This window comes from Nocardia fusca NBRC 14340 (genome assembly GCF_001618425.1).
Taxonomy (GTDB): Bacteria; Actinomycetota; Actinomycetes; order Mycobacteriales; family Mycobacteriaceae; genus Nocardia; species Nocardia fusca.
Window position 1 is genome coordinate 173,015 of record NZ_BDCU01000008.1, and the last position, 57,671, is coordinate 230,685.

Sequence of the window (57,671 nt, forward strand, 5' to 3'; positions counted from 1 at the left end):
TCGTCCAGGTAGTCGTCGAAAGTCTCGTCCATTCCTTCTCCTCCGAGGCGCACGCGGCAACGGCACGATTGCCGTTATTTACTGTGTGGCCCCGACTCGCTTTCGCCGCGGGTGCTCTCCATTCGAGAACCGACCCTGCGGGTTCTGGGTGCGGTCTGCGCGGTGACCGCTATCGGCTAGATGTTCTCAAACCAGAGACATGTTACAGAGACGAGCTTCTCACTCCTCCCGGAGCAAGGGAATCACCGGCGCGAACGCGTCCATCTGGGTGGGGAAAATTCCCACGTAGGACATGCCGGTGAGCTGCCGCACACGGCGCATCTGGTCGGCGATCTCCTCGAACGTGCCGATCGCCACATACGGCGAGCTCAAGATCTCCTCGACCGAGAGCTCGACATCGACTTCCAGGTCCGGATGCAACCCGCGCTCGATGGCCGACAACGCCATCTCGGCGGTCTTCTCCCGGTCGTCGGTGATGACGATGGCCGTGATCGCCCAGTTCAGCTCGATCTGCTCGAACCGGTCCCCGGCGGCCTCCTTGATCAGGTTCACCTTCTCGATGGTCTTGTCGAGGGTGATCCCCGAGAGCAGACCTTTACCGTTCGATGTGGTGACCGGAACGATCGAGATGATGTCGGCGTGCTTCGCGGCGAGTTTCAGCATCCGGGGACCGCCGCCTCCGGTACACAGCGGCGGCCGCGGGCCCTGCCGCGGCCGTGGGGTCCCCTTGACACCGTGCACCTGGTAGTACTTGCCCTCGAAGGTGCATTCCTGACCACGCAGCAGCGTATCGAGAATGGTCAGTGTTTCGTCGAGCTTGGCCAGTCGCACCCCGGGCCGGTCGTAGTCCAGCCCGGCGGCCTCGAACTCGTCGGCCTTCCAGCCGGCCCCGATGCCCACCTCGAGCCGGCCCTTCGACAGCACATCGATGGTGGCCAGATCCTTGGCCAGCACCACGGGGTGCCGAAAACCGTTGGCCAACACCGAGGTACCGAGGCGGATCCGGTCGGTGGCCTGGGTGAGCGCACCCAGGGCCGCGATCGGGCCGATCTGGTCACCGAGATGATCGGGCACCACGAAGGTGTCGTAGCCGTACTCCTCGGCCTGCTGCGCCGTCTGGATGAACTTGCGGGCGCCGCCCTCCTGCTTGTTTCCCTCACCCGCGGCCGCGAAGCGGAACTTACGCAGCGGGGTGCCCAGCGCGCTCAACTCATCCACCGGTGCGGCGGCTTCTGTCATGAACTCATGCTCCTGGATATCGGAAGTCTGCGCATCCCGTGCCGGCGCAGGGCCCGGGATGCGCGATCACCAGCGCACTTTACAGCCTGCCAGGCAGCGGGGAACACGCTGACTGCGGTGAATTGTCACAAGACGGCCGCAACGGCGTCGTCTGCCCCGTATCCGCGGATCACGAGTGCGGCGGAGACGGCGCGCCGCCGACCAGACCGACCGCCCAGTCGGCCGCCCACTGGGTGGCGGTCGTACCGTCCGGGTCCACCACGAAGTTGTGGTAGAGGCTGTGTACCGGGTTGCCCACGGCCTGCGCGAGGGTCCCGAGACTGCCGAGAATATTCGCCGGACTCAGCGCGTTGCGGGGCGCGTCGCAGATCAGGTCACCGGGCGCGCAGATCGTGTACACCCGGTCGGCCAATTCACCGAAACCCTCCTTGCGGACGCCGGTCATGGTGATCCCGGGAACGGTCAACCCGGCCAGCGCCACCTCCGCGCCCACCCCGGGCGGTGGAGTGCCGACCTGGATCGGCTGACCGTCACCGGTCTCACCGGACCGCCGCCCGTCGGCGATCAGGGCGACCCCGAGCACCCGGTCGGCGGGAACCGGACCGTTGCCTTTGCCGATCTGTTCGGCGATATCGCCGACGATCACCGCGCCCTGCGAGAACCCGGCCAGCACATAGGTGGTGAGCGGGCACTCCTGGTGGCGCTGGGTCAGGAAATCGAAGGTCCGCCGGCTGCCCTCGGTGCGACTGGCGTTGTAGGAGGCCTGACCGTCCGGCGGAATAGCGATCGGATTGGAGAACTGCGCGATGTAGGGGACGGTGTAGACGTCGACCCGGCCCGCCGGGAACTGTTCCCGGACCGGATTGCTCACATTGAGCATCAGCGAGGCCGGGTTGGCCGTCGGGTTGTACGGGTCGTCGGTGCTGTTGGACTCCCAGGTGCCCGGCACCGAGATCATCTGCACATCCGGGCAACTCGCGGGCTGACTGGTCGGCTCCCCGGGCCCCGGCTCGGGACCCGGGCCCGGCCCGGGTTCCCGCAGGCAGCCGGCCAGCAGATACCAGAGCAGGATCACGATGACGAGCCCGACGACTCCCACCGCGAGCAATGTCAGACAACCCTTCGGCCGGGACCGACGGGACCCGGTACGTCCTCTACTCATCGGCTATCACTGGCAGTAGTGCGCTTTGGCGGTGCTGATGTAGATCTGACCCGCCTGCTCCACCGGCATCTTCGCGGGATCGAACGACGGATCCGAACCGGCCATCGCGTTCACGAACGTCGCCATATCGGCATCGGAGGTCCCGGCGGCCACACCCTGGCAGACGTAGTTGCCGATACTCAGCGCGATATCCGGGGAGGACGGGGTGACACCCTGCTTGGCCAGCTCGTCGACGAAGGTCTGCTCCTTCGCGCCGAGATGCCCGGTATCGGTTTCCTGCGGCGGTACCGGGGCGGGACGCTCCGGCTCCTCGGCCGGAGCCTCGGGTTCGGCCGGCTGCTCGGGCGCGGGCGTCTCGCCCTCCGGCGCCGGCGCCGGGGCCTGGCTCTCGCTCGAGGGCGCGGGAGCCGCACTCGCGGACGTGGTGCCGGCCGAAGTCGACAGCGTCGGGGTCCCGGTCGCGGTCGAGTCGTCGTTGCCGCAGCCGGCGAGCAATCCGGCGGCCGCCACGGCCGCCACCACTCCGAGCAGTGTGCCTCGGGTCCGATACATACATTCCATCCTGTGTTCCGGCGCACGGATGCGCGGGTTCACGGCCGCTCGAGTCGGGGCCGCCGAACCACTGGGTTGACGGTCGGGTGTGCGTCCCGGCCCGGCGGGTTGGCCCGGGCCGCGACCCCCGAGGGTAGTACTAGACCCGGAATCCCCGCTGGACTGGCCGGGCGAGCAGGTTCCGATCGACCCGCTTCGGGCGAGCGGATCGTGCGGTGAGCGGGTGGATCGGTAATGGTGGAAAGCCATGGGACGAGGTGGAGGTCAGAAAACTCGCCCGGGTGGTAGCGGCTCACTTGCGCTGGCGGGGGTGAGCTCACCAGCGAAAGCCGGAGGGTGAGCTCACTCACGAAGGCTGGGGCGTAGACCCACTCACGAAGGCCGAGGCGTCGACCCACTCACGAAGGTGCTGTGTTTTTTGGCGCCGCCTGCGGCGGCGCGGGGTTGAGGCCCCCTGGGTCTCGCCGTTTCGGCCTCGAGACTCGAGCCTTCGGCTCATGCGCTTTCGAGGCCGAAACGGCGAGACGGGCCTCAACCCTTTGGAGGTGTCTCGTAAAACTCGACGCATACGGGTTGCGTCGACATTCGATGTCCGGGTCGGCAGGCGGGTGCGCGCGCGAGTAGCAAACCGCTGCCGCGCTCTGGGCCGCAGTAGGCCGCGCCCCATGTATGGGGTGATGCGTATCACTGCGCACCTACCGGTCAACCGTGCACTTCGGTCCGGTTGTCCCGGACAGTGATGAAGCCTCGTTGGAAGTTCTGCTGGAGCCCGCCCGGGATCGCGAACTCGTCGCTGATGGGGAAACCGATCCGCCCGGCCTCGTAACCTGCGTCACGCCAGGCATCCATGATGGGTCCGTCGCGGACCGCCCACGCGCCGGACATAGGGCTCCAGTAGATGCTGCCGCCCTCGAAGCGGGTGAATTGGCCGAGGTCTTTCAGCGGGGCCTGGGCGGCGGCCGGGAAGCCGAGCCGGCTGTTCTCGAAGCCGAGTTCGGCGTACTTGGCCAGGATCATCCCTTCGACGCGATGTACGCCGGTGGCGGGACTGAAGTAGAAGGGCCCGCCTTCGAAGGACTGGACCGCGCCGTCGCGGTTCGGCGTCTGCACTTCGGGGCCGACCGGATAGCGCGCCGGGCCGCCCTCGAAGCCCTGCCTGCCCCATTCCTCGAGGATCGCTCCGCGCACCACCTGCGCGCCCGTTTCGGGGGTCCAGTAGAGCGAGCCGTGCTGGAACGGCTGGAAGCGGCCGCGGCCGTCCGGTAAAGGCTGTTCGGCACCGGTCGGCAGACCGAGGCCGCCACGGGGCCCGGCCGCCGCCTGGTAGCCCCCGCCGATCCGGCCGGCCACCGGATGCGCCCCGGTGTCCGGGGAGTAGAAAACGCGGCCGTGGCGGAAATCCTGAGCCAGCCCGCCGGGCACTTGATATTCGCCGGTGAGGCAGTCGCCGAGCCAGCCGTTGCCGCCGGCGACCGCGCCGATGGCGCCCGCCACCGCGCATTCGGGCTTGCCGGCCGGCACCTCGAGCGCGCCGGCGGCCTGCGGCCACGACTGCCGCATTTCGAAATCCCAGTACGGCCAGGTGTGGGTGCCCGCGGCGCGGTAGTTCACGGTCGCGGGGATTCCCAGCTCGCCGAGTTTGTCCACGAAGTTCTGTGAGGTCAGCAGAGCCAGTGTCTCCAGGCCCATCCCGAACATATTCGTGCTCACCCCCGGGATTTCGCTGCCCTCGTCGTGTTTGCCGGAGGCACCGGTCCCGCTGGAGATGTAGAGCGATTTACCTTTCAGCCGATCGGCGAGCAGCAGCGGATCGTGTTCTTCCCACTGCGGGCTTCCGGGCGGTCCCCACATGGCCCCGGAGTCGAAGCCACCCGCGTCGGCCATTGCCAGCCGAATAGCCTGTGGCATACCGAGGCTGGTGGTCGTGAGAAAACCCGAATAGGAGGCGGCGTATTTCACGAACTCCGGATTGCGCGCGGCCAGGAACATTGCGGCCGTTCCACCCATGGACAGTCCGGCGATTCCCCTGGTCGAGGTGGCGCGCCACTGACTCTCCAGCAGCGGGGGGAGTTCCTTGGTGAGAAAGGTCTCCCATTTGTAGTTCTTACCGTTGTCCGGTTGCAGCCAGTCGGAGTAGAAACTCGATCGGCCGCCGACCGGTAGCACCACGGTCGTGTTCTTGTCGGCGTAGAAATCCACCGCCCCGGCGTCCTTTATCCAGCCGTTCTCGTCGTCGGCGGCACGCAGGCCGTCGAGCATGTACAGCACCGGGAACTTCGCGTCCGGCTGAGTATTCCAGTCCCGGGCGAGCAGCAGACGCACCTGGATCGGGACGCCCATGGCGGGCGAGTCGACCCAGACGGCCACATCACGGTCGGTGTGCCAGACCACATTCCGGATCGTGGCGGGGGACGCGGCAGCGGTCGGCTGGGCGAGGGCGGGGGCCTGCGCCGCGGCGAAGGGCAGCACCAGCGCGGCGGCCCAGGCCGTCAGCTGCCGCCGGGCGCGTCCGCGGGACCGGCCGACCGTCGTCCCCCGGTGTGCGCGTGTCATCCCTGCCACTCACTGTTTGTACCGCCGTGGCGTGCGGATACGCGGTAGGACGCGCGGACAGCAAACCAGTTCGTCACCGCCGTGCGGTCCCACGACAACGGCGCCACCTGCTTCGATGCGAAGCGGGTGGCGCCGTTGGGGAGAACTATCGGTTCAGCGGCAACCGAATGGCGTGCCTTCGATCACCAGCCGTTGGTGGAATCCAGGAACATCTTCCGCGAGGCGAAGAGCTGGCCCTCCCAGTACTTCCAGGAGTGGGTGCCCACGTTCGGGAAGTCGAAGTGGGCGTTGATGCCCAGCGTCTTCAGGCGGGCCTGGAAGGCACGGGTGTTCACCAGCGACAGCGCTTCCAGCGCCATGGCGTTACCGGTGTTGAACGCGCCGATCGCACCGGCCGGCTTGTCGTACGGGCCGGGCAGGCCGCTGGCCGCCGAGATGTACATGGGCAGACCACGCAGCTGCGGGGCGAACACGAACGGATCCATCCGCAGCCACTGCGGGCTCCACGGCGCGGCCATCGAGTCGACGTTGAACTTGCCGGCGTCCAGCATGGCGATACGGATGGCCTCACGCATACCCGGCGCCGAGATGTTCAGGTAGCCGGAGTAGGCGGCGGCCGAGCGGAACTGGTCGCGATGGTAGGCGGCCAGGGCCAGGGCGGCGCTACCACCCATGGACAGACCCGCGATCGCGTTGTTGGTCCGCGAGACGCCGTGGCCCTCGAGGAAGGCGGGGAGTTCCCGGGTCAGGAAGGTCTCCCACTTGTAGGTGAACTTCTGCCCGTTGGTGTTGCTGGGCGAGTACCAGTCGGTGTAGAAGCTCGACTGGCCGCCGACCGGCATGATCAGGGAGATGTTGTCGTTGCCGAACTGCTGCAGCGCGTTGGTCTCGAACGACCAGGCGTTGCGGTCGTCGCGGGCGCGCAGGCCGTCGAGCAGATAGAGCCCGGCGTTGCCGCCGCGCGCCGCCCACTGGACCTGGACCTTGATCGGGCCCATGCTGGAGGGAACCAGCAGTTCTTCGAAGGCGCCGCGCTTCACCGGTGCCGCGGGCGAAGCCAGCGCGGTCGGGGCCGCGATACCTGCCGCGACGGGTAGCGCGAGCACTGCCGCACCGATAGCCAGAATCCGGTTACGCCAGCCGCGGGGTGCCCGCGACCGCCCGGTACTTCTCTTCGGGCCGGCTGCCCTGCCGAAACGCATGAATTCTGCTCTCTTTCTGCTGTTGTGGCGTTGTCGCTACCGCTGTGCGGACAACACCCCGTTTCTCCTCGGCGGCGCCGGCGGCCGGGTCCCGACCTACCACTGGGCCGACAGCGCTACAACGATCTGGTCACAGATGTGCTCGCTGGACTTTATTCGACCCCATCGAGCCGAGCAAGGCCGTGCTGATCGGATGGCCGAAATCCGCCGCGAGAACCGCTGTGATCGCCCCGTGACGATACCTTGCCGGCGCGTTGATGTCTCGGCGGGCCGGGATATTCCGCTGTTATCGAAATCGCGCTCCGCCCTGGCTTGTGTAACGGAATACCAACCGAGGACGAATTCCTATCGACAGCAGTGTGCCCGCCCGGAACGTTTCGTTCCGGGCGGGCACACTGCATCGGCACGGAGGCCCCGCGAATAGGACCCCCAACTGCCGTTATCCGATATTCGCCGACAAATCCGGAAGCATCCGATACACCTCGGCCTCCCAGTAGGTCCAGGAGTGAATACCGGTCTCCGGGAACGAGTAGGTGACATTGTTCGCGCCGAGCGACATCATCCGCAGCTGGAACGCGCGGGTGTTGGCCAACGCGAGGGCCTCGAGCCCCATACCGTTGATCGTGTTGCCGGTGAAGCCGTCGGCGGACCCGGGCAGCGCGCTGCCGGCGGAAATCCACAGCCGGGTGTTGTGGTCGCGCAGCAGCGGCGCGAAGACGAACGGGTCCATCCGCAGCCATTGCGGACCCCAGGGCGGCGCCATGGAATCCACGTTGTAGCCGCCGGCGTCGATCATGGCGGTTCTGATGGCCTCGCGCATACCGGGCGCGGAGACGTTGAGGTAGCCGGAGTAGGACCCGGCGAAGCTGAACTGATCGGGGTGGTAGGCGGCCAGGGCGAGGGCGCCGCTACCGCCCATGGACAATCCGAAGACGCCGTTGCGGTTCGGGTTGAAGCCGAGCCGGTCGCGCAGGGCCCAGCGCAGATGCTGGTTGATGAAGGTCTCCCAGGCGTAGCGGTAGCTCTTGCCCGGACCCTCGGAGATGACGTTGAAAGCCCCGGAGCCGGAGGACGAACCCGTCGGCGGGAGCCCGAGGAAGGAACTGGCCGCGTTCCAATCCGCGTAGAAGCTGGACATACCGCCGACCGGCATGACGACGTTGATATTCCAGTCGGTCAGCGCATTGGCGACATTGGTGTCGTTCTCCCAGCCGCTGTGCGTTTCGGGGGCACGCATACCGTCGAGGGCGTAGACCACTCGACTGGTATTGCCGTCCTTGGCCCGGAAGACCCGCGACCTGATCGGGCCCATCTCGGGTGAGTCGACCCAGAAATCGAAGCCGGCCGGATTGGGGGCCGCCTCGACCCGGGGAGCCACATCGGACAGAGCCACCGCGAGGGGGGCCAGCAGCGCCACCGCCACACCCATCGCCCATCGCTGTACCCACCGCCGGGTACGCACCGAACCGGGTCTGCGCGCACTTCGCATTCGACTAGACCTTTCGCCTGGACAGCCGGACAGCAAGTACCTAGCTACATTACCGGCCCCGTCTCGGATACATAGACCACAGCGCCCATCGGGAGACGGAAGCCGTTATCTGGATACATGTTCCTGGTACATCAATCGGCTATACCCGCGTTCATGTTGCCAAATAGTGGCGTAGGTCACAGTCGTCCACGAGGTGGCGTACACATCCGTTGCCGAACCAGCCGGCAATACCCCTTGGCAACAATTGCGCAAAGACGCCGGCCAGAGGGTGCCGGCCGCGGCCCCGGTCAGCCGATGTTCGCCGACATATCCGGGATCATCCGGTAGACCTCGGTCGCCCAGTACTGCCAGTTGTGCACGCCGACGGCGGGGAAGTCGTAGGTGGCGTTGGTCGCCCCCAGCGACATCATCCGCACCTGGAACGCCCGGGTGTTGGCCAGCGCGAGGGCCTCCAGACCCATCGCGTTGAGCGTGTCGAAGCTCAGACCGTCGGTCGCGGCCGGGAGACCGCTGCCGGCGGAAATCCACAGCCGGGTGTTGTGCTGGCGCAGTTGCGGGGCGAACACGAACGGATCCATCCGCAGCCACTGCGGGCTCCACGGCGGCGCCATGGCGTCGATATTGAAGCCGCCGGCGTCCAGCATGGCCACGCGCAACGCCTCCCGCATACCGGGCGCGGACACGTTCAGATATCCGGAATAGGAACCCGCGTAGCGGAACTGATCGGGATGATAGGCGGCCAGGGCCAGGGCCGCGCTGCCGCCCATGGACAGCCCGAACACGCCGTTGCCGTTGGGGTTGAAGCCGAGCCGGTCGCGCAGCGCCCAGCGCAGGTCGCGGGTGAGGAAGGTCTCCCACTTGTAGGTGGTGGTCCGCCCGACTCCAGCCGCCGAACCCGAGGCCAGTCCCGAGCCCGAATCGGCCGCCGAACCGGTGGCACCGCCGGCACTACCCGAACTACCCAGTCCGAAGAAATCGCTCGGGGCGTTCCAGTCCGCGTAGAAGCTGGACCGGCCGCCCACCGGCATGACCACGTTGATATTCCACTTGGTCAGTTCCCGGGCGACATCGGTATCGATCTCCCAGCCGCTCAGGTCGTCGCGGGCACGCATCCCGTCCAGGGCGTACACGACCCGGGCGGTGTTGCCGTCGGCGGCGCGGAATACGCGCGACTTGATCGGGCCCATCTCCGAATCGACCCAGAAATCGATACCGCTGGGATCGAACTGCGCCGACGCCGGAGCCGCCGGCCCGGTCACCGAAGCACCGAGCGGGAGCAGGGCCGCCAGGGACAGTAGCACCGTGCGCTTCAGCCGACCGCCCAGTCGCCGCCCCGGACGTGCGCTCCGGATATCACGGCCGATAACCCCTCGCATGTTTTCCCGCCCTCCGTCGTGCGACCCACGGCCGCGCAGTACGACTACCGGTCCCCGGCCCGGACGAGCCGGGGCCGGACGCCAGCACTGTAACCCGACCGCAGTTCACCCGCCCACCAGGATTGCGAAGACGCGGCGAACAGGCGAACTACTCTCGGGGAAACCGCAGTTCAGCGCACCGGCGGTATCGGATCGACGAGACCACAGCGCTGAATCTCATATTTCGGTACCCGATCTATGCGGTACGACGCGAAATCGAAAGCGTGCAACAGATTGTGCTTGAACCGTTCGAACGTGAGCGGGCCCTTGTAGGAGAGCGTCAGCGCGTAGGTGTCCGGGCACGACATCGCCACCCGGGCCTGCCTGACCCAGTCCTCGTCCATGTACCAGGGCAGCCAGGGCTTGATGTCCACCATGCCGGTCTCCACGATCACCCAATCCGCGTACAGGCTCTTGTCGTGCCCGATCCGCCCGTCGGTGAGCCGATCGGTGTGCGCGGCCAGCGGGAAGGCCAGTCCCATCGGATCGATGACCCGGACATCCAGGGGGACGTTCATGCTGGTCATGCCGAGGTTGAGGAAGTAGACCGTATGGCCGGCCCCACCCGGCGGGATGGGCAGCGGCGGCGGGGCGATGTACCACATCATGAACGACGGGGAATTGAGCAGCAGACCGCCGTCCGGCGTGTTCTCGATCGCCTCCACCATGGGGCGCATCCGGGCGTAATCGAGGTAGTCCTCGGCGCGGATGGGATGATCGTGGCCGGTGTTGAGGACGTAGTAGATCCGCTCGTCCACGATCCCGGACTTGTTGATGTGGGTGCCGGTCTTGATGGCGGTGGTACCCGACGCCAGCAGCGCCCACGCCACCGTACCCACCAGCGCGACGACCAGGACCGCGAAAGTGGGGGCCTCGCGCCGGGTCAGCGACCGCAGACCACCCTCGGGCAGCCGCACCGGCAGCACCGCGACCGGCAGCAGGAACAGGAACAGCTGCGGCAGCAGCATCCGCCCGTGCATGAAATCGCCGCCGACGCGCAGCGCGTAGATCGTGAGCAGCAGCGCGGCGCCGAGCACCAGCGCCACCACCGCCGACGGTGAATGCAACCGCTCCCGGAACTGCCGGAGCCGACCGGCCGCCGGGTCCACCGCGGTACCGGTATCCGGGCGCACGTAATGCGCCCGCGCGGCCACCAGACCCGCGACCAGCAGGACGACCAGCGGTACGTAGAGGTAGTAGGGGCCGGCCAGATCCCACAGGTAGGTGAGACCCTGGCCCCATTTCGCCCCGCCCGCGTCCTTGGCGACCGCGGTGTTGGGGTAGGGCAGGCCGTAGTAGCCCATCCGCCAGACCTGGTAGAGCAGCGGAACCGCGCCGGCGACGGCGACCACGAGGCCCCGCAGTAGCCACGGGCGCAGCCGCGACCGCGGCATCGGCGCGAAGAAGATCAGCAGCAGCGCCAGGCCGCCCACCACGGTCATCTCGGGCCGGATCAACGGTGCCAGACCGGCCAGGAAAGCCAGGCCCAGCAGCCCGGGCACGGTCGGCTGTTCGGCCTTGCTCCACCGCACCAGCAGCAGCCACAGCAGGGCGATCCAGCAGATGACCAGGCAATTCTCCAGACCGGAGGTCACATAGTCGCGGGCGGGCGGCACGGAGATATAGGCCAGCGCTCCGGCGGGCAGCAGCAGCGTCGACGACGCCGGGCCCCAGAGTCTACCGGTGCCGAGCATCGCGAACAGCACCGCCAGCAGCGACAGTGTCAGCGCGACACCGAGCACCACGTATTCCAGCCGGCCCTGGGTGAGCCAGCTGAAGAACCAGACGACATAGGTCCATGCCGTACTGGTGTTGGTCTCGACCCGTTCGCCCGCGTTGAAGACCGGACCGTTGCCGGCCAGCAGGTTGCGCACGGTACGCAGCACGATCAGTCCGTCGTCGGCGATCCAGCGCCGTTCCCAGCCACCGAACGCGAACAGGGCGACGGTCACCAGGATGCCGCCCGCGAATACCGCACGCGAGACCGAACCGCCCGGCGAACGCCGCCGCTCGGTGGCGGCGCGCTCGCCGGGCTGTTCTGTTTCGGCTACCGCAATCTCGTCAGAAGAGATAGACAGCGACACCTACCGCTCCGATCCAGGCGATGGCGAGCAACTGCAGGACGCGATCGCCGAACGCGATCTCCTCGGGTTCACCGGCCTCACCACCGTCGACATCCACGGCGTAGCGCAGGATCGCGATGGTGAACGGGATCATCGAGAGGGCGAACCATTCGGTGTCCTTGGCCGCGCCCTGTTCGAAGGCCCACAGACCGTAGAAGACCACCACCGCGGTCGCGGCCAGGCTCCAGATGAACCGTAGGTAGGTCGGGGTGTAGTACTCCAGCGATTTACGGATCTTCGCACCGGTGGACAACGCCAGTTGTAGTTCGGCGTAGCGCTTACCGGCCGCCATGAACAGCGAACCGAACGCCATGATGAGCAGGAACCACTGGGACAGCGGGATCCCCGCGGCCACACCGCCGGCGATCGCACGCAACAGGAAGCCGGAGGACACGATGCAGATGTCCAGGACCGCCTGGTGTTTGAGACCGAAGCAGTAGGCCAGCTGCACCCCGATGTACACGCCCATCGTGACGGCCAGCTGCCAGGACGCCAGGAACGACAGCGCCAGCGAACCGAGCAGCAGCACCGCCGACAGCGCGAAGGCGAGATTCACCGGGACCACACCGGCGGCGATCGGACGGAACCGCTTGGTGGGATGGGCCCGGTCGGCCTCGACATCCATCGCGTCGTTGGTGAGGTAGACACCGGACGCGGCCATGCAGAAGACGACGAAGGCGATGGCCACATTGGCGAGCACATCGAGATCTGTCACCGAACCCGCCGCCATCGGGGCGGCCAGCACGAGGACGTTCTTCACCCACTGGCGCGGACGAGCTGCCTTGACCAGGCCACCGACCAGCGTTTTGGGGGGCCCTTTCACTTCGGCTTCGGCCAGATCGGCGCCGGTGGGCTCTTCACTCATGGCGGGCAGCGCCTTTTCGTCTTGTGCGGTCACTGTCGAGTCTCTTTTCGGCGGCGAGCAGGGCGGCGGCGGACGCGGCACCGAGCGCGGAACCGGCGAGCACATCGGAGGGGTAATGCACCCCGAGCACGACTCTGGACAGCAACATCGGCGGTACGAGCACCGCAGGCAAGGGTAGCCCGGTCAATTTTCCGATTAGCACCGCCGCCGCGGTTGTCGAGGTCGCGTGCGAGGAGGGGAAGCTCAGTTTGCTCGGCGTCGATACGTTGACCTGCACCGATGGCGCGTGCGGCCGGGGCCGGCGGACGATCCGCTTGATCACGATGGAGGCCGCGTGCGCCCCCACGGCGCCGACCGCCACCCCGGCCCACTGCCGGCGCCGGGGTTTGTCGACCAGCGCGCCCACCGCGGCGATACCGACCCAGCCGAGCGCGTGCTCCCCGAAATGCGACATACCGCGTGCCGCCGAGATCACCGGCGGGGTCGCGATGGCGCCCTGGACCGCTTCGAGGATCTTGACTTCCGCCGGTGACCGGCCGGTACCCGAATCCTGCAGGCTCGGGTTCATGGCGTTCACCGCTGGCTCTCCTCGCTGCTGTCGATCCCGAAAACCTTCTCCCACGCGGTCGTTCCGGTGAGCTCCGCGTGCGCGGCCCGGTAGCGCTGCCGCATCTCCGGCAGACGCGCGGCGAGTTCCTTGCGTAGCCGCAGCGCTTCCCGGAGCAAGCCGTAGGCCTGGCGGGGGTCGCGCTTGCGGTACACCACTCCGCGACCGTCCGCGGTGGTGACGGTGACCCCGTCGACCTGCGAGAGCAGGAACCAGCGCGCGTCCAGCGTGGGCACGTTCAGCTGGGGCCGGTCGTGGTGCTCCTCGTGTGCCGGACGCAGATTGTGCAGCAGGCCCTTGCCGAGCCGCACGATCTTGGCGATCGGGTTGGCGGGTTCGCCCACCGCGCCCACGCCGATTCCGCTGGCCAGCGGGAGTTCGGTGGAGGAGGGCAGGATCACCGCGTCCGGATACTGTTTGCGCAGTTCGTGTACCGCGCCGAGCGCGCTCGGCAACAGTTCGAACAAGCGTTGCGGGCCGGCCAGGAAATCGCGGATCGCCAGGTTCTGGATGGCGACCGTCGAATACTCCAGGCAGAGCAGGTGTTTGAGGGTCGCCTTGACCGTGTGGGCAATCATGCTCCGGCCGTTGCCCGGCTGGTACAGGGCGGCGACGACCAGGCGATTGCGCAGATGGAAATACGCCTGCCAGTCGATCGCGTCGTCCTTGTCGCTCCATGCCATATGCCAGACCGCGGCGCCGGGCAGGGTGACCGTCGGATATCCGGCTTCCCGAGCGCGCAATCCGTATTCGACATCGTCCCATTTCAGGAACAACGGCAGCGGCTGGCCCAGTTGCTCGGCCACCTGCCGCGGAATTACGCAGGTCCACCAGCCGTTGAAATCGCCATCGATACGCCGGTGCAGCAGTTTCGAATTGTCGCGATCGCGCAGCGGGTATTTGGCGAAATCGTGGTCGTATTCGACATTCGGGGCCGCCGACCACATGAAGATGTTGCGGTCGACGACCTCACCCATCACATGCAGATGGGAACGCTCCTGCAGGTTGAGCATCTGGCCGCCCACCAGCACCGGTGATTTCGCGAATCGGGCGAAGGCCAGCGCGCGCAGGATCGAATCCGGTTCGATCTCGATATCGTCGTCCATGTAGACGATGAATTCGGCACTGGTGGTTTTCAGCGCCTCGTACATCACCCGGCTGTACCCGCCCGACCCGCCGAGATTCGGCTGATCGTGAATGGCGAGCCGGGCGCCGAGGACGGCGGCGGCTTCTTCGAAGCCGGGCTCGTCGACGACCTTGCGGGTGCCCTGATCGGGAATGATCACCGCGTCGATCTGCGCCAGCACCAGCGGATCGGACCCGAGCGCTTTCAATGTCGTCACGGCGTCGGTGGGGCGGTTGAACGTCGGCATCCCGACCGCGATCCGGCCCTCCCCCGGCGCCTCGATCGGCGCGTACCAGCCCCCGGACACCAGTGTGACCGCGGTGTCGGTGGTGATGTCGAACCAGAGCCAACCGCCGTCCTCGAACGGACCGAAATCGGCCTCCATCTCGACCGACACCGTCTCCGCGCCGGAGGCCACCGCGAACTCACGGCCCTGGACGTGGATACGGGAACCGTCGGCCTTGGAGCGGTACAGGTCGACGCGGCCGTGCCCGGCCAGCTCCAGCCGCAGCACCACCGAGTCGAGCATGCTCCAGCGCCGCCAGTAGCTGGCCGGCAGCGCGTTGAAGTAGGTGCAGAACGACACCTCGGACTCCGCGCCGATCGACAGCGAGGTCCGGGTCGTGGCGTGGGCGCGCCGCGCGTTGGTCGCCGACTCCTCCAGGTAGAGGGTGCGCACATCCAGCGGCTCGCCCGGCCGGGGCAGGATCACCCGTTGCAGTAGCGATTTCGCTCGGGTCGCGGACGCACTGTGCGCCAGTGATGCAGAGGTCATACGTCGTTGTTCTCCTCGGCCAGCGGCGCACCCGTCTCCAGGTGCGGGCGCAGCACATTGTCGAACATGTTCAGCGCGCTCGCGATGGCCATGTGCATGTCCAGGTACTGATAGGTACCGAGGCGGCCGCCGAACAGGACCTTCGCGTTCGCGGTCTCCTTCTTGGCCAGCTCGCGATACGCGGTCAGTTTGGCCCGGTCCTCGGGGGTGTTGATCGGATAGTACGGTTCGTCGCCGGTCTTGGCGAAACGCGAGTATTCGCGCATGATGACCGTCTTGTCCGTCGGGTAGTCCCGTTCCGGATGGAAATGCCGCGGCTCGATGATCCGGGTATAGGGCGCATCCGCGTCGTTGTAGTTCATCACCGACGTGCCCTGGAAGTCGCCGGTGGGCAGCACCTCGGTTTCGAAGTCGATGGTGCGCCAGCCCAGCTCGCCCTCGGTGTAGTCGAAGTAGCGGTCCAGCGGGCCGGTGTAGATTACCGGGGCGTCCGGGTTCTGCGCGCGCAGCTCGTCACGGACGTCGAACCAGTCGGTGTCCACCCGGACCTCGATCAGGTCGCTCGCTGCCATGTTCTCCAGCCACTTCGTGTACCCCTCCTTGGGCAGGCCCTCGTAGGTGTCGTTGAAGTAGCGGTTGTCGAAGGTGTAGCGGACCGGGAGCCGGGTGATATTGCCGGCGGGCAGTTCCTTGGGGTCGGTCTGCCACTGTTTGGCGGTGTAGTCGCGGACGAACGCCTCGTACAGCGGACGGCCGATCAGCGAGATGGCCTTTTCCTCGAGGTTCTGCGCATCCTTGGTCTCGATCTCGGCAGACTGTTCGGCGATCAGCGCGCGCGCCTCGTCCGGGGTGAAATACCGGCCGAAGAATTGCGACACCAGGCCCAGCCCCATCGGGAACTGGTACGCCTGACCTTTGTGCAGGGCGAAAACGCGATGCTGATAGCCGGTGAACTCGGTGAACTGCGTGACATAGTCCCAGACCCGTTTGTTCGAGGTGTGGAACAGATGCGCGCCATATTTGTGGATCTCGATACCGGTTTCCGGCTCGGGTTCGGAATAGGCGTTACCGCCGATATGCGGGCGGCGATCCAGTACGAGGACTCTCTTGCCCAGTAAGTTCGCGCTGCGCTCGGCGACGGTCAGCCCGAAGAAGCCGGAGCCGACGACGATCAAGTCGAACTGTGCGGTGTTATCTGAGTTACCCGGAGACGATGCGGCGGTCACGGGAGCCCAGCGTATCGGAAGCGTTTCCCGGCGCCAGTCGGAGTCGGAAGGTCAGGGGTATCGCCAGGTGAGCGGCTTTCCGCGCCGTCCGACGCGGAAAACACGCGCCGGGGCCGGAACGGTCCGGCCCCGGCACGGCAAAAGTACCGTTCACCGGCGCTGTCAGCGGTAGCCGTACGGGGCGACGCCGTAGGCACCGACCGGCACGGGCGTCCGGGCGGCCTCGATCCACCGCTTGGTGGGGGCGATGGCGGCCAGTACGAGGGTGAGGACCGCGAAGAGCGGAGCACCGAGAACGCTGATACCGCCACCGACAGCGACCACCCCGACCACGACGACGGTCAGCACGATGGAGAGCACGCAACCGAGGATGACCATCACACGCCCGGTATTGCTGCGACGCAGCAGCAGGATGCCGCCGATCAGGAGCAGCAGAGCAAGGACGCTGTAGGCGACACCGAGCACCACGCCGGTACCTGCGAGGTCGAAGTCGAAATCGATATCGGGCCCGCCGGAACTCGAACTGGAACTGCTCCGGCGGCGGGCGCCGGTGGCCAGGACGGCGCCATTGGTCAGCGAACTCTCGGAGGTGGCCGAGGCGAGCACGAACATCCCGAAGGCGGACAACGCGCTGGCGACTCCACCCAGCAGGGCGAGAATCCCGGCGGTGATACCGGTCCCGCCGCTGGGCGGCGCCTGATACCCGTAGGTGCCGGCGAACTGCGGTCCCGGCGCATAGCCCATCTGCTGCGCAGGCGGGTAGGCGGGCGGCGGCGAATACGGCGCCGACGGAAATGGTGGGCCGGGCTGCTGCGGCGGGTGACCATATGGATAACTCACGGGACCTCCCCCTCGTCACGGTTTTCGGCACTGTACCGCGCCTCGCCGGCGCGCCGATTCCCGGCAAATGTGAAACACGAGCACCCGCACACGTATTCGTGGGCGGGTGCTCGGCGGAGACGCCTCCGCTAATCGAGATTGTTCTCGGCGTAGACGCGCATCGCGTCCCGGATCAGTTCCGCCGTGCCTTCGGCGTGCACGTCGTAGTTGGCTCCGAAACGTTCGTCGGCGACATACATTTCACCCAGACCCGTGAATTCCTGCGCACCGGGTCGGCGTCCCTGCCAGCCGCCGGTCACCCATTCGTAATGCCGCGCGGTGATCTTCTGGACCTCGGCGCTGTCCGGTGCGAGCCCGGCTTTACGCGCCCGCCCGAAGGCCGCGGCGATATCGAGCTGGGCCTGCTGGAACGCCTGTTTCTCCGCGGCGCTCAGCGAACGCCACCAGCGGTCGCCGCCCTCGTAGGCGTCCTTGCCCCAGCGTTCGACGACCTCGTCCTTGTACTGCGTGTGATCGAATTCCTCGAAGACTTCCGCCGCCACGAGTCGTTCACCTCTTTCCAACTTGCCCAATGTGGTGTGTACCGACGCGATCCGGCGGCCGATCCGGTCCTGTTCCTGCCGCAGCAGGTCCAGCTGGGCGCGCAGCGCGGTGATCGCGTCGCGCTCCCCGGCGAGAATCTCTCCGATCACCGGCAGGCCCACGCCGAGTTCCCGCAACAGCAGGATCCGCTGCAGCCGGACCAGCGATCGCTCGTCGTAGTAGCGGTACCCGTTCACACCGATCCGGCTGGGCGGCAACAACCCCAGCTGCCCGTAGTGGCGCAGGGTGCGGCTGGTGGTTCCGGCCGCCTTCGCCAGATCCTGGATGGACCATTCGTCGCTGCGTGAACCCGTGCCCACGACCTTCACCTCTTCCGTTCCGCGTCGGTGCCACCAGCCTGCAAGTTGACGCTACGTAAAGGTCAAGCCCTCGGCGACGGCGGCGACTAGAACACCTCGGTGGTCTCCATTCTCGTCGGGATCTGCTGGGCTCCGGGTACGGGCGCGGGCCGGTCGCCATCGACCGTGCCGGACCCGGCCGGGCGGGTGCCGAACTCCGGTGTGCCGCCCGGCGTGGCGCGACCGGCCGGCATCCGGCCGGGAATCGTCGCCGCCTCGGACTCGGCCGCGCCCGGCCCCGCACTGCCGGATTCGGTATCGGCGGGCGCCGCGCCGTCGGCTTCGGCGCTACCGGACCCATCGGTGAGACCGGGTACCAGCTGCATCAGTGTGTCGAAGTCGACGACCTGCGCGCCCAGGTCGGCCGTATAGACGATGACACCGTTCTCGAACAGCCGGTACTTGCCCGCGTCCTCGGGCAGGGGCAGTTCGGGGGTGACGGGCAATCCGAGCGCGCCCTGCATACCGCCCATCTCCGCGTAGGCGGTGTCGATCGGCGAGGGGGTCGCGCCCGGTGCGACACCCGGGAGCGTGCCGCCCGGGGAGACCGGGAGGGAGCCTTCCGGGGTACGCGGCGGCGGCGCACCCGATTTCATGCCCTCCGGCGAGACCTCGTTCCACGGTTCGGTGGTTTCCGGAGCGGCGCCCTCCGGCACCGGGTTCACCGGCGGTGGCAGCGGCATCGGTGTGGTGACCGTGAGTTCGGCGGGTGTCGGTCCCACCTCGAAGGTCTGGATATCGGCCGGCGACCCGCCGTCGGGCGCGGCGGAGTACTCGGCGCGCAGGATCCGCCCGTCGCGCAGCAGTACCCGGCCGGCCGTGGCCTCCACCGCGGCGGTGCTGCGCGGATCCTCCTGAGCGGTACCGCTGTAGGCCTGGCAGTCGGTGGTATCGCAGGTCTGCGCGTAGGGCCAGCGGGTTTCGGCGAGCGCATAGGACCGGGCGGCGACCGCCTGGGCTTCCAGGGCGGCGGGCGCCCAGTCCGGCGGCATCTCCGCCGGGACGACGCCGAGCAGATAGTCCTGGATGTCCACCCGGTTGACGGTGCGGGTCTCCCCGTTCTCGGCGGCCACACCGAGGGACCCGCGGTAGGCGCCGCCGCCGCACAGTGTCAGATGCTCCGCCGCCGGACGGTTCGGGTTGGGGTCGATCGGATAGACCCACGGATCCTGGATCGGGTTCTCCCACAGGACCGGTCCGTCGCAGCCCTGGCTGACCACCGCGTGCGCGCCGCCGTCGGGTAGTGGCGTGAGCCGGACGGCCTCGCCCGCCTGCAGTTCCTGTCCGGCCAGCCGCATACCGGCGGCGGAGGTGACGACCAGATCGGCGCCGTCCTGTTCCTGCAGCCGGACCGATACCGACGCCGGTCCGATGGTGCCGGTCTCGGCGCCCGGATAGTAGTAGGCGAGGATCTGGTCGACGTTTTCCCCGTTGTCGGCGTTGCGCAGCGCACCGTGCTGACTCAGTCCGCGCCCGTGCCCCGGACCGGCCTCGGCAAGCATCCGGTATACCTCCGCGGAGCCGGGAACCAGGAGCGCCCCGCCGATGACCAGAGCGGTCGCCCCGCAGGCGAGTAATGGGCCTGGACGGATCCGCCGGCCTCTCATCGATTGCGGCATACCGGGAACTACCAGCGTGTTCCCCAGACGCCCTGAGACTTTCGGCCGAGTCATGTTGTTTCGGTATGACATACGAGCACTCCCATCGTCAGCCCGGACGCTTTCGACTCGGTACGACGTCGGCATGTCGTTTCGACCGGCCACGCTCCGGGAGCTACATTCGAGCGAACAGGAAAGCCTCAACCTCAGGTTTAGATTTGTGACGAATGTGGCTAGTGTGGTCCGTGGGACTGAAGTTCGCAAGCATGACTTGCTCACCGATCACTGGTTGCAACCCTGATTGGAGAAGCTCGTGCCCTACCGCAAACCGAAGCGTTCCTGTGTACTGCCGGTTGTCGCGTTAGTAGCGGTAGCGGGCCCGATCCTGCTGCCCACGGTCACCGACCTGGGCAAATCCACCGATCAGATCGCGCTCACCGCGGTACCGCCCCAGCTCACCGAACTCGCCCTGCGCAGCGCCCCCGATACCGTGCTGCCCTTGGGCGAGCTGACCGGCCTCGACCTGCCCGACCTGCGCCTGGGCGATCTGCAGGCGCTCGGCGTACCCGGCCTGACCCCGAACGGTACGACCACCCCGACCGATCCGAGCCGGCGGCTGCCGGGGCGGCAACCCGGCCTGGGTTTCGTGACCGAGGGCGGGCCCCCGCCCGCGGACACCCCCGCGCTCACCCCCGGCGTGATTCCGCCGGAATTCATGGACGCGGTCGGCGCGCAGGTCAAGGAACTGAACCGGGAACAGCCCTTCAGCATGGTCGCGCTGACCGCTCCGGACCTGGCGAACACCACCGTCATGATCCGGGCCGAACAGCCCGACGGCGGCTGGGGCCAGTGGTACGAGGCCAACCCGATCGACGGCGCCGACGGCGTGGCGGCCGGCGCACCCGCCGGCACCGACCCCATCTATGTCGGCAACACCACCGCGGTGCAGGTACTCGTCACCCGGAAACCGCAGCAGCACGAGGGCGACCCGCTCGGACGGACACCCGCCGCGGCAGGCGGGCCGCAGCAGCCGCCCGACCTCACCGCCGTCCTCATCGATCCCGGGCGCGGCGCGGTCGACGATCAACTCCAGGACATCGCCGCCGCCCTGCCCGGCGGGGGCCCCCGGGTCATCACCCGCGACCAGTGGGGCGCCGACGAATCGATCCGCTGCCAGGAGCCCACCTACGACGACGGGCTGGGCGGAATCACCGTGCACCACACGGCCGGCCGCAACGACTACAGCAAATCCGAATCGGCCGGGATCGTCCGCGCCATCTACGCGTACCACTCACAGACCCTGGGCTGGTGCGATATGGGATACAACGCACTGGTCGACAAGTACGGGCAGATCTTCGAGGGCCGCTACGGGGGCCTGGACAAACCGGTGCAGGGCGCGCACGCGGGCGGTTTCAACGAGAACACCTCCGGAGTCGCGATCATGGGCGACTACCAGGTCGAACAGCCCACCGACGCCTCGATCGAGGCCACCGGCAAGTTCATCGGCTGGCGCGCCCGGGTCGGCGGTCTCGATCCCGAGGGCCAGACCACCATGTACTCGGAGGGCACCGAGTTCACCCCGTACGCGCAGGGTGAGGAAGTGCATCTGCCGGTGGTCTTCGCGCACCGCGACGTGGGTAACACCAGCTGCCCCGGCGATGCCGCCTACTCGCAGATGGACCGGATCCGCACGATAGCCGCCGGCGAAGTGGGCGCGACCCGGTCGTCGACCCCACGCAGCCAGGCCGCCCGCTCGGATCTGGCCGCGCTGGCCGATCTCACCGCCAAGCTGCTGACCATGGTGAACGACAATGTGATCGCGAAGTACTGGGTCTCCAAAGGTGGTCCGGACGGGCCGCTCGGCCAGGCCGCGTCCGAGCCGATGCCCGCGGCCCAGGGGCAGCAGTACGCGAAGTTCGTGAACGGATACGTCTACACCACCCCGGACGGCCAGGTGCACGAGGTCGTCGGCAAGGTCCTGGATCGCTTCCTGGAACTCGGCGCCGACACCGGTGCGCTCGGCCTGCCGCTCACCGACGCCTACCCGGTGCCCGAGGGTCTGCGCACCGACTTCCAGAACGGCTCCCTGATCCTGAACCAGGTGGCCGATATCGTCACCACCGTCTGGAAGACCTACAACGACACCTACCAGCAGCAGTTGCACGGGCCGGGCACCCAGCCCGGCACCGCGCCGCACGCCGTACCCGGCACGGGCCCGATTCCGCAGGTCGCGGGGCCTGTTCCGGAGGTCGGGGCACCGCCCGCACCCGTCGCCGCGCCGGACGGAGAGCAGTCACCGGTACCGCAGTACGCGCCGGCGCCCGACGACCGAACCGTCCCGGCACCTGCCGCCCAGAACGGCCCGGCACCTGCCGCCCAAGCAGGTCCGGGACCCGCCGCCGAGGCCGGCCCGGCACCTCCGCCGGAGCCCGCGGCACCGCCCCCACCGACCGCCTGAACCCCGCGCACCGACCGCGCCGGATCGTGCCCCGCACGATCCGGCGCGGTCGTCTTTTCACGGGTGATCCATCGGCTCCGCGGCGCCCCCTACTCCTCCCCCGGCCACCAGCGTTCCAGGACCTGCGCGACACCGTCCTCGCTGTTGGTCCCGGTGATCTCGTCGGCGGCCGCGAGCGCCTCCGGATGGGCGTGCCCCATCGCGACCCCCAGCCCGACCATGCGCAGCATCGGGATGTCGTTGGGCATATCGCCGAACGCGATCATATCCGCGGGATCGACTCCGAGCCGCTCGCCCAGGGTCCGCAATCCCGACGCCTTGGTGACGCCGGGCGCGGAGATCTCGATCAGGCCGTGTTCGGTGGAGTAGGTGATATCCGCCCGGTCGCCGATATGGGCGGCCAGCGTCACCTCCATATCGCCGCTGCGGGCGCCCGGTAGCCGGATCAGCATCTTGATCGCCGGGGTGTCGATGACCTCGTCGCGGGCCACGGCGGTGTCGTCGGGATTCAGCCAGGCGTGCTCGTACTGTGGTGAGCTGACGAATTGCGGAGTGGCCGCGTCGTGCGCGCTGGCGCCGATCCGTTCGGCCGCCAGTCCGCATCCGGGCAGCACCTTCTCCGCGATATCGGCGACCCAGGCCAGTGTTTCCACATCCAGTACCGAGGCCCCGAGCACCTTGTCGGTCCCGGCGTCGTAGAGCACGGCGCCGTTCCCGCATACGCACAGCGGCGCGAAGCCGAGCCCGGCCACCACCGGGGCGATCCAGCGCGGCGGACGGCCGGTGGCCAGCACGAACGGCACTCCGTCGGCGACCAGCGCCGCCACCGCGGCCCGGGTACGCGCCGAAACCCGCTCGTAGGGATCGATCAGGGTGCCGTCCACATCGGAGGCCACCAGTTCGGGTCGGGTCTGCCGCGTTGCGCTCACCCGTTCCATTCTGCTGGGTCGGCCGCGACGTACCGGCGGGCATACCCGTTCGCGGGGCGAACACGCAGCAGGCCGTCCGTCGCGCATCCCGATGAATCGCTCCCTATGATCAGGGGCTACACCTGATATCGAGGGGAACGATGGCCGGCTTTCTGCTACGACGGGCGCTCAATTACGTCGTGCTGCTGCTCTTGGCGTCCTTTCTCACCTTCAGCCTCGCTTCGCTGACCTTCCGGCCGCTGGACAGCCTGGAACAGCGCAATCCGCGACCGCCGCAGTCGGTGATCGACGCCAAGGCCGAGGAACTACATCTCGACGAGCCGATTCCGCAGCGCTACGTCACCTGGATGACGGGTGTGGTGCACGGCGATTTCGGACAGACGCTCGGCGGGCAGCCGGTGAGCGAGGAACTGGGCCGCCGAGTGGGGGTCAGTCTGCGGTTGCTGGTCCTCGGTTCGATCATCGGCACGGTCCTGGGCGTGCTCATCGGTGCGGCCGGCGCGATCCGCCAGTACAGATTCAGTGACTATTTCACGACCGTCGTATCACTGTTGGTCCTGTCGACCCCGGTGTTCCTGCTCGCGACACTGCTGAAATTCGGTGCGCTCGAGATCAACTCGGCCACCGGAACGCAGATCTTCCTCTACACCGGCGAAACCTCGGCGAGCAGTATCGAGGGCTTCGGCGCCCAGCTGGTCGACCGCCTACAGCATCTGGTGCTACCGACCCTGGCCCTGGCCCTGGGTGGGATGGCCGGATACAGCCGCTACCAGCGCAATGCGATGCTCGATGTCCTGCAGAGCGATTTCATCCGGACCGCGCGGGCCAAAGGCCTCACCCGCAACCGGGCCCTCTACAAACACGGTCTGCGGACCGCCCTCATCCCGATGGCCACGCTGTTCGCCTACAGCCTCGGCGGGCTGATCACCGGCGCCACCTTCACCGAGAAGATCTTCGGCTGGCACGGCGTCGGGGAATGGCTGGTCGATTCCATCAACGCCCAGGACATCTACGTGGTCGCCACAGTGACCGCGTTCGCCGGGCTGGTGGTCCTGGTGTCGGGTCTGCTCTCCGATATCGTCTACGCGATTCTCGACCCCCGGGTGCGTGTGGGATGAGCCGGTCGGGCCCGGAAGCGGGAGTGCGATACCTTCGCCTGCGCTTCGGCCTCCGCGTCAGTGTGTCGACCGATCGCCGATCACACTCGTGCACGGAAGGCACAGCATGAGTATCAACGAAACCGAGATCCTGGTCCAGGGTGCGCCGGAGCCGGCCGCCTCCGGCCGGCGCAAACTCATCCTGCGCCGCTTCCTGCGCAACAAACCCGCGCTGGTCGGTACCGCGGTGCTGATCCTGATGTTCCTGGCCAGTTTCGTACTGCCGTCGCTGCTGCCCTACGACTATCAGGACATCGACTACACCGCGCTGCTCCAACCACCGAGCCCACAGCATCCCTTCGGTACCACCGAGATCGGCCAGGACGTACTCGCCCAGACCCTGCGCGGGCTGCAGAAGTCGCTGATCATCGGCTTGTGCGTGGCGGTGTTCTCCACCACCATCGCCGCCGTCACCGGCGCGGTGGCCGGACTGCTGGGTGGCTGGACCGACCGGACCATCATGTGGGTGGTCGACCTGCTGCTGGTGGTGCCGAGTTTCATCATCGTGGCTCTGTTCGCGCCGCGTACCAAGGGCAGCGGTTCGATCGTGCTGCTGATCATCCTGCTCAGTGTGTTCGGCTGGATGATCAGCGCGCGGATCGTGCGCGGCCTGACCATGAGCCTGCGCGAACGCGAATTCGTCCGGGCGGCCCGCTATATGGGCGCGCCGACCCGGACGATCATCCTCACCCATATCGTGCCGAACATCGCCTCGATCCTGATCATCGACACCACGCTCACCGTCGGCGCCTCGATCATGGCCGAAACCGGGCTCAGCTTTCTCGGTTTCGGGGTGCAGCCGCCGGATGTGTCGCTGGGCTCGCTGATCGCGAACGGCACCAGTTCCGCCATGACCTATCCGTGGCTGTTCCTCTTCGCGGGCGGTCTGCTGATCATCACCGTGCTCTGCGCGAACCTGGTCGGCGACGGCTTGCGCGACGCCTTCGATCCCGGTGCGAAACGCGCCCGGTCCCGGCGGTCGCGCAGGGCTCGCAAGGCCGCGGAGAAGTCCCGGCAGGCGGAGAAAGCGCGGACATGACCGGAAAGACCACGACGGTGCAATCGGCAGCGGACCGGGCCGTACCCGGTGAATCCGGTTCCGGCCAGGGCCGCGCGCCCCTGCTGGAGGTATCGGATCTACGCGTCTCGTTCCCCAGCGAAGAAGGCCGCGTCGACGCGGTCCGCGGCGTGAACTACACGGTCGCCGACGGTGAGGTCCTGGCGATCGTCGGCGAATCCGGCTCGGGGAAATCGGTGTCCTCCCTCGCCGTGATGGGTCTGCTGCCCGAACAGGCCCGGGTCACCGGCTCGATCCGGTTGCGCGGACGGGAACTGCTCGGCCTCGGCGACCGGGAACTGTCGAAACTGCGCGGCAGCGCGGTGAGCATGGTGTTCCAGGACCCGCTCTCGGCGCTCACCCCGGTGTACCGGGTGGGCGATCAGGTCGCCGAAGCGCTACTCGCGCACGGGAACATGAGCGGGGCCGAGGCGGCGAAACGCGCGATCGAATTGCTCGATCTGGTCGGTATCCCCGACCCGGAACTGCGCGCGAAGGCCTTCCCGCACGAATTCTCCGGCGGTATGCGCCAGCGGGTGGTCATCGCCATGGCGATCGCCAACGATCCCGCGCTCATCATCTGCGACGAACCGACCACCGCACTCGATGTGACGGTGCAGAAGCAGATCCTGAACCTGCTGCGCAAAGCGCGCGACATCACCGGCGCGGGCGTCGTCATGATCACCCACGATATGGGTATCGCGGCCACCCTCGCCGATCGCGTGGCCGTGATGTACGCGGGCCGGATCGTGGAAACCGCGACCACCGCGCAGGTTTTCCGAAGTCCCCGGATGCCCTACACCGTGGGGTTGCTCGGCTCGATCCCGCGGATGGACGGGCCGCCGCGGGCCCCGCTGATCCCGATCGTCGGCGCGCCTCCGGCCATGCACGCGCTGCCGCGGGGATGTTCGTTCGCGCCGCGCTGCCCGGTCGCGATCGAGGACTGCCGGGCCGCGGAACCGCCGCTGGCCGAGGCTGCTCCGGGCCATCGCGCGGCGTGCATCCGTACCGACGAGGTCGATTCGGCGGCGCTGTTCGACGCCTATCGCCGCGAGATCGGCGAACCGGCGGCGCTTCCCCCGACCGATCCGCAGCCGGTGCTGAAGGTGACGGATCTGGTCAAAACCTTCCCGATCACCTCCGGGGTGATCCTGCGCCGCCGTAAGGGCGAGGTCCGCGCCGTGGACGGGATCAGTTTCGAAGTCCGCGCCGGACGTACCCTGGCCCTGGTCGGTGAATCCGGGTCGGGTAAGTCCACCACCCTCACCCAGATCCTGGACATGGTGAAACCGCAGTCCGGGACCATCGAGATCATGGGCCGCGATACCGCCACCCTCAGCGCCGCGCAACGTCGTGAACTGCGCCGCAAACTGCAGATCGTCTTCCAGGACCCCACGGCCTCGCTGGATCCGCGGCTACCGGTTTCCGATATCGTCTCCCAGCCGATGCGCATCGCGAAGCGGCCGAAATCCGAGATCACCCAGCGCGTACCGGATCTGCTGCGGCAGGTGGGCCTGCGCCCCGAACACGCCGACCGCTATCCGGGCGACTTCTCCGGCGGCCAGAAACAGCGCATCTGCATCGCCCGGGCGCTGGCCCTGGACCCGGAACTGCTGGTGCTCGACGAGCCGGTGTCGTCACTGGATGTCTCGATCCAGGCGGGTGTGCTCAATCTGCTGCGCGACCTGCAGGCCGAACGCGGACTCTCCTACCTCTTCGTCTCCCACGACCTCTCGGTGGTGCGCAATCTGGCCCACGATATCGCGGTGATGTACCGGGGCAAGATCGTCGAAGCGGGGCCGGCGGAACAGATCTTCGGCGATCCGGGACACGAATACACACGATCACTGATCGATGCCGTGCCCGTACCCGTGGTAGAGGGTTGACGGACGTGTTCTCCGGACCCACCGGCAGGAAGGATGAACGGCCATGAGGATTCGATCATTGAGGAGGCTTGCGGTACCGCTGTGCACCGTCGCACTGCTCGCGGCCGGTTGTGGTGCGAACGACTCCGGGGCACCCGAGGGCGCGGTCGCCGAACTGGGCACGGTCAACGACATCAACCCGCACGATGTGAGCGAACTGCGTGACGGCGGGAATCTGCGACTGGCCGCCACCTCCTTCCCGGAGACCTGGAACCCGATGCAGATCGACAGCGACGGCGAATCCGCGAGCATCATGCGCGTGATGATGCCGCGCGCCTTCACCACCGACGCGGCCGGAAGCATCTCGGTCAACACCGACTTCTTCACCAGCGTCGAACTGACCGATACCGAGCCGCAGCAGGTCACCTACACCATCAATCCCAAGGCGGTGTGGTCCGACGGGTCCCCCATCACGTGGGAGGACATCGCTTCCCAGGCCAACGCCATGAGCGGCAAGGACCCGAAGTTCCTCATCGGCAACACCAACGGATTCGACCGGATCGAGAAGGTCGAACGCGGTACCGACGACCGCCAGGCGATCATCACCTTCAAAAGCCACTACGCCGACTGGGCCGGTCAGTTCGCCGGTAACTCCATGCTGCTACCGAAGGAAGCCACGGCCACACCGGATGCGTTCAACGAGGCGTGGCGCAACGCACCCGGCAAAACCTCGGGCCCGTTCGTCATCCAGTCCACCGACCGCGGTCAGGGCCGGATCGTGCTGGGCCGTAACCCCAAATGGTGGGGCGCTACACCGAAACTCGACACCATCACCTACAGCGTGCTGTCGAGCGAAGCGATGGTCCCGGCGCTGGCCAACAACGAGATCGACGCCATCGGCCTGGCCACCCGCGACGATATGCAGACCGCCCGCAATACGCCCGGGGTGGCGATCCGGCGCGCTCCCGGTAACAGCTGGTCGCATCTGACCTTCAACGGCGCCCCGGGCTCGCTGCTGGAGGACCCGAAACTGCGGGTCGCCATCATCAAGGCGATCGACCGCGCCGGTATCGCCAAGGCGATGCAGAACGGCCTGGTGAACGATCCGCAGCCGCTGAACAACCACATCTTCATCCAGGGCCAGAAGGGCTATCAGGACAACAGCCTGCCCTTCGACCCCGAGGCCGCGAAGCAGGAACTCGACGCACTGGGCTGGACGCTCAACGGGGACGTCCGGGAGAAGGACGGCCGCAAATTGGTGATCCGCGATGTCATGTACAACGACAAGACGTGGGTGCAGGTCGCGCAGATCATCCAGCAGAACCTGCGGCAGGTGGGCATCGAGCTGGTTATCGAAACCAAGCCCGGCGCCGGATTCTTCACCGACAACATCCAGCCCGGCAATTTCGATGTGGGTCAGTGGGTGTGGGTGGGTGATGCGTTCCCGCTGAGCAGCATCCCGCAGATCTGGGGCTACTACCCCGACAACCTGCAGGGCAACTACGGCCGCATCGGCTCCCCGGAACTGAACGATCTCATCGAGAAGACGCTTACCGAACTGGATCCCCAGAAGGCCATCGAACTGGCCAATCAGGTGGACCAGGCGATCTGGGCCGAGGGCCATTCGATCCCGCTGGTGCAGTCGGCCGGAAACGTCGGCGTCCGCGACAACCTCGCCAACTACGGCGCCGCGGGACTGGCTTCCCTGGATTACACGAAAATCGGTTTCCTGAAGTGAGCTCCCGGATAGGCCACCCGCTGGCCTATCCGCTGTGCGTAACCATCGGCGCCCTCGCGGTACTCACCGCGTGGGCGCCGTTCGCCGATCCGGACCAGCTCAGCGCGCTGGTGGTGGTCGGCACGGGCATCGTGGGATACAGCGGGTACCGGGTCGCGGTGGCGCTGGGGGTGGTCGGCCGCCGAGCCGAGGGACCGTCCACGACAGTGGCGGTGCGGCGGGTGAGACAGGAATATCAGCTGGTCAGCCGTTCCTGGCTGGAGTTGCGTGACGGCGGTGACGATCGCTGGCTGCCGGTGTACTTCACGCCGGAGCTGATCGGTTTCACCGGTGGTACAGCCCTGTTGACCGAGCGGCAGATCGTGCTGCGGCCCGAACCCGGCGGCACCGAGCCGACCGATGGAGGGCATCTCGAGTTCCGGGTGCTCCCGGCGGGCCGGGCCCGGGCGAGCGAACCGCCCGGCCGCCTGGTCGACAATCCGACGCGGGTGGACCCGGAAGCGGAGACCCGGGTGGCCACCACCACCAAGACCACCCGCCGATTGCTGCTGGACGCCCAGCCTGCGGTCGCCGCCCCGTTCGTCGCCCTGCTGTGGCTGTATGTGATGGGTGGCGGGACCGGGGCGTTCGTCGCCGCCATGTGCGTGGCGGCCGCGACCGGGGCCTGGCTCGGCGCCATCCGCGGGTCGGACCCGAGCTGACCACAGCCGAGGACTTACGGACCCACCACCCGGCTCGGCACAAGCCATACAGCGACGGCCACCACGCCCGGCGGGCGAACTCAGTGCGGGATGGAATCGATGATCGCCCGGGCGCCCTGGCGCAGCAGATCGGAGCCGACGAAGAAACCGAGGGCCTGCGGATCCTCCGGGACACCCCAGTGCTGCGAATCCAGCCACCGGGTGCCCTCGAGATCGAACACCTTGCCGCGCAACGACAGCCGGCCGGTGGGTTCGATCACGCAGACCCCGGCGATCGGGGAATTGCAGTGGCCCTGCAGGGCGTGCAGCATGGCGCGTTCGGCGTCGGCGACGCGGCGGGTCTCGGCATGGTCGAGGCGCCCGGCGAGCTCACGGACCTCGTCGTCGTCGGCGCGGCAGGCGAGCGTGAGCACACCCGCGCCGATCGGCGGGCACATGACCTCGAGCGGCAGGATTTCGGTGATCCGGTCCTGGCGGCCGATGCGATACATCCCGGCGACGGCGGCGATCAGCACATCGCAGTAGCCGTCCTCCAGCCGCTCCAGCCGGGTGTTCATATTCCCGCGCAGCGGTTTCATCACCAGCCCCGGATAGTGCAGGCGCAGCTGCGCCGCCCGGCGCACCGAACTGGTCCCGACCACCGTCCCCGGCGGCTGCTCGGCGAGCGGGCGGCCGTCGGAGGTGATGATCGCGTCGCGTACATCGTCGCGCTCGGGGAAACCGGCGAACGCGATACCTTCCGGAATCGGGATATCGCCGGGAATATCCTTCAGGCAGTGCACGGCCAGGTCGGCCCGGTCCTCCAGGAGCGCGTCGTCGATCTCCTTGACGAAAGCCCCCTTGCCGCCGAGCTTCGCCAGATCACCCATCCAGCGGTCGCCGGCGGAGGTCACCTTCACCAGTTCGGTGTCGACACCGAACTCGGACAAACCGGCGGCGACCTGCTCGGCTTGGGCTACTGCCATGGGACTGGCCCGGGTCGCGACCCGGATAATGCGCGAGGCCATGGCGCGACTCTACGCGTCGACCTTGCGGGAACGAAGTTCGTGTCCCTTGGAGGTCTTACAGCGGCCCGACTCCAGATCCCACTGCCAGCCGTGCAGATTGCAGGTCAGCGTCTTGCCGTCCACCACACCGAATTTCGACAGATCGGCCTTCAGATGCGGACAGCGGCGCTGGATCTCCCAACCGGCCACCTCCACCGACGCCGAATCGTCGTGCGCTTCGGAGAACCAGCCGTCCGCGTAGGCGATCCGCTCATCGGTGAGGCATTTGAAGAAGGTGTACAGGTATTCGTTGTAGCCACCGATCCGCCACGCCTGAAAACGGGTGGACAGGAAAATGGTGTTCACCCAGTCGGGTTCGTTGTCCCGCAGCACGGTACGCACCAGTTCGGGCGCGATCCGGAAGCCGTAACGGTATTTGCCCTCGCCCTCCAGCGGCGCGCGGACGGCCCGCGTCGGGAAGTCCAGGACCACGGTCTCCTCGCCGATCACGAGCCCGACCGGGTAACCGATACCGTCGCAGATCAGATCGCTCTGCGCCATGATCGGCTCGAACAGCGCCCGCAGCGGTTCCAGCAGCGGTTCGCCCTCGGCGGGCGCCCAGGTCTTCTTCTCCGCCACGAGCACCGGCGCCAGCCGCTGCGCCATCTTTTCGATGTAAGCGGCCTTGTCGTTCCAGATGGTGTCGGGATCGTAGGGGTGATCCAGTTCGATTTCGGCGCCGTGCACATCGACCACCGAACCCGGCACCATCAGCACACCGCGGTCGTGCCCGTGCTCGCGCATCTGCTCGAGAAAGACCATCTGGTCGGGGAAGATATTGCCCTCGTCGCCGTGGTCGTCGTTGAGATAGCGCAATTCGTCGTCGAGGAAAACCGGCGGCCCGGCGGACGGGACCACCCAGGTGGCGCCGACCTGCTCGATATAGCTGCGGGCCCGGTCCATTCCGCGCTGCCGCTTCTGCTTACCGAAATTCGATTTCGTCCTGGCCGGAATGTCGTAGACCATCGGATACCAGATGGCGCCCGAGTACTGCAGCAGGTGGATATCGATCGTGCCGAACGCCTCGTGCAGCACGTCCATATCGACCGGCCGCGCGTCGTTCATATTGAAACAGGTGGTTTCGCCGTCGGAGACGATCAGCCCGGAATCACCGATCGGGCCGTCCGCGGGCGCGCGCAGCGCGACGATCATGATATGCAGTTCGGCGGCCGGGTCGCCGCCGCCGATCCCCATGGAACCGTCGATCGTGTGCTTGACCGAATCCTCGGTCTCGAAGAATTTGTGGAAGCCCAGTTTCTCCAGCTCACGGCGCAGGTCCGGGACCGGGTAGTCGGGCAGCAGAACGGTCGCGTCCTTGTTCACGTACTCGGCCAGATGCGCGGCGTCGAAATGGTCGCGGTGCAGATGCGACACATAGAGGAAATCGCAGTTACCCAGTTCCTCCCAGTCGAGCTGGGTGTTGTCCGGGAAAGGGAACCAGGACCCGAAGTACGCGGGGTTCACCCAGGGATCGCATAGGATCGAACCGGCCGCGGTCCGGATATGGAATCCCGCATGTCCGACGCTGGTGATCTGCACGAGCTCGCTCCTCCTGACCGTTGACGGCCCTCCAGGGTAGTGCTTCAGGACGAGATGTCCCCGATGCAGTAGCCGTCATCACCCTGTTCGAGTAGAAATGTCCGGTTCTGCGTGATTCCGGACTCATTCGTCACCGGCACCGCGACGGCCATATATCCGGTCGTGAGCGGCTGGGAACTGATCTGCTGATCGGTGAATCCGGTGATCGAGCCGAGCGTACCGGGATTCTCGGCGAGCGGCGCGGCCACGGGCGCGCCGGTGGCCTCCGGATCCCAGGTGGCCGGGCTCGCCGCGCAGACCAGCGGGTACTGCTCCTCCAGGTCGGCGGGGTCCAGCGGCTGCCCGGTCGAGCGGGCCAGGTAGCGGCGCACGGTGTGCCGGGCGTCGGCGGCGTCGTAGACCGGTTCCACACCCGCCGGGGACACCCGGCCGCAGGCATACCCGGCGGCCACCCGGTGCTCGTCCACGGTGACCGTGGTGACTCCGTCGGTCCAGGTGAGCGTCCCGTCCACCGCGGTACCCGGCTGGGCGAGCGCGCTGAGCACGGCGTCGCGGTCGGTGTACATGGTCTGCACGGTGAGCGGCGGAATGGTCCAGCAGGTGCTCTGCAGGGTCGCGATATCCGCCGACCGCAGGTCGGCGGCGAACCGCTGTAGTGCGGGAGTGGCGTCGGGAACGCCGGGGACCGCACCGACCGCGGGCGCGTCGGCGGGGACCGGTGGCAGCGCGGGAACCGACGGCGCGCCCGCGGACGTGGCCTGCTGTTCGGTGCTCGGCGCGTCGCCCTCGGATGCCTGCACCGGCGGGCTGCCGGCGTCGTCGCCCGGGATTCCGGATACCGAGTCGCATCCGGTGCCCAGCAGCACTCCGGATACCGCGAGCCCCACGGCGAGAGCGCGAACGCGGGCCCGTCGCGCGGTCTCACGGCCGATTCGGCGCAACGGTACGGGACGGGCGCGTTCCACTTCGACGATCACCTTTCCTGCGGTACATAGCGGTTCGGTCGAGACAGCGGGGTTCGACCGCATCACGGCGGGCCCGGGAGCCGGCGGACCGGGGCGCGAGCGGCGGACCGGACGCTGCCGGTCATCATGACAGCGACTACGCTAGCGGACTTGTGGAACCCGTCTACCGGACGATCATCGGGCTGGCCCGGACCGTCTTCTTTCTCGAGGGCCTGAAGTTCACCGTCACCGGCGATGAGAACATTCCCGCCTCAGGGGGCGCTGTGCTCGCGGTCAACCACACCGGGTACATGGATTTCACCTATGCGGGTCTGCCGGTACGCACCCCCAAACGCTATATCCGCTTCATGGCCAAGAGCGATGTTTTCGACAACAAGATCGCCGGGCCGATCATGCGAGCTCTCAAACATATTCCGGTGGACCGGGCCGCGGGCGCCGACTCGTACAAGGCAGCCGTGGATTATCTGCGGCGCGGCGAACTGGTCGGCGTATACCCCGAAGCCACCATCAGCCGCAGTTTCGAGATCAAGGACCTGAAATCCGGCGCCGCCCGGATGGCGATCGAGGCCGGCGTGCCGATCATCCCGATCACCATCTGGGGCGCCCAGCGGGTCTGGACGAAAGGTCATCCGAAACGGCTGGGCCGCACCAACACTCCCATCTCCATCGCCGTCGGCACACCGATCCAGCCCTACGAACCGGCGTCCGAACTCACCGCCGAACTGAAGACCGCCATGCAGGAACTACTGCGCGGCCTGCAGGAGGACTACACCCACGAACCCGGCGCGTACTGGGTTCCGGCCCGGCTCGGGGGCGGTGCGCCTACTCTGGAAGAAGCCGATGCTATGGACGCCGCCGAAGCCGCGGAACGAGCCGCCCGGAAACGGGCCGAACTCACCGGCTCCGACGACGCCGGCGCGTAGCGTATATCCACCGCGGGCGGGTAGGTGCCGAGCGGGTAACCCGCAGGTAGTGAGCAGGAGTTGCGATGGCGCGGGAACCGGTTTTCGATGTCCTGGCCGGGCTGGCGCATGCGGTCCTCTTCGCGCAGGGCGTGCGCCTCGACATCCGCGGCCAGGAGAATGTCCCGCGCACCGGGGGCGCGGTACTGGCGGTGAACCACACCTCCTACCTGGATTTCCTGGAAGTCGGGGTCGTGGGACGCCGGTCGGGCCGCAATGTGCGGTACATGATGAAAGCCGAGCTCGAGCACGGCATCGTCGGATTTCTCATGAAGCACTGCAAAGCAATCGGCGTCGACCGGACCGCCGGCGCGGAATCGTTCGGCCGGGCGGTCGACGCGCTGCGCGACGGTGAGCTGGTCGTGGTCTACCCGGAGGCCACCATCAGCCGCAGTTTCGAATTGAAGGAATTCAAATCCGGTGCGGCCCGCATGGCGCTGGAGTCGGGAGCCCCGATCATTCCGCTCACCATCTGGGGAGCACACCGCATCTGGACCAAAGGTTTCCCGAAACAACTGGGCCGGCACAATTTCCCGGTCCACATCCGCATCGGCGAACCGCTGGTCGCCGCCGGTTCGGTCGACGAGGTGACCACCGCGCTACGCGGCCGGATGAGCGAACTCCTGACCGCGGCGCAAGAGAAATACCCGATGCCCGCCGGGCAGCCGTGGGTCCCGGCCCGCCTGGGCGGCAGCGCCCCGACGCTGGAACAGGCCGCGGTCCTGGAAGCCGAGGAGTACGCCCGGCGGCGGATCCAGCGCCCATAGGTTCCGGCGGCCGTAGGTTGCGGGGAGCTTCCCGAAACGGGGTCGGAGACCACCGGCCGTCCGGGCACCCCACCCGGATCCGACCGGGGTCAAGACTGTCCCGCGGCACGCCCTGGTCGCCGCATTCGTACTCGGGACATCGAATGCCGACGCAACCAGATGAGTCGAGTCTTACGAGACACCTCAAAGGGTTGAGGCCCGTCTCGTAAAACTCGACGCACGGGGTTACGTCGGCGATTCGAGGTCCGGGTCGGCATGCGGCGCGTGGGGGGGACGTGGACGCTCTCGGGTGCGGCTTGTCGGGGATGGTCGCCTTCAGGAGGTGACCCCACCTGCCCTGTTGACAAAATACCCTAGGGGGGTACCGTAATCACTGGAGAGTGGGAGGGCGGAGAGCCGCCGGAGCCTCCACGGAAACGGAGCATCGAATGAATACGCCGACAAAATTTGCCGGGTTCGCGCTCGGACTCGTCGCGTTGTTCGGGGTCGCGCTGGGCGTCGGTGCCCTGGCCGGCACCGGGGACAGCGAGCCGGAAACCCACCATCCCGCTGCTGGTGAACCCGCCGCGGACGCGACCCCCGGTGGGCTGACCAGCAGTGCCGGGGGCTACACCCTGGTCCTGGACGACCCGGTCACCACCGCCGCCCGCGGAGCGACGCTGCGGTTCCGGATCGAGGACAGCACCGGGCGGCCGGTGACGCAGTACACCCCGAACCACGAGAAGGATCTGCATCTGATCCTGGTTCGCCGCGATACCGCCGGCTACCAGCATCTGCATCCGGTGCTCGGGCCGGACGGCACCTGGAGCACCCCGGTCGACCTCACCCGTGCCGGCGATCACCGGGTCTTCGCCGATTTCGTCACCGCCGACGGACAACCCTTCACTCTGGGAGCCGAACTGCGGGTCGCCGGGCAGTACACGCCGCGCCCGCTGCCCGCGCCGAACACCACCGCCACCGTGGACGGCTACACCGTCGCCCTGAACGGCACCGTCGCTCCGGGGCGCGCCACCGATGTCACCTTCACCGTCACCCGCGACGGCGAGCCCGTGACGGACCTGCAGCCCTATTTGGGGGCGTACGGTCATCTCGTGGCGCTGCGGACCGCCGACCTCGGCTATCTCCACGTCCATCCGGCCGGTCACCCGGGTGACGGGAGCACCCCGGCCGGACCGGGCGTAACCTTCGCTGTGACGGCGCCCGGCACGGGTGATTACCGGCTGTTCTTCGAGTTCCGCCACGGCGGAGCCGTGCACCGCGCCGAGTTCACCGTGCCCGTCGCGGAAACCGCCGGGGACCCGGCCGGGCACACCCCGGACGACGCGCAGACCGCCCCCGAACCCACCGGACACGGCCATGGGCACTGACCCCCGGCCAACGGAGCCAACGATGAGCACACAGACCGCACCGGACACCGCGCAGACCGATACCCAGACCGCGCAGGTCGAGTTGGTGATCGGTGGGATGACCTGCGCATCCTGCGCCAATCGCATCGAGAAGAAACTGAACAGGCTCGACGGTGTGACCGCGACGGTCAACTACGCCACCGAGAAGGCCCGGGTGCACTATCCGGACACCGTGGCGCCGTCCGATCTGGTGGCGGTGGTGGAACAGGCCGGCTACACCGCGAGCCTGCCGCAGCCGTCCGCCGCGGAACCGGACACCACCGAACCGGCCGACCCCGCCGACCGGCTGCGCACCCGGCTACTGATCTCGCTGGTGCTGACCGTGCCGGTGATCGCCATGGCGATGATCCCGGCGTTGCAGTTCACCAACTGGCAGTGGCTGTCGCTGACCCTGGCCGCGCCGGTCGTGGTGTGGGGCGCCCTGCCCTTCCACCGGGCGGCCTGGACCAACCTGCGCCATGCCACCGCGACCATGGACACCCTGGTCTCGCTCGGCACCCTGGCCGCGTTCGGCTGGTCGATCTACGCGCTGTTCTGGGGCACCGCCGGTACGCCGGGGATGACACACCCCTTCGAGTTCACGATCGCCCGGATGGACGGCACGGGCAGCATCTATCTGGAGGCCGCGGCCGGGGTCACCACCTTCATCCTGGCCGGCCGGTACTTCGAGGCCCGGTCCAAGCGGCGGGCGGGCGCGGCGCTGCGGGCACTGCTCGAACTCGGCGCCAAAGAGGTCTCGGTCCTGCGCCGGACCGGACCGGACGACTGGACCGAACAGCGGATACCGGTCGAACAACTGTCCGTCGGCGACCGTTTCGTGGTGCGGCCGGGCGAGAAGATCGCCACCGACGGCGTGATCACCGACGGCGCCTCGGCGGTCGATGTCTCCATGCTGACCGGCGAATCGGTGCCGCTGGAGGTCGGGCCCGAGGACGCGGTCACCGGCGCCACCGTGAACGTGGGCGGCCGGATCACCGTGCGCGCCACCCGGGTCGGCTCGGACACCCAGCTCGCGCAGATGGCGAAACTGGTCGAGGACGCGCAGACCGGAAAGGCACAGGCCCAGCGGCTGGCCGACCGGATCTCCGGTGTCTTCGTACCGATCGTGATCGCGCTCGCGGTCGCCACGCTCGGATTCTGGCTCGGCACCGGCGGTTCGGTCGCGGCGGCGTTCACGGCGGCGGTGGCGGTCCTGATCATCGCCTGCCCCTGTGCGCTGGGCCTGGCCACGCCGACCGCCCTCATGGTCGGGACCGGGCGCGGCGCCCAGCTCGGCATCCTCATCAAGGGACCGGAGGTGCTGGAATCCACCCGCCAGGTGGATACGGTCGTCCTGGACAAGACCGGCACCGTGACCACCGGCCGGATGTCCCTGGTCGACGTGGTGGCCGCCGCCGGCGAAAACACCGACGAGGTGCTGCGGCTGGCCGGATCGCTGGAGGACTCCTCCGAACATCCGATCGCCCGTGCCATCGCCGAAGGTGCCCGGGAACGGACGACCGGGCTGTCCCCGGTCGAGAGCTTCCGTAACAGTGCCGGACTCGGTGTGGAGGGCGTGGTGGACGGCCATGCGGTGGTCGTCGGCCGGCCGGGCCTGCTCGCCGACTACGCGCTGCACCTCGACGATGCGCTGCAGGAGTCGTTGCGGGAGGCCGAAAGCCAGGGCCGCACCGCGGTGGCGGTCGGCTGGGACGGCCGGGCCCGCGGGGTGCTCGTGGTCGCCGATACGGTGAAACCGACCTCCGCCGAGGCAGTTTCCCGCCTGCGGGCTCTCGGTCTGACCCCGATCATGCTCACCGGGGACAATGCCACCGCGGCGGCCGCCATCGCCCGGCAGGTCGGTATCGACGAGGTGATCGCGGAGGTGCTGCCGCAGGACAAGGTCGCGGTGATCGAACGCCTGCAGCGGGAGGGCAAACGCGTCGCCATGGTCGGTGACGGCGTGAACGATGCCGCCGCGCTCGCCCGGGCCGATCTGGGCCTGGCCATCGGCACCGGCACCGATATCGCCATCGAGGCGGCCGACCTCACCCTGGTCCGAGGCGACCTCACCGCCGCCCCCGACGCCATCCGGCTCGCCCGCCGCACCCTCGGCACGATCAAGGGCAACCTGTTCTGGGCCTTCGGTTACAACGTCGCGATGATTCCGCTGGCCATGGCCGGTCTGCTGAATCCGATGCTGGCCGGTGCCGCCATGGCGTTCTCCTCGGTGTTCGTGGTCAGCAACAGTCTGCGGCTACGGAATTTCCGCCCCCCACACTGACCGCGCATGACCGCGCCGGGCCCCCGATGTCCCACATCCGGGGCCCGGCGCGTATTCAGCTCACGGGTTCGCGGTCCCCCGGCACCGGCGCTCTGGCCGCGACAACCACCGCGGTCAGCGTCAGCACACAACCGAGCACTTTCACCAGGGACAGCTCCGCCCCCGTGGGCAACAGCCCGTCCAGGACGAGAGAGGCCGTCAACTGGCCCGCCACCGTGCTCAAACCCATCAGCAGCACCCCCACCCACCGCACCACCAGCACGCCGGCGGCGATGAACAGCACGCCGATCACACCGCCCAGATACAGCCACGGCTCGCGGGGAAATTCGACCGGCGCACCGGTCCGGGCCACCACCAGCGCTTCCACGACCAGCAGGCCCAGCAGGCCGACGGCGAAGTTGATCACCGTGGCGGCGAACGGGCTCCCGGTCGTACCGATCCGGCCGTTCCACGCCTGCTGCCAGGCCAGCCCGATGCCGGCCGCCGCGGGTAGCAGCAGGAGCAGCGGTCCCGGGACACCTTCGAGCCACGACGAGGTGCGCAGCGATTCCGGCGCCGAGCCCCCGGAACCGGCCAGCAGTACCGCGCCCACCGCCAGCGCCGCGCCGCCGAGCCGCGCCGCGGTGACCGGGGTGCGGCCGCCCGGGCCCACGCCGAGCCGGTCCACGAACAGACTGCTCAGCAGCTGACCGGATACCGCCGCGACCGTGAACGCCGTGACTCCGAGCGCGGCGACCGTCAGCGACTGGCTCGCCACGAACAACCCGCCGAACAACCCGCCCAGCAACTGCCAGGGCCGCAATTCGCCCGCGGCGACCGAGCGACGGACCGCCCGCAGCCCCGCCCGGAGCCGGGAGCTGAACAGCACCGCCACCGCCAGCGCCAGGAACCCGCTGCCGAAGCTGATCACCGCCGCCGCGACCCCGTCCTGCAGCCGCGCGCCCAGCTCACCGTTGATCCGTCCCTGGACGGCGACCCCGGCTCCGATCAACAGCCCGGAACCCAGACCCCACCGCCGCGAAACCATGACCGCACCCTACCGACGCCGGCGTCCGCGCTGACCGGGCCGGCCATCCGCGGCTCAGGTCTGCGCCTCGGTCTCCGATTCCGGCCGCGCCGGCAGCCAGAACGGTGTCAGCACGCCCAGTGCCAGAATGGCGACGCCCAGCAGCGCGATCGTCGAGGAGACCGACAGCCACAGTGTGGCCAGCGCGACGAACCCGAAAACCGCGAGGGACAGCAGTTCCTCGAGCAGTCCGGACACCGACATCACCGTGGCACGCGCTTGCCCGCTGATGGCGTCCTGGAGCCGGGCCTCGGCGACGATCGCCGCGTTGTACACCACTCCGTAGGCGGCGGCGATCGAGGCGAAACCCAGTCCGGTGCACAGGTAGACCGCGCCCGGCCAGCGCACCGCGAGCCCGGCGACCACCGCGCCCGCACCGAACAGCACCCCGGCCGCCCCCAGCGCCCACGCCAGGGTGCGCGCGGGAAGCCCTTCGGTCCGGCCGGCCAGCAGCGAACCGAGCAGTGAACCGACCACGGTCACACCCACCAGAACGGGAACGAACGAAGTGGCGACACCCGCTTCCCCGGCGACCAGCCCGAAGTACTCGTCGAACGCGGTGATCCCGTAGAGCAGTGCACCGAGCACCACGCCGTGCCGGACCGGCCGGACCCGGACCGCCTCGGCGACACCGGTACGCAGCATCAGCAGATACCGCCCCAGCGTTCCCGGTCCGGCCGGGGCCTCGGCCCGGGCCCCCGGACCGGTGGTCACCGGCCGGGGACCCGGGGTGATGACCGCGGGGGTCGCGCTGTCGGCACCCGCCTCCTCCAGCTCGCCCACGTCGGCGGCCGAGACGGATTTCGGCGCCGCGGGCAGGCTCGCGGCCAGCCCGGTGTGCACTACGGCGCACCCCACACTGACCCAGCCCACCAGCTCGTACCCGCCCCACAGGTACAGCGGGGTCGCGGCGAGGATCGCGAGCACCGCGCTCGACTCGCTTCCCGTGCGGGTGTAACCGATCACCCGGGCATAGGCCCGGGCCGCACCGCGGGCGGCGAGTTCGTCGTAGAGCAGCGCCTCGAACGTTCCGGAGCGCAGTGAGCCGGCCACGCCCCACAGCACGAACCCGAGCGCGAAGCCGACGTAGGACGGTGCCACCGTCCACACCACGAAACCGGCCGACATCAGCAGGCCGTTCAGAATCAGCAGCCCACGCCGGGACACCGTATCCGCCCACGCGCCCGAGGGGACCTCGAACAGAAAGGCCGTCACCGACCAGAAGGCCAGCAAGAGCGAGATCTGCCCCGGGCCGAAGCCGTGATCGGCGAAGAGGAGCGCGTACAGCGCGTAGTAGGGAACCAGGTCCCCGGTCGCAGCGAACAGGGTCGCTCGCAGGGCGAGCGCGCGTAGTCCGGACTTACGGCCGGAATCCGTGGATCCGGCTCAACGGTGGTAGAAGACCAGTCGCATAGCGATCAGCATCCGCGAGGCGTGCGCGCGGGTCAAGCGGTTTTCTTGCGTGCGCACCGCACCCGTTGTGGACGCGGGTCGCTACCGGCCGGAGTTCACAGCGGTACCCAGCCGTTCTCGTCGGCCGCGGCATCGCCCAGCGCTCGGGTGCTCAACCCGCCGAGGCGGCCGCTGTTCATATCACCGATCAGTTCGGCCACCGGATGTGAATCGCTGTAGTGGTAACCCTGCGCCAGCGCGAAACCCAGTTCGGTCAGGACGGCGGCCTGGTGCTCGGTCTCCACGCCTTCCGCGATGACCTGCAGATCCAGTGATTTACTCAGGGCCGCGATCACGCCGAGCAGCGGCGGGGCGGGCGAATCGGAGCGGATGGCGGCCACGAACGACTGGTCCACCTTGATGATGTCGCTGGGCAGGGTGGCCAACCGGCTCAGCGAGGAGTATCCGGTGCCGAAATCGTCGATGGCGATCCGCACACCACGCTCGCGCAGCGTGTGCAGGTTCGCGATGGCGGTATCGGATTCGGCGGCCAGTTCGGTCTCGGTCACCTCGAGGACCAGTTGCTCCGCGGGCCAGCCCGTGGACTCGAGAATCGTGGCCACCTTGTCCGCATATCCCGACTCCGCCAGTTCCAGACCGCTCACGTTCACGTTCAGGGTGAGCTCCAGGGCGGCGAAAGTCTCCTGCAGCTGTGCGGCGTCGGCGCAGGCCCGGCGCAGCACCAGTTCGTCCAGGTCCGCGATGAGGTCGTACTCCTCGGCGACCCGGATCAGCCCCTCGGTGGTGACATCGGGCTGGGCGCTGGAGGACCAGCGCAGCAGCGCTTCCACCCCCACCGCCTTCTCGCCGCCGTCACTGAGGCTGACGATCGGCTGGTAGTGCACGTCCAGACTGCCGTTATCGATGGCTTCGCGCAGTTCCACGGCCAGCGGCGTGCGATGCCCCGACTCGAGTACGGTGCGGTTGCGACCCGCCTGCTTGGCCCGGTACAGACCCACATCGGCCCGGCTGACCAGCAACGACGCCGATTCCCCCGGCTGCCAGGAGGTGACCCCCGCCGAACACCCGGTGCTGACCGCGGCGCGCAGCTCCTCGGTCAGCAGGATGGCGGCCTGCTCGGTGGTGTTGGGCAGCAGCGCCGCGAACACGTCACCGCCGTAGCGGGCCAGCCGCTGACCGGGCCCGAGCAGGGCGGCCCAGGTATCGGCGACCTTCTGCAGCACCGCGTCACCGGCGCGGTGTCCCAGATGATCGTTGACCTTCTGGAAGCGGTCCAGGTCCACCAGGACCAGCGCCAGCGCCTGGCCGGAACGATCGGCCTGTTCCAGCGCGGCATTGAGCGCGCGATCGAAACCCCGCCGGTTCAGCAACCCGGTGAGGGTGTCGATATCGGCCTCCGACGCCATCCGGGTCAGGATGCCCACCACGACCCCGACACCGAAGGTGATACCCGCCGGGATGAGCCCGGACCACCACGGCAGACCGGCGCGGGTCGGCAGCACCCACAGGCACAGCGCCATACACAGCGCGATATGGGCCGCGGCCTGTGTCCAGGCGAAGAACAGCGCGGCGTCGCAGGCAATGAACACGTAGAACGAGGCGAGCGTGATCGCCGCGACGGTATTGGGGAACGAGTGCACGGCGATGGTCACCAGGACCGTCGCCAGAACGACGTAGACGTGGTGCAGCCAGTGCGGCATCCGGGGACCCCACCCGAGCAGGCTTATCCCCAGCAAAAGGGCGACCGCCGCGGCCGAACCGACCAGCATCCGGTTGCCCTCGTCGCCCGGGTGCAGCACCTGAGTGGGCGCGACAGCGGTCACCAGCAGACCGAGGATCCCGCCCATGACATAGAAGGCCCCGGTGGTCCGGGACATGACCATGGCAGTTGCCACACCAGACGCGGCCCGTACCCGCGTTCGGGTATCGCCGCGAGACCCGCTACCTCGCACGAAGAACAGCCTAAACAACTGATCAGCTCACCGGCGACCCAACCGGAGATATGAGGTACCCCGATTTATCGCCGTGCAACCACATCAGTTCGGCGGAGTGAGCAGGTCGGCTCCGACAAAAGGCACCAGAGCTGCGGGAACCCGCACCGAACCGTCGGCCTGCTGATGGTTCTCCAGCAGCGCGACCAGCCACCGGGTGGTGGCGAGCGTGCCGTTGAGCGTCGCGGCGGTCTGCGGCTTACCGTTCTCGTCGCGATAACGGACCGATAGCCGGCGCGCCTGGAAGGTCGTGCAGTTCGACGTCGAGGTCAGCTCGCGGTAGGTGCCCTGGCTGGGCACCCAGGCCTCGCAGTCGAACTTCCGCGCGGCCGAACTGCCCAGGTCACCGGCGGCGACATCGATGATCCGGTAGGGCACGTCGAGGGCCGCGAGCATATCCCGTTCCCAGGACAGCAACCGCCGGTGTTCGGCGTCGGCGTCCTCGGGACGGCAGTAGACGAACATCTCGACCTTGTCGAACTGGTGCACCCGGATGATGCCGCGGGTGTCCTTGCCGTAGCTACCGGCCTCCCGCCGGAAACACGACGACCAGCCCGCGTAGCGCTTCGGCCCGGCGGCGAGATCCAGGATCTCGTCGGCGTGATAGCCGGCCAGCGGCACCTCGGAGGTACCGACCAGGTACAGATCGTCTTCTTCCAGGTGGTACACCTCGGCCGAGTGCTGCCCCAGGAAACCGGTACCCGCCATGATCTCGGGCCGGACCAGTACCGGCGGGATCATCATGGTGAAACCGTTGGCCACCGCCCGCTGGGCCGCCAGTTGCAGCAGACCCAGTTGCAGGAGCGCACCGTAGCCGGTGAGGAAATAGAACCGCGACCCCGACACCTTCGCGCCGCGCTCCATATCCATCAGCCCCAGCGCCTCACCCAGGTCCAGGTGATCACGCGGTGTGAAATCGAATTCGGGTACTTCGCCGACCGTCTCGAGCAGGACGTAATCGTCCTCGCCGCCCGCGGGCGCCCCGTCCTGGACGACATTCGATATCGCCCGGTGCGCTTCCTGTAGTTCGGCCTCGGCGGTGTGCTGGGCGGTCTCGGCTTCCTTGACCCGCACCGACATCTCCTGGGCCTGTGCGAGCAACGCCGGGCGCTCCTCCTTGCTCGCCTTGCCGACCTGCTTGCCCATCGCCTTGTGCTCGGCACGCAATTTATCGGCGGTCGCGATCGCGGACCGGCGCGCCTGGTCGGCGGTGAGCAGCGCGTCGACGAGGGCCGGGTTCTCGCCCCGGGCTCGCTGCGAGGCGCGGACCAGCTCGGGATCATCGCGCAGGAGGCGGAGGTCGATCATGGCTGACCAGCGTAATGGTCGCGGAATTCTCGCCTCAACCGAGTATCGCCCCGGCCCGCCGCGGACCCGGCTCGGACAACACGCACGCGATCCCGATCGGCCGGGTTCGTGGCATGTTCGGGTGCGGCGCTGCCATGATGGACCGCGATGTCCTCCGAAACTGAGCCCACCAGCCGGCGCGGCCCTCGCGGCGCCCAATCGTTGCGCTCGCGTGCCGCCCGTCCGGGCCGCGGTCGCAGGACCGATGCCGCGCGTCCGCGGCCCGACGGACCGGCAGCGCCGGAGTCCCCGAGCCGGAGCGCGGCCGGGCAGCGCCGGAACCGGCCCCGCGCCGGTGCGCCGGGCAGTTCCCGCCGGACCGGCGGGAAACCGCGGCGGGTACCGGCGCCCAGGTTGCGCTGGGGCCTGCTCGCGGTCGCCGTGGGCGCGGTGGTCGCGGCCCTGGGCACCATGCTGATCAGTGGATTCGACAACGATTCCAATCTGCAGGCCCGCAGCCCGGGCGGCTCGGTGGCCAAGGCCGAGAAGGTGTTCGCCTCCGTCGGCACCGGCGACTGTCTCACCTGGACCAAACCCGACCACTCCGATCTGGTCGAACTCGATTGCGCCGACGACCATCTCTTCGAGGTCACCGACACCATCGACCTCGGCGTCTACCCGGGATCCGAATTCGGGCCCGAAGCGCCGTGGCCGGATTCCCTGCGCCTCACCGAACTCCGCGAGGAACACTGCGTGCCCGCCGCCCAGCGGTATCTGAACGGCCGGCTCGATCCGCGCGGCCGCTACGCCGTCGGGTTGATGTATCCGAGCAACGACGGCTGGATCAACTCCGGCGACCGTATCCTGCGCTGCGGGCTGCAGGTCCCGGGTCTCAGCGGCAATCCGATCGCCACCACGGGCCGGGTGTCCGACGGCGACCAGTCGAAGGTCTACGAACCCGGCGTCTGCCTGGGTATCAGCCAGAATCTCCCGACCGATCCGATCGACTGCAGTCAGGAACATGCGGTCGAGATCGCGGCCACCGTGGATCTGTCCCAGCGCTTCCCGGGCGGGCCACCGGCCAAGGAGGACCAGGATCGGTACCTGGAAGAGGAATGCGGCCGGCTCACCAACGACTATCTCGGCGGCCCCCATGTGCTGCGGGACAAGACGCTCACGGTGTTCTTCGACTTCATCGATGTGCGCAGCTGGCTGGCGGGTAGCCGTAAACTCGACTGCATGATCGGAAAGGGCGCCGACCAGGAGGGTTTCGCGCCGATCGTGGGTCCGGCACGGGGCCGGTTGCTCATCAACGGCCAGGAACCCGTGCCGCCACCCAACTCCGGACGTTCGACGCCCAAGCCGCTGCCCGGCGCCGCACCGCTGCCCCCGCAGCCGGAACCGCGTCCCGCGCCCCGGTAGCCGGAAGCACCGACGATGCCGGTCCGCATGTCCGAGGCACGATTCGAGGAACTGGTAGGCGATGCGCTGGACCAGATCCCGGCCGAGCTGACCCGCGCCATCGACAATGTGGTGATCCTGATCGAACCGCGCAATCCCGACGACCCGCATCTGCTGGGCCTCTACCACGGGATCGCACTCACCGAACGCGACAGCCACTACGGCGGCTCGCTGCCCGATACCGTCACCATCTACCGGGACGCCCTGCTGGACGTGTGCGCGGACGAGTCCGAGGTGATCGAGGAAGTACGGATCACCGTGATCCACGAAATCGCACACTATTTCGGGATTGACGAAGACCGTCTCCATCAGCTGGGATGGGGTTAAGCTCAGTCTGGTCCACGCAACAAGCCGGCAGGGGATGCACGGGCGGGGGCTGGACCGACGGAGAAAGTTTCGGAATCGATGGAACCGCCAGCGGGGGTATCGCGTCCGATCTACTCGTAGGGGGAATTCTCGTGGTTCCGCCCAAGAGCCGCCACCAGAAGGAGTCGAGGACATGATTGGCAACGTCGACGTCACACCGGAGCTCATCCTCGCCGCCGCGGTCGAGCTGGATCTGCTCGCCGACAGGCTGGCCGGGGTGGCCGCGGCCACCGTACCGGCCACCTATGTCGTGCCGTCCGGCGCGGACGAGGCCTCGATCCACGGTGCGATGCATATGAACAAGGCCGCCGCCACCCATCAGACCTCGCTCGCCCAGGCCGTCCTCGAACTGCACCATACGGCCGCGATCCTGCGCACCCAGCTGGCCCAGTACCTGGTCCAGGACGCGGCCTCGGCGGGTGTGCTGGCGCTGACCGGGGCGCCGTTCGGGTCGATCGCGGTCTAGTGGTGCTGCCGGGCGGAGCCCGTCCGCGGCCATCGGCGGAGCGGATGCGGCGGTACGGCCGGCCCACCCGAAGGCATGGATCGAGGAGCAGAGCACGGTGACCACGCATATGCGGCGAGACCGCCGATTCACCATCGATAGTTCACAAGGGGAGAAACAAGCATGACCGCAGGTATCACCGGGGTGTTCTGGCTGCCCAGACTCGCCGAGGGGAATTCGATCGCGCTGAACGCGGGCTCGCACGCCATTCCGATGAGCGCGGCCGCCGGAGCATGGGGTGGGCTCACCGGTGCGTGGGTCGATGCCACCGCCACCGTCGTCCGGGTCATGGCCGAGCTCGGCGTGGGTATGCAGAGCATCAACGGTATCGGTGCCCTGGCCCGGCTCGTCGGCTTCACCGGATGGGCCGAGCAGCAGGGCGCGATGGCGGCGACCCTCGGCACCAAGGCCGCCTCGCAGGCCACCGCCTACACCGTCGCCTCGATCGCCATGCCGAGCCTGCCCGAGATCGCCGCGGTCAATGCCGCTCGCGTAGCGGCACATTCCACCGGCGGCGTCCTGAACGGCACCTCCGAGGTGGCCGAGGCCGCCAAGGCCGCGCTGGATCTGCGGGCCGCGCTCACCATGGAGACCTACGAGGCGGCCATCACCGCCACCGTGCTCACCCCCGGTGAGTTCTTCAATCCGCCGCCGATCGCCAACGGCGCCGGTCAGGTCGATTCCTCCTCCGCCGAGGAGGCCATGAAGGAGGCCAACGGCGACCCGGTGAAGATGTTGGCCGCCGCCGGCAGCGCGCTGGCACAGAATCCCGGATTGGCCAGTGCGGCAACGCAGGCGGCGCATGTCGCCGGCTCGGTGGCGAGCACCGGTGCCACCACGGTCGGCAATCTGGGGGCCAACGCGCTCGTCGCGGCCACCACCTCCGCACCGGCTCCGGCTGCCGTGGCACCGCTGGCCCCCTCGATGGTCACCGGCGCCGTAGCGGCCACCGCCGCGGCGGCCACCCGGGCCGGCGGTATGCCCGGTGGTTCGGCACTCGGCCTGAACAACGGTGGCCTGAAGGTGCCCGAGGGGTGGGGCGCCCCGGCGGCGAATGCCACGGCCCCGGCCACGGAGACCGTCGCGGTCGCGCGCGGCGAGGCCGCACCGGTGCGCCCGGCCGGCACCGGCTCGTCCACCAGTCCGCTGCTGGGCAATTCGCGCGGCACGGCCGGCGAGGACGAGCAGGAACACGACGGCGCCGAATACCTGCGCGGTGATCACTTCACCGACGGTCGCTACATCGCGGACGGCGTGATCGGCGCCGAACCGCCACGAGCGGACAAGTGACAGTGCTCGGAGCAGGGCGCGGACCGTCGACACTGGCGGCGGTCACGCTGTCCCTCGACGAAATGCAGTACCTCCTGGAGGCACTGGAAATCGACGAGGTACCCGTCGTGCTCGACGCACGGGGTCGCTACGACAACCAGGTCGACCACGACGCCGCGATGGACGCCGCGGCCCGGTCGCTCACCGACCGGGACCTGTTGGACGGTGAACGAATTCATCCGGAACTCGCGGAACGCCTCCGCGGCCTGTACCGGCCGCACTGGGTGGTCGCGTTGCGCCTGATCGTCGCGGGGCAGGTGAGCCGGATGTGTCTGGCGAAGGGCGACGACCTGGTGGCTGTCGCCCTGCGCGGCCCGCAGACCTATGTGATCGACGAGGCGACCGAGGATCTGCCCGGCCCGCTCATCATGGCGCTCGGCCCGGCCGAGGCACTGGAACTCACCGGGATGAACGCCCCGACCGAACAACTCGTGCCCATCTTCGACGACGCGGGAGATCCGACGGCTACCGCGGCCCGGCTTTCGGAAGTCGGCAATCCCCCGCGGGACGCGCAGGTGATCGCCTCGGCGATGGCGCACTGCGACTCACACGCGGAGATCGTCGGTGTGGTGTACGGCGACGCGAGCCGCGATATCGCGGAAAACCATATCGCCGTGTTCAATACCCGGGCGGGCCGGTTCATCGCGACGGCCAGCCTGGCCGACGACGGCACCAAATGGACCTCGTTCAGCAGTGGCACCGATGCCCGGCTCCGGATCGCACTCCAGGATCTGATCAACTCGCTGCCCGAACGCGCCGAGTTCCCCCGGAGCCCGAAACTCGCCTGAGGCGGCCTCAGCCCATCGGGTCGTCGGCGCCGGCTTCCGCCTTCACCCCGAACGGCGGAGTGAAACGCCCCCAGCGGACGCATTCCCAGCCGCCGTCCGGGCGCGGGACGAGTTCGATCGTCTCGGTGTTGTCCAGGTGGTTGTTGGTGGTGAACGGTGGCGCCACCCCGGCGAGAAACCTGCCGACCAATCGCATGGCGGCGCCGTGGGTGACGACCAGAACGTCGCCGCTGTCGCTACCGTCGAGGAACTCGGTCCGCAGCTCGGTCACCGCCGGAACGAAGCGGTCCAGCACCTCCTGCGCGGTTTCGCCGCCGTCGATGCGCTCGTCCAGCCGGCCCTCGTGCCACAACCGGTACACAGCCTGGAACCGGTCGTGGGCCTCCTTGGTGTTCAGCCCGTCCAGCGCACCCAGCTGCACCTCGTGTACGCCGTCGCGCTCTGTCGCGGTCACGCCGGTAGCAGCCTCTATATAGCCGGCCGTCTGGCGGGCGCGCAGGGCCCGGGAGTGGAACAGCGCACGCGGCGGGACGGTCAGCGCCGAACCGAACGCCTTGGCCTGCGCCACGCCGCGTTCGGTCAGCGGGAGGCCGGGAAGTTTGGTGTCCAGGATCTTGGCGACATTGCCTTCGGTCTCCCCGTGTCGTACCAAGATCAGTTTCGCGCTCAGAATGCTTCCTCCTTCGAAGCTGTTACATGTGGTCCGCGGAGGCCGTAGCGAAGGCCGAGGTACCGCGTCACAGCGCCTCCTCGAAACCGCTGCATGCGGTCCGCGCAGGCCGTAGCGAAGGCGGAGGTATCGCAGTACCGCATCACAGGTCGGCCACCCCCTTGCGTAGCTGTGTCAACCAGATCGCGGCGTCCTCGTCCGACGGCGGCGGGGTGCCGGTCGCCGAGGTGGCCGGCCAGGATCCGAGGAACCGGATACGCGCGGTGCGGTGCAGCGCCTTGAGCGCCTCGGCCACCGCGGCGTCTTCGATATGGCCGACACAGTCCAGATAGAAGCGGTAGGTGCCCATACCGGTACGGGTGGGCCGGGATTCGATCCGGGTGAGGTCGACGCCGCGGGTCGCGAATTCGGCGAAAGCGCGCATCAGCGAGCCGGGCATATTCGGCAGTTCCTCGAGCACGATGGACGTCCGGTCGGCGCCGGTGGGGGCCGGCGCCACCCGCGGAGCGGTGACCAGGACGAACCGGGTGACCGCCTGCTCGTGGTCGGCGACGCCGGCTGCCAGCGCGATCAGTCCGAGCCGCTCCCCGGCGAGCATGGTGGAGACGCCGGCGTCGGCCAGCCCGGCCCGCACATCTTCGGCGGCGGCGGCATTCGAGCTCGAGGTGTGCAACGCCACCTCTCCCCAGGTGTGCTGGACCCACTGCCTGACCTGAGCGAGCGCGACCGGATACGCGGCCAGCGTACGCACCGCGCCGATCTCGGTACCCGGACGCGCGACGATGGTGAACGTCACCTCCAGTTCGACCTCGGCGATGATCTGCAGCCGGGGGCCGATCGCCAGCGAATCGAGGGTCGCCGAGATGGAGCCTTCGACCGAGCTCTCGATCGGCACCACCGCCGCGGTCACTTCGCCTGCCCGGACCAGGTCCAGGGCGGCGGACTGGCTGGGCGCGGCGATCCGCTCGACCGGCCCGTCGAAGGACCCCGAGCTCTCGAATTCGGCGAGGGCCATCTCGGTGAAAGTTCCGGACGGACCGAAATACGCGATACGCGGCACGTCTACGAGACTACTGGTGCGTGCGCCGGGCCCGCCGACCACGGGATCCGGACGATCGCGCGAGCACGAACGGGTCCGGGCCGTTGACGCGGGCACCGCCGGACCGGCTCACTACCGACGGCCCCTCGGAGCCGGGTTCGAGCGCGTGCCCGAGATAACCGGCCCTCGCCTCCGGGACGTCCGGTCAGCTCAGCGCGGCCCGCAGCGCCTGCTCCATTTCGGCGGGCTCATCGCTCTCGATCCCGAGCAGCACCTCGCGGACCGCGTCGACCGCGCCACCGGAGAGGCCGGACAGGAAGGCGGTATCCGGGCTGCGCAGGGCGGTGCGGATATCGTCGCCGCACAGCGCGGCGGCGGTGGCGGCGAGGATGGCGAGCGCGCGGGTGGCGGTATCGCCGCGCGCCGCGAAGCCGTCCGGGCTGTGCGCGACCTCGGCCAGCAGGTCGGCGACTCCTTCGTCGGAGAGGCTTGGCTCGACCATCCGCACCCCGGCGAACGTTCCGGTCGGGACCACCAGGCCGTCGACAAGTCCGCGTTCGGTCGTGCGCTTCGGGACGGTCAGTTCGACGAGTACCGGCTGCGATTCACCAGCTACCACACCGAGATCGTATGCCCGCGACGTCCGCGGCCGCGCCGCGCATACCCCCGAGCAGGGACGGCGGGTCGCCCACGCCGGTGCCGGCGCCGGCACCATCGATGCCCTTGCGCCACACCCGACTTTAACTTAGCTTAGGTTTACCTAAATCCGAGCTTGTGAAGTCGGGCACGCCCGCAATGGAGGTACCGATGGCGCCGACCGCCGCCGCACCCGCCCCGTCCACCGCCGAACGTGTCCGCAGCGCCTGCGTGCATGCCGAACAGGCAGTGCTCGCCCTCCCCGGCGCGGACCCGACCCCGGTATCGGTGCATTTCCTGCGCCAGTGCGGCGATGTGGTGATCGCGGTACCCAACGACAGCGCGGCCGTATACGCGGCGGGCACCGCCATCACCGGCGCACCCGCCGTCCTCGAACTCACCGATCACGCGCCACTCCCCCTGCGCGAACCGGTCCGGGCCCTGGTCTGGTTACGCGGCTGGATCCGCGGGGTACCGGCCCGCGCCCAGCGGACCCTGGTCAGCGCCGTCGCCGAGGAACACCCGCACCCCGGCCTGCTCGATATCGGCCACACCGCCACCCTGCTGCGCCTGGTACTGAGCTCGGCCGTGGTGGCGGACTCCTCCGGCGCCGAATCCGTCTGTGTGGACGAATTGCGGCTGGCCGCCCCCGACCCCTTCTGCGGAATGGAATCGGCCTGGCTCCAGCACCTCGACGCCGACCACGCCGACGTGGTCGCCCAGCTGGCCCGGCACCTACCGGCGAAACTCCGCCACGGCCGCATCCATCCCCTGGCCATCGACCGCTACGGCCTCACCCTGCGCATCGAAGGTATCGACGGCGACCACGATTTCCGCCTCCCCTTCGCGGCCCCGGCCGAAGACATCGAAGCCCTGGGGCGCGCCGTTCGCACCCTGGCCGGCTGCCCCTTCCTCAACGGCCTGCGCCGCGGCTGACCCGATCGGCGCCGCCTGCGGCGCGGTGACCGGGCCCTCGGGACGTAGATTTTGGGTATGCGTGAGAGCAGCCCGGTCGACGACCGGACCGGGGAGCAGCGGGGGATTCGGCTCGAGATCCTGGTCGTCCTCGGTGTGACCTTCGGGCTCAGCGGCATGAACGCGGCGCTGTCACTGCTGGAGAGCGCGCTCGCGCCGGGTGGGATCGGCGAGCAGACGGTCGCGCTGAACTCGTCGCGGGCCACCCGGTCCTTCATCGATCTGCTCTTCCAGCTGCTCGGGGTGCTGCGTTTGGCGGCGTGGGCGGGACTGGCGCTCTACCTGCTGTGGCGTAGCGGTATCGGTCCGCGGGCGATCGGGCTCGCGCGCGCCCGTTTCCGGCCGGACGGGCTGTACGGCCTGGCGCTCGCCGCCGTCATCGGGCTGCCGGGTCTGGGGTTGTACCTGATCGCGCAGACGCTCGGCGTGAATGTGACGATCGTGCCCGACGCGTTGAGCGACCACTGGTGGCGCATTCCCGCCCTCGTGTTCTCGGCCTGCGCGAATTCGGCGGCCGAGGAGATCGTGGTGGTGGCCTTTCTGCTGACCCGGCTGCGCGCACTGGGCTGGTCGGACAATTCGGCGCTGGCCGCGTCCGCGCTGCTGCGTGGGAGCTATCACCTGTACCAAGGGTTGGGCGGCGGGCTCGGCAATGTGGTGATGGGGGTCATCTTCGGCCGGTTCTGGCAGCGCACCGGCCGGTTGTGGCCGCTGATCATCGCGCACGCCGTGATCGACATCGTGGCCTATGTCGGATATGGGTTGCTGCACGGCCAGGTGTTCTGGCTGCCCTGACGGGGTAAGCCGCCTATACCGGCGCAGCGCGTTCACCTGCGGGTCGAACGGATGCCACCGGCGCTAACAGAACAGGCCCCGATCGATAAGTAGAGTTCGATGATGATGAACGGCGACGACCCACGTATGCGCCGGGTGCCGCCGCACAGCGGGGGACCCGGACGAACCGGCGCGCGCCGGCCCCCACCTCCGCAGGGTCGTCCCCCGGCCGAACCGCCGCAGGTCATGCGCCGTAATCCCGGCCCGGGACAGCCGGGCCGCCCCACCGAACGCTACGAACCGCCCCTGGCCTGGTCACAGACTCCGCAGGGTCGTAACGCTCCCCCCGCCCGGCCACCCGCGCCGGGCCGCGGCGGCAAACCGCACCCGCCCACCCACGCCCCGACGCAACGTCCGGTGCCGTACCGCGAAGGCGACCACGCCCCCACCCAGCGCCCGGCCCCGTACCGCGACGGCCGCCGGCGGCCCCCACCGACGGGGAATCCACCGGGCCGCCGCCCGGCGGCACCCCCGCCCCGGCGTCCGCGCCGTAAACGCCATATCGGCCGCTGGTTCCTGGCGATCCTGCTGGCTCTGCTGGCCCTGCTCGTCTACGCGGTCGTGAAGCTCGACGGTTCGCTCACCCGCATCGACGCGCTCACCGACTACGAGGACCGGGTCGGTAACACCGCCGGCACCAACTGGCTGCTGGTCGGCTCGGACAGCCGGGCCGGACTCTCCGAGGAGCAGACCAGCGGTCTGGCCACCGGCGGCGAAGTCGGCGATCCGCGCACCGACACGATCATCCTGGTCCACGTCCCCCCGTCGGGCCGCACCACGCTGGTGAGTCTTCCCCGCGACTCCTACGTCGATATTCCGGGCTACGGCCAGGACAAGTTGAACGCCTCGTTCGCCTTCGGCGGCGCACCGCTGCTGACCGAAACCGTGGAGATAGCGACCGGACTGCACATCGACCACTACGCGGAGATCGGTTTCGCCGGTTTCGCCGGCGTCGTGGACGCGCTGGGCGGTATCGACATCTGCGTGCCGCAGGCCATCAACGATCCCCTGGCCGGTATCGACCTCCCGGCCGGCTGTCAGGAACTGAACGGCCCGCAGGCCCTCGGTTTCGTCCGCAGCCGCGCCACCGCGCTGGCCGATATCGACCGGATGAACAACCAGCGCCTGTTCCTGTCGGCCCTGCTGGAGAAGGCGACCAGCACGGCCACCCTGGCCAACCCCTTCGCCCTGTGGCCCATGCTCAGTAATGCCACCGGTTCGCTGACCGTGGACAAAGGCGACCATATCTGGGATCTGGCCCGCCTCGCCTGGGCGCTGCGCGGCGACACCCTGGCCACCACGGTCCCGGTCGGCGGCTTCACCGACACCGACAGCGGAAACGTACTCCTCTGGGCCGACCCCGACGCCAGCCGCTTCTTCGAAGCCCTGGCCGACGGCGACCCGATCCCCGCAGACCTCGCAGGTGGCCAGTAGGAGCCCTGTATCCGGGAATCCCTCCGCTCCGGCCAGGGCGGACCGCTCCGGCCAGGGGGGACGGGCCTCGACCTTTGTGGGCCTCATAGAACTCGGCGCCGAGGATGTGTCGTTCGTGCAGATGTGAGGTTCGAGTCTTACGAGACACCTCAAAGGGTTGAGGCCCGTCTCGCCGTTTCGGCCTCGAAAGCGCAGGAGCCGAAGGCTCGATTCTCGAGGCCGAAACGGCGAGACCCAGGGGCCTCAACCCCGCGCGCGCCAGCGCGCCGAAAACACAGTAACGTCGATCACATGCACGACAGCGATCTGGCTCAGCCGTTCATCGCCCAGTTGCGCGCGCAGGTTCGGCACGGACTCACCGCTTCCCAGCAGTATCTGGCGGCCGCCGTGTACTTCGATATCCAACGGTTACCACAATTGGCCGGTCATTGTTATGTGCGTTCCGAGCAGCATCGCGGACATGCGCTGCGAATTGTGCAGTATCTGATAGACCGGGATCTGGAAATCACCATCGGGGGTTTGGCCGAAGTGCGGCAGACTTTCGAATCGCCGCGCGCGGCAATAGCTTTCCTGCTGGCCAGGGAGGAGACGACGACCGATCAGGTGACCGAGTTGGCGCATTTGGCCCGGGAATGGTCGGACTATCTGGGGGAGCAATTCATAGGTTGGTTGCTCGAATGCCAACAACAGGACGTGGCCGGTATGTCTACACTGTTGGCTGTGACGGATCGTGCAGCCGGAAACCTTCTCGATGTGGAGGAGTTCGTGGCCCGGGAGCTGCGTTCGACAGTTCCCCTGGCGAATCCGTCCGTGCCGAAAATTGCTGGAGCGGGCCGTAATCGATAAGGCAACACTATCCTCAATTCCATAAGGCAACACTATCCTCAATAAGGCTGCGCTTGGATGACAGCCTTACTTTTCGGCGTTAATGTCAAGGCATGTCCAATCATCCGGAGAGTCCCCGCAGCAAATTCCATGGCCTCCTGCACGATCAAATTCGGCACGAGTTCAATGCCGAGCACCAGTACATCGCCATCGCGGTGTGGTACGACAATGCCGACCTTCCGCAGCTCGCCAAGCGTTTCTACGCCCAGGCCGTGGAGGAACGCAATCACGCGATGATGATCGTCCAGTACTTCTTGGATCGGGACATCAGTGTCGACCTCACGGGCATCGATGCGGCGAAGTCGCATTTCGAGAACGCCCGGGAGCCGATCGCCATGGCGCTCGATCAGGAGAAGACCGTCACGGATCAGATCGTCCAGCTGGCCAGTACGGCCCGCGAGGAGGGCGACTATCTGGGCGAGCAGTTCATGCAGTGGTTCCTCAAGGAGCAGGTGGAAGAAGTGGCGAAGATGACCACCCTGCTCACCGTCGCCGACCGGGCGGGTTCGAACCTGTTCGATCTCGAGGAGTTCATCGCGCGTGAGATGAGCGATGACCCGTCGAAGGTTTCGGGTGCGCCGTCGGCCGCCGGAGGCCATGTCTGATCGGTAACGGTCCGCGTCCACCCGTCGATGAGTTTCCGTGAGTACGGAACCGCGACGGGCCGATGTCGGCCCCGGGTGATGATTGGAGCATCGGCCGTCCCGGCCCACTGCGCCGAGGTCGGGCGGCCGATGCTCCGTTACGTCAGCCGGCGCCGGGTCGTTGTGTCGGCTGACGTTGCGTCGCCGGGGGGTTCCAGAAACGGCGACCTCTGAAACCTAGCCGAGATCGCCGCCGGAAAGAAGAGTTTTTCTAAAAATATTCCGGTTTATTCAGCGGAGGGTGACCTGCCGTGACCGGAGCCCGTCCCGAGAGCGCCGTTGCTCCGAGGTCAGAGGGGTATCCACCGCCAGCGCGTCGGCCAGCCGGGCCCCGAACTCCACTGCCGGGGAGCGCCATTCGCTGACGTGCCGGTCCGGGTCGAGATCGAACACCGGCACCAGCAGGCCGTGGGTGCGGAAAGACCCCGCGAACCGCGAGCCCTCCCCGAGATGCAATCCGCCGACGGCGTGCAACCGGGCCAGCGCCAGCATCAGGTTGTCTTCGGATTCCGGTCGTACCCAGCGCAGGTGCGCTTTGTCCCCGGCGTCGACCCACCACGGGGCCCCGATCGCGTCCGCTCCGAGATCCAGCCGATCCGACGGCATGATGGCCTGTTTCGCCTGCTCGATGGTCGCGGCGATCTGCGGATCGGGCTGCACGCCCTCGGGCACCCACCAGTCGAAGTCCTGGTGCACGGTCAATTCGAGCGCGGCGTCGGCCACCAGCACATCGGCCAGTGTGGGTCCGCCGGGCGCGGCGTGCGCCACCGCCAGCGAATCGCCCGGATCCGCCGACTGGGTCCACAGGATGGAGGCGGCGATATCGGCGGCCGGATCCGAACTCGGTGTCTGCACCTGCACACCGACGTAACCGGTGGGCGAATCCCCGGCCCGCACCAGCGCGGAAACCGCGCCCGGCAGCACAGTTGCCAGCACCACGGCACGTTCGGCGGCGACGCCGTCGGCCAACTTCAGCTCGGCAGTCGCGGACGGCACGAACTCCCGCAGCGCGACCAGATCACATTCGGCGGCCAAGCCTTGGAACGGCCGGGCCACGGCCTGTTCGTTCTCCTGCAACGCCGCCCGGCGTTCGGCCAGACGCTGGGCCCGGTTGCCGCCGGGTTTCGGACTATTGCGTTTGCTCTTACCCACGGCTGGTCAAACTACACGGCACCACGCCGGATCAGCCGCAGGCCACACCCTTCAACTGTTGGCCAGCACGGCTTTCGCGCGGCCGGGATGATTGGTCGCCACCCAGCTCACACCGAGGTCCGCGCACAACTGCATATCGTCGGGTTCGTCGACCGTCCAGCAGTAGGTGGCCCGGCCCGCCGCGGCTGCCTTGTCGACCAGATCCGGGTGTTCGCGCAGGGTTTTCACCGACGGACCCACCGCGGTCGCCCCGACTGTCGTCGCCGCACCGCCACCCAGGTAGCGCGACGATTCGCCCAGCAACACGGTGGGCAGCAGCGGCGCCGCGCGGCGGATCCGCCAGACCGCGGTGGCCGCGAACGACATCACCACCGCACGGGAATGGGCCGCCGAGGCCGGGGTGGCGATCCCGAAGCGCTGCAGTTCCGCCAGCACCTTGTTCTCCACCAGGGAGCCGTACCGGACCGGGTGTTTGGTCTCGATGAACAGTTTCGTCGGCCGGCTGCGCCAATCCAGCACCAGCCCGATCAGCTCACTGAGGGTGAGGACCCCGGCCGGAGTGCCGTCACCGAAATCGAGATCCTTCAGTTCGGCCAGCGTCAGCTCGCTGACCAGGCCGGTGCCGCTGGA

49 protein-coding genes (2 of these 49 running past the window's edge) are annotated in these 57,671 nt (G+C 68.1%); 20 read left to right on the plus strand and 29 right to left on the minus strand.

Annotated features, from left to right (window positions below):
- The 16 genes from fadD32 to NF4_RS02375 form a co-directional block, all read right to left on the minus strand.
- A protein-coding gene (gene fadD32, locus NF4_RS02300) for a long-chain-fatty-acid--AMP ligase FadD32 (RefSeq protein WP_063125616.1) crosses the window boundary here: on the minus strand, positions 1–32 show its beginning. It extends 1,879 nt beyond the left edge of the window; the window shows 32 of its 1,911 coding nt (coding positions 1–32); the start codon lies at positions 30–32; its stop codon lies off the left edge, out of view.
- A 187-nt stretch (positions 33–219) separates the two neighbouring features.
- Complete coding sequence (locus tag NF4_RS02305) at positions 220–1,239, minus strand: LLM class F420-dependent oxidoreductase (protein ID WP_063125617.1); 1,020 nt, start codon at positions 1,237–1,239, stop codon at positions 220–222.
- A gap of 169 nt (positions 1,240–1,408) precedes the next feature.
- The gene (locus NF4_RS02310) at positions 1,409–2,401 is read right to left on the minus strand and encodes a cutinase family protein (RefSeq protein WP_063125618.1); all 993 of its coding nucleotides are present in this window, start codon (positions 2,399–2,401) and stop codon (positions 1,409–1,411) included.
- Between the two features lie 6 nt (positions 2,402–2,407).
- Positions 2,408–2,953 (minus strand): DUF732 domain-containing protein, encoded by a 546-nt coding sequence (locus NF4_RS02315; protein WP_063125619.1) that lies wholly within the window; start codon positions 2,951–2,953, stop codon positions 2,408–2,410.
- Between the two features lie 702 nt (positions 2,954–3,655).
- Positions 3,656–5,506 carry an alpha/beta hydrolase-fold protein gene (locus NF4_RS02320; protein ID WP_084532791.1) on the minus strand — a complete coding sequence of 617 codons (1,851 nt, stop codon included), beginning with the start codon at positions 5,504–5,506 and terminating at the stop codon, positions 3,656–3,658.
- Between the two features lie 182 nt (positions 5,507–5,688).
- Positions 5,689–6,708: an alpha/beta hydrolase gene (locus tag NF4_RS02325; protein WP_084532792.1), complete on the minus strand. Its 1,020-nt coding sequence runs from the start codon at positions 6,706–6,708 to the stop codon at positions 5,689–5,691.
- 439 nt (positions 6,709–7,147) lie between these two features.
- A complete protein-coding gene (locus tag NF4_RS02330; protein WP_232330275.1) occupies positions 7,148–8,137 on the minus strand; it encodes an alpha/beta hydrolase in 990 nt (329 codons plus the stop codon).
- Between the two features lie 347 nt (positions 8,138–8,484).
- Entirely contained in the window at positions 8,485–9,573 is a 1,089-nt protein-coding gene (locus NF4_RS02335) for an alpha/beta hydrolase (protein ID WP_084532793.1), read from the minus strand.
- A gap of 170 nt (positions 9,574–9,743) precedes the next feature.
- Positions 9,744–11,696, minus strand: a complete 1,953-nt coding sequence (locus NF4_RS02340; RefSeq protein ID WP_084532794.1) for an arabinofuranosyltransferase AftB family protein — start codon at positions 11,694–11,696, stop codon at positions 9,744–9,746.
- Complete coding sequence (locus tag NF4_RS02345) at positions 11,674–12,600, minus strand: decaprenyl-phosphate phosphoribosyltransferase (RefSeq protein WP_063125622.1); 927 nt, start codon at positions 12,598–12,600, stop codon at positions 11,674–11,676. Before NF4_RS02345 ends, NF4_RS02340 begins: the two co-directional genes overlap by 23 nt.
- Positions 12,593–13,168, minus strand: coding sequence for a phosphatase PAP2 family protein (locus tag NF4_RS02350; RefSeq protein ID WP_063125746.1), 576 nt, complete (start codon positions 13,166–13,168; stop codon positions 12,593–12,595). The genes NF4_RS02345 and NF4_RS02350 overlap by 8 nt, the downstream gene beginning before the upstream one ends.
- 5 nt (positions 13,169–13,173) lie before the next feature.
- On the minus strand, positions 13,174–15,108 hold the full coding sequence (locus NF4_RS02355; protein WP_063125623.1) for a glycosyltransferase: 1,935 nt from the start codon (positions 15,106–15,108) through the stop codon (positions 13,174–13,176).
- Complete coding sequence (gene glf, locus NF4_RS02360; RefSeq protein ID WP_063125624.1) at positions 15,105–16,334, minus strand: UDP-galactopyranose mutase; 1,230 nt, start codon at positions 16,332–16,334, stop codon at positions 15,105–15,107. The genes NF4_RS02355 and glf overlap by 4 nt, the downstream gene beginning before the upstream one ends.
- Positions 16,335–16,496: 162 nt before the next feature.
- The gene (locus tag NF4_RS02365) at positions 16,497–17,174 is read right to left on the minus strand and encodes a hypothetical protein (protein WP_157119893.1); all 678 of its coding nucleotides are present in this window, start codon (positions 17,172–17,174) and stop codon (positions 16,497–16,499) included.
- 128 nt (positions 17,175–17,302) lie between these two features.
- Positions 17,303–18,076 (minus strand): MerR family transcriptional regulator, encoded by a 774-nt coding sequence (locus NF4_RS02370; protein ID WP_063125748.1) that lies wholly within the window; start codon positions 18,074–18,076, stop codon positions 17,303–17,305.
- Positions 18,077–18,162: 86 nt separating this feature from the next.
- A complete protein-coding gene (locus NF4_RS02375; protein WP_232330276.1) occupies positions 18,163–19,617 on the minus strand; it encodes a SpoIID/LytB domain-containing protein in 1,455 nt (484 codons plus the stop codon).
- A 409-nt stretch (positions 19,618–20,026) separates the two neighbouring features.
- On the opposite strand from NF4_RS02375, the gene NF4_RS02380 reads away from it, so the two are divergent.
- Positions 20,027–22,171, plus strand: a complete 2,145-nt coding sequence (locus NF4_RS02380) for an N-acetylmuramoyl-L-alanine amidase (protein ID WP_063125749.1) — start codon at positions 20,027–20,029, stop codon at positions 22,169–22,171.
- Positions 22,172–22,260: 89 nt separating this feature from the next.
- On the opposite strand, the gene NF4_RS02385 is transcribed toward NF4_RS02380, so the two are convergent.
- Positions 22,261–23,109 carry a Cof-type HAD-IIB family hydrolase gene (locus NF4_RS02385; protein ID WP_063125627.1) on the minus strand — a complete coding sequence of 283 codons (849 nt, stop codon included), beginning with the start codon at positions 23,107–23,109 and terminating at the stop codon, positions 22,261–22,263.
- Positions 23,110–23,240: 131 nt separating this feature from the next.
- On the opposite strand from NF4_RS02385, the gene NF4_RS02390 reads away from it, so the two are divergent.
- The 5 genes from NF4_RS02390 to NF4_RS02410 all read left to right on the plus strand — a co-directional run bounded on the left by NF4_RS02390 (position 23,241) and on the right by NF4_RS02410 (position 29,618).
- Positions 23,241–24,218 carry an ABC transporter permease gene (locus NF4_RS02390; RefSeq protein WP_063125628.1) on the plus strand — a complete coding sequence of 326 codons (978 nt, stop codon included), beginning with the start codon at positions 23,241–23,243 and terminating at the stop codon, positions 24,216–24,218.
- A gap of 106 nt (positions 24,219–24,324) precedes the next feature.
- Positions 24,325–25,296: an ABC transporter permease gene (locus NF4_RS02395; protein WP_063125629.1), complete on the plus strand. Its 972-nt coding sequence runs from the start codon at positions 24,325–24,327 to the stop codon at positions 25,294–25,296.
- Positions 25,293–27,200 (plus strand): ABC transporter ATP-binding protein, encoded by a 1,908-nt coding sequence (locus NF4_RS02400; protein WP_084532796.1) that lies wholly within the window; start codon positions 25,293–25,295, stop codon positions 27,198–27,200. Before NF4_RS02395 ends, NF4_RS02400 begins: the two co-directional genes overlap by 4 nt.
- A gap of 43 nt (positions 27,201–27,243) precedes the next feature.
- A complete protein-coding gene (locus NF4_RS02405) occupies positions 27,244–28,917 on the plus strand; it encodes an ABC transporter family substrate-binding protein (RefSeq protein ID WP_063125630.1) in 1,674 nt (557 codons plus the stop codon).
- Positions 28,914–29,618: a hypothetical protein gene (locus NF4_RS02410; protein WP_063125631.1), complete on the plus strand. Its 705-nt coding sequence runs from the start codon at positions 28,914–28,916 to the stop codon at positions 29,616–29,618. The genes NF4_RS02405 and NF4_RS02410 overlap by 4 nt, the downstream gene beginning before the upstream one ends.
- Before the next feature lie 80 nt (positions 29,619–29,698).
- Here NF4_RS02410 and hemC read toward each other — a convergent pair whose 3' ends face one another.
- The 3 genes from hemC to NF4_RS02425 are packed head-to-tail and all read right to left on the minus strand — an operon-like array spanning position 29,699 to position 33,180.
- A complete protein-coding gene (gene hemC, locus NF4_RS02415; RefSeq protein WP_063125632.1) occupies positions 29,699–30,625 on the minus strand; it encodes a hydroxymethylbilane synthase in 927 nt (308 codons plus the stop codon).
- Positions 30,626–30,634: 9 nt separating this feature from the next.
- Positions 30,635–32,203, minus strand: a complete 1,569-nt coding sequence (locus NF4_RS02420) for a Rieske 2Fe-2S domain-containing protein (RefSeq protein ID WP_063125633.1) — start codon at positions 32,201–32,203, stop codon at positions 30,635–30,637.
- Between the two features lie 44 nt (positions 32,204–32,247).
- Positions 32,248–33,180 carry a hypothetical protein gene (locus tag NF4_RS02425; RefSeq protein WP_232330277.1) on the minus strand — a complete coding sequence of 311 codons (933 nt, stop codon included), beginning with the start codon at positions 33,178–33,180 and terminating at the stop codon, positions 32,248–32,250.
- A 140-nt stretch (positions 33,181–33,320) separates the two neighbouring features.
- On the opposite strand from NF4_RS02425, the gene NF4_RS02430 reads away from it, so the two are divergent.
- The 4 genes from NF4_RS02430 (at position 33,321) to NF4_RS02445 (ending at position 38,566) form a co-directional block, all read left to right on the plus strand.
- Entirely contained in the window at positions 33,321–34,091 is a 771-nt protein-coding gene (locus NF4_RS02430; RefSeq protein WP_063125634.1) for a lysophospholipid acyltransferase family protein, read from the plus strand.
- A gap of 65 nt (positions 34,092–34,156) precedes the next feature.
- Complete coding sequence (locus NF4_RS02435; RefSeq protein WP_063125635.1) at positions 34,157–34,897, plus strand: lysophospholipid acyltransferase family protein; 741 nt, start codon at positions 34,157–34,159, stop codon at positions 34,895–34,897.
- 428 nt (positions 34,898–35,325) lie between these two features.
- Complete coding sequence (locus tag NF4_RS02440) at positions 35,326–36,264, plus strand: DUF8832 domain-containing protein (protein WP_063125636.1); 939 nt, start codon at positions 35,326–35,328, stop codon at positions 36,262–36,264.
- Positions 36,265–36,286: 22 nt separating this feature from the next.
- A complete protein-coding gene (locus NF4_RS02445; RefSeq protein ID WP_063125637.1) occupies positions 36,287–38,566 on the plus strand; it encodes a heavy metal translocating P-type ATPase in 2,280 nt (759 codons plus the stop codon).
- Positions 38,567–38,621: 55 nt separating this feature from the next.
- Here the strand turns inward: NF4_RS02445 and NF4_RS02450 are convergent, their stop codons facing one another.
- The 4 genes from NF4_RS02450 to serS all read right to left on the minus strand — a co-directional run bounded on the left by NF4_RS02450 (position 38,622) and on the right by serS (position 44,344).
- A complete protein-coding gene (locus tag NF4_RS02450) occupies positions 38,622–39,593 on the minus strand; it encodes a DMT family transporter (protein WP_063125638.1) in 972 nt (323 codons plus the stop codon).
- Between the two features lie 54 nt (positions 39,594–39,647).
- Positions 39,648–40,970 carry an MFS transporter gene (locus NF4_RS02455; RefSeq protein ID WP_063814479.1) on the minus strand — a complete coding sequence of 441 codons (1,323 nt, stop codon included), beginning with the start codon at positions 40,968–40,970 and terminating at the stop codon, positions 39,648–39,650.
- Positions 40,971–41,140: 170 nt separating this feature from the next.
- Positions 41,141–42,922 (minus strand): putative bifunctional diguanylate cyclase/phosphodiesterase, encoded by a 1,782-nt coding sequence (locus NF4_RS02460; RefSeq protein WP_232330279.1) that lies wholly within the window; start codon positions 42,920–42,922, stop codon positions 41,141–41,143.
- Positions 42,923–43,081: 159 nt separating this feature from the next.
- Positions 43,082–44,344, minus strand: a complete 1,263-nt coding sequence (gene serS, locus NF4_RS02465; protein ID WP_063125641.1) for a serine--tRNA ligase — start codon at positions 44,342–44,344, stop codon at positions 43,082–43,084.
- Positions 44,345–44,491: 147 nt separating this feature from the next.
- On the opposite strand from serS, the gene NF4_RS02470 reads away from it, so the two are divergent.
- From NF4_RS02470 to NF4_RS02490, 5 genes are all read left to right on the plus strand, one after another.
- Positions 44,492–45,745, plus strand: coding sequence for a septum formation family protein (locus NF4_RS02470; RefSeq protein WP_084532797.1), 1,254 nt, complete (start codon positions 44,492–44,494; stop codon positions 45,743–45,745).
- A 15-nt stretch (positions 45,746–45,760) separates the two neighbouring features.
- A complete protein-coding gene (locus NF4_RS02475) occupies positions 45,761–46,111 on the plus strand; it encodes a metallopeptidase family protein (protein WP_063125643.1) in 351 nt (116 codons plus the stop codon).
- A 172-nt stretch (positions 46,112–46,283) separates the two neighbouring features.
- A complete protein-coding gene (locus NF4_RS02480) occupies positions 46,284–46,616 on the plus strand; it encodes a PE family protein (RefSeq protein WP_030524372.1) in 333 nt (110 codons plus the stop codon).
- 162 nt (positions 46,617–46,778) lie between these two features.
- On the plus strand, positions 46,779–47,945 hold the full coding sequence (locus tag NF4_RS02485; protein WP_063125644.1) for a PPE domain-containing protein: 1,167 nt from the start codon (positions 46,779–46,781) through the stop codon (positions 47,943–47,945).
- The gene (locus tag NF4_RS02490; protein ID WP_063125645.1) at positions 47,942–48,772 is read left to right on the plus strand and encodes an ESX secretion-associated protein EspG; all 831 of its coding nucleotides are present in this window, start codon (positions 47,942–47,944) and stop codon (positions 48,770–48,772) included. Before NF4_RS02485 ends, NF4_RS02490 begins: the two co-directional genes overlap by 4 nt.
- A gap of 7 nt (positions 48,773–48,779) precedes the next feature.
- On the opposite strand, the gene NF4_RS02495 is transcribed toward NF4_RS02490, so the two are convergent.
- The 3 genes from NF4_RS02495 to NF4_RS02505 all read right to left on the minus strand — a co-directional run bounded on the left by NF4_RS02495 (position 48,780) and on the right by NF4_RS02505 (position 51,100).
- Complete coding sequence (locus NF4_RS02495) at positions 48,780–49,442, minus strand: histidine phosphatase family protein (RefSeq protein WP_063125646.1); 663 nt, start codon at positions 49,440–49,442, stop codon at positions 48,780–48,782.
- Between the two features lie 142 nt (positions 49,443–49,584).
- Complete coding sequence (pheA, locus tag NF4_RS02500) at positions 49,585–50,502, minus strand: prephenate dehydratase (protein ID WP_063125647.1); 918 nt, start codon at positions 50,500–50,502, stop codon at positions 49,585–49,587.
- Between the two features lie 184 nt (positions 50,503–50,686).
- Positions 50,687–51,100, minus strand: coding sequence for a hypothetical protein (locus NF4_RS02505; protein ID WP_063125752.1), 414 nt, complete (start codon positions 51,098–51,100; stop codon positions 50,687–50,689).
- 188 nt (positions 51,101–51,288) lie between these two features.
- Between NF4_RS02505 and NF4_RS02510 the strand changes: the two genes are divergently transcribed.
- The 5 genes from NF4_RS02510 to NF4_RS02530 all read left to right on the plus strand — a co-directional run bounded on the left by NF4_RS02510 (position 51,289) and on the right by NF4_RS02530 (position 55,850).
- Entirely contained in the window at positions 51,289–52,053 is a 765-nt protein-coding gene (locus NF4_RS02510; RefSeq protein WP_063125753.1) for a DUF2470 domain-containing protein, read from the plus strand.
- Positions 52,054–52,110: 57 nt separating this feature from the next.
- Positions 52,111–52,887: a CPBP family intramembrane glutamic endopeptidase gene (locus tag NF4_RS02515; protein WP_063125648.1), complete on the plus strand. Its 777-nt coding sequence runs from the start codon at positions 52,111–52,113 to the stop codon at positions 52,885–52,887.
- Positions 52,888–52,992: 105 nt separating this feature from the next.
- The gene (locus NF4_RS02520; protein ID WP_157119908.1) at positions 52,993–54,360 is read left to right on the plus strand and encodes an LCP family protein; all 1,368 of its coding nucleotides are present in this window, start codon (positions 52,993–52,995) and stop codon (positions 54,358–54,360) included.
- 291 nt (positions 54,361–54,651) lie between these two features.
- Positions 54,652–55,206, plus strand: coding sequence for a ferritin (locus tag NF4_RS02525; RefSeq protein WP_063125649.1), 555 nt, complete (start codon positions 54,652–54,654; stop codon positions 55,204–55,206).
- A 92-nt stretch (positions 55,207–55,298) separates the two neighbouring features.
- A complete protein-coding gene (locus NF4_RS02530) occupies positions 55,299–55,850 on the plus strand; it encodes a ferritin (RefSeq protein ID WP_030524382.1) in 552 nt (183 codons plus the stop codon).
- A gap of 270 nt (positions 55,851–56,120) precedes the next feature.
- On the opposite strand, the gene NF4_RS02535 is transcribed toward NF4_RS02530, so the two are convergent.
- Positions 56,121–57,041 carry a DUF5926 family protein gene (locus NF4_RS02535; RefSeq protein ID WP_063125650.1) on the minus strand — a complete coding sequence of 307 codons (921 nt, stop codon included), beginning with the start codon at positions 57,039–57,041 and terminating at the stop codon, positions 56,121–56,123.
- A 51-nt stretch (positions 57,042–57,092) separates the two neighbouring features.
- On the minus strand, positions 57,093–57,671 hold the 3' portion of the coding sequence (locus NF4_RS02540; RefSeq protein ID WP_063125651.1) for a glycerophosphodiester phosphodiesterase. The gene runs 207 nt beyond the window's last position; only the last 579 of its 786 coding nucleotides appear in the window; its start codon lies off the right edge, out of view; its stop codon occupies positions 57,093–57,095.

Coding starts and splice junctions, on each gene's coding strand:
- NF4_RS02395 (WP_063125629.1), top strand. CDS start 24,325: ATGAGTATCAACGAAACCGAGATCCTGGTCCAGGGTGCGCCGGAGCCG.
- NF4_RS02350 (WP_063125746.1), bottom strand. CDS start 13,168: ATGAACCCGAGCCTGCAGGATTCGGGTACCGGCCGGTCACCGGCGGAA.
- NF4_RS02470 (WP_084532797.1), top strand. CDS start 44,492: ATGTCCTCCGAAACTGAGCCCACCAGCCGGCGCGGCCCTCGCGGCGCC.
- NF4_RS02450 (WP_063125638.1), bottom strand. CDS start 39,593: ATGGTTTCGCGGCGGTGGGGTCTGGGTTCCGGGCTGTTGATCGGAGCC.
- NF4_RS02320 (WP_084532791.1), bottom strand. CDS start 5,506: ATGACACGCGCACACCGGGGGACGACGGTCGGCCGGTCCCGCGGACGC.
- serS (WP_063125641.1), bottom strand. CDS start 44,344: ATGATCGACCTCCGCCTCCTGCGCGATGATCCCGAGCTGGTCCGCGCC.
- NF4_RS02375 (WP_232330276.1), bottom strand. CDS start 19,617: ATGCTTGCCGAGGCCGGTCCGGGGCACGGGCGCGGACTGAGTCAGCAC.
- NF4_RS02355 (WP_063125623.1), bottom strand. CDS start 15,108: ATGACCTCTGCATCACTGGCGCACAGTGCGTCCGCGACCCGAGCGAAA.
- NF4_RS02405 (WP_063125630.1), top strand. CDS start 27,244: ATGAGGATTCGATCATTGAGGAGGCTTGCGGTACCGCTGTGCACCGTC.
- NF4_RS02400 (WP_084532796.1), top strand. CDS start 25,293: ATGACCGGAAAGACCACGACGGTGCAATCGGCAGCGGACCGGGCCGTA.
- NF4_RS02390 (WP_063125628.1), top strand. CDS start 23,241: ATGGCCGGCTTTCTGCTACGACGGGCGCTCAATTACGTCGTGCTGCTG.
- NF4_RS02530 (WP_030524382.1), top strand. CDS start 55,299: ATGTCCAATCATCCGGAGAGTCCCCGCAGCAAATTCCATGGCCTCCTG.
- NF4_RS02525 (WP_063125649.1), top strand. CDS start 54,652: ATGCACGACAGCGATCTGGCTCAGCCGTTCATCGCCCAGTTGCGCGCG.
- NF4_RS02310 (WP_063125618.1), bottom strand. CDS start 2,401: ATGAGTAGAGGACGTACCGGGTCCCGTCGGTCCCGGCCGAAGGGTTGT.
- NF4_RS02480 (WP_030524372.1), top strand. CDS start 46,284: ATGATTGGCAACGTCGACGTCACACCGGAGCTCATCCTCGCCGCCGCG.
- NF4_RS02475 (WP_063125643.1), top strand. CDS start 45,761: ATGCCGGTCCGCATGTCCGAGGCACGATTCGAGGAACTGGTAGGCGAT.
- NF4_RS02325 (WP_084532792.1), bottom strand. CDS start 6,708: ATGCGTTTCGGCAGGGCAGCCGGCCCGAAGAGAAGTACCGGGCGGTCG.
- NF4_RS02515 (WP_063125648.1), top strand. CDS start 52,111: ATGCGTGAGAGCAGCCCGGTCGACGACCGGACCGGGGAGCAGCGGGGG.
- NF4_RS02330 (WP_232330275.1), bottom strand. CDS start 8,137: ATGGGTGTGGCGGTGGCGCTGCTGGCCCCCCTCGCGGTGGCTCTGTCC.
- NF4_RS02345 (WP_063125622.1), bottom strand. CDS start 12,600: ATGAGTGAAGAGCCCACCGGCGCCGATCTGGCCGAAGCCGAAGTGAAA.
- NF4_RS02510 (WP_063125753.1), top strand. CDS start 51,289: ATGGCGCCGACCGCCGCCGCACCCGCCCCGTCCACCGCCGAACGTGTC.
- NF4_RS02440 (WP_063125636.1), top strand. CDS start 35,326: ATGAATACGCCGACAAAATTTGCCGGGTTCGCGCTCGGACTCGTCGCG.
- NF4_RS02315 (WP_063125619.1), bottom strand. CDS start 2,953: ATGTATCGGACCCGAGGCACACTGCTCGGAGTGGTGGCGGCCGTGGCG.
- NF4_RS02520 (WP_157119908.1), top strand. CDS start 52,993: ATGAACGGCGACGACCCACGTATGCGCCGGGTGCCGCCGCACAGCGGG.
- hemC (WP_063125632.1), bottom strand. CDS start 30,625: ATGGCCTCGCGCATTATCCGGGTCGCGACCCGGGCCAGTCCCATGGCA.
- NF4_RS02460 (WP_232330279.1), bottom strand. CDS start 42,922: ATGTCCCGGACCACCGGGGCCTTCTATGTCATGGGCGGGATCCTCGGT.
- NF4_RS02335 (WP_084532793.1), bottom strand. CDS start 9,573: ATGCGAGGGGTTATCGGCCGTGATATCCGGAGCGCACGTCCGGGGCGG.
- NF4_RS02485 (WP_063125644.1), top strand. CDS start 46,779: ATGACCGCAGGTATCACCGGGGTGTTCTGGCTGCCCAGACTCGCCGAG.
- NF4_RS02305 (WP_063125617.1), bottom strand. CDS start 1,239: ATGACAGAAGCCGCCGCACCGGTGGATGAGTTGAGCGCGCTGGGCACC.
- NF4_RS02435 (WP_063125635.1), top strand. CDS start 34,157: ATGGCGCGGGAACCGGTTTTCGATGTCCTGGCCGGGCTGGCGCATGCG.
- NF4_RS02445 (WP_063125637.1), top strand. CDS start 36,287: ATGAGCACACAGACCGCACCGGACACCGCGCAGACCGATACCCAGACC.
- NF4_RS02385 (WP_063125627.1), bottom strand. CDS start 23,109: ATGGAACGGGTGAGCGCAACGCGGCAGACCCGACCCGAACTGGTGGCC.